General features: G+C 70.3%; 46 protein-coding genes and 2 pseudogenes (1 of these 48 running past the window's edge). 21 read left to right on the top strand and 27 right to left on the bottom strand.

Going from position 1 to position 57,671, the window contains the following annotated elements:
* From GTY84_RS31130 to GTY84_RS31160, 7 genes are all read right to left on the bottom strand, one after another.
* Positions 1 to 1,158 carry the 5' portion of an acyl-CoA dehydrogenase family protein gene (locus GTY84_RS31130; RefSeq protein ID WP_161229743.1) on the bottom strand. The gene continues 48 nt to the left of window position 1, outside the view, so 1,158 of the gene's 1,206 nt are visible here — the first part of the coding sequence; the start codon lies at positions 1,156 to 1,158; the stop codon falls past the left edge of the window.
* The gene (locus GTY84_RS31135) at positions 1,159 to 1,671 is read right to left on the bottom strand and encodes a MaoC family dehydratase (protein ID WP_161229744.1); all 513 of its coding nucleotides are present in this window, start codon (positions 1,669 to 1,671) and stop codon (positions 1,159 to 1,161) included.
* Positions 1,672 to 1,676: 5 nt separating this feature from the next.
* Entirely contained in the window at positions 1,677 to 2,651 is a 975-nt protein-coding gene (locus tag GTY84_RS31140; RefSeq protein ID WP_161229745.1) for a CoA ester lyase, read from the bottom strand.
* On the bottom strand, positions 2,648 to 4,675 hold the full coding sequence (locus GTY84_RS31145) for a protein meaA (protein ID WP_161229746.1): 2,028 nt from the start codon (positions 4,673 to 4,675) through the stop codon (positions 2,648 to 2,650). The genes GTY84_RS31140 and GTY84_RS31145 overlap by 4 nt, the downstream gene beginning before the upstream one ends.
* A gap of 10 nt (positions 4,676 to 4,685) precedes the next feature.
* Positions 4,686 to 6,023, bottom strand: coding sequence for a crotonyl-CoA carboxylase/reductase (gene ccrA, locus GTY84_RS31150; protein WP_161229825.1), 1,338 nt, complete (start codon positions 6,021 to 6,023; stop codon positions 4,686 to 4,688).
* A 407-nt stretch (positions 6,024 to 6,430) separates the two neighbouring features.
* A complete protein-coding gene (locus tag GTY84_RS31155) occupies positions 6,431 to 7,243 on the bottom strand; it encodes a TetR family transcriptional regulator (protein ID WP_161229747.1) in 813 nt (270 codons plus the stop codon).
* Positions 7,244 to 7,407: 164 nt separating this feature from the next.
* Positions 7,408 to 9,213, bottom strand: a complete 1,806-nt coding sequence (locus tag GTY84_RS31160) for a 3-hydroxyacyl-CoA dehydrogenase NAD-binding domain-containing protein (RefSeq protein WP_161229748.1) — start codon at positions 9,211 to 9,213, stop codon at positions 7,408 to 7,410.
* Positions 9,214 to 9,616: 403 nt separating this feature from the next.
* On the opposite strand from GTY84_RS31160, the gene GTY84_RS31165 reads away from it, so the two are divergent.
* A complete protein-coding gene (locus tag GTY84_RS31165) occupies positions 9,617 to 10,192 on the top strand; it encodes an adenylosuccinate lyase (protein WP_161229749.1) in 576 nt (191 codons plus the stop codon).
* Positions 10,193 to 10,352: 160 nt separating this feature from the next.
* Here the strand turns inward: GTY84_RS31165 and GTY84_RS31170 are convergent, their stop codons facing one another.
* Positions 10,353 to 11,939: an alpha/beta hydrolase gene (locus GTY84_RS31170; RefSeq protein WP_161229750.1), complete on the bottom strand. Its 1,587-nt coding sequence runs from the start codon at positions 11,937 to 11,939 to the stop codon at positions 10,353 to 10,355.
* A gap of 443 nt (positions 11,940 to 12,382) precedes the next feature.
* A complete protein-coding gene (locus tag GTY84_RS31175) occupies positions 12,383 to 12,607 on the bottom strand; it encodes a hypothetical protein (RefSeq protein WP_161229751.1) in 225 nt (74 codons plus the stop codon).
* A gap of 405 nt (positions 12,608 to 13,012) precedes the next feature.
* Between GTY84_RS31175 and GTY84_RS31180 the strand changes: the two genes are divergently transcribed.
* Entirely contained in the window at positions 13,013 to 13,957 is a 945-nt protein-coding gene (locus GTY84_RS31180) for a LysR family transcriptional regulator (RefSeq protein ID WP_161229752.1), read from the top strand.
* Between the two features lie 92 nt (positions 13,958 to 14,049).
* Here the strand turns inward: GTY84_RS31180 and GTY84_RS31185 are convergent, their stop codons facing one another.
* The 3 genes from GTY84_RS31185 to GTY84_RS31195 all read right to left on the bottom strand — a co-directional run bounded on the left by GTY84_RS31185 (position 14,050) and on the right by GTY84_RS31195 (position 18,037).
* Positions 14,050 to 15,321 carry an MFS transporter gene (locus GTY84_RS31185; protein ID WP_161229753.1) on the bottom strand — a complete coding sequence of 424 codons (1,272 nt, stop codon included), beginning with the start codon at positions 15,319 to 15,321 and terminating at the stop codon, positions 14,050 to 14,052.
* On the bottom strand, positions 15,318 to 15,938 hold the full coding sequence (locus GTY84_RS31190; RefSeq protein ID WP_237532856.1) for an isochorismatase family cysteine hydrolase: 621 nt from the start codon (positions 15,936 to 15,938) through the stop codon (positions 15,318 to 15,320). The genes GTY84_RS31185 and GTY84_RS31190 overlap by 4 nt, the downstream gene beginning before the upstream one ends.
* 566 nt (positions 15,939 to 16,504) lie before the next feature.
* Positions 16,505 to 18,037: an MFS transporter gene (locus tag GTY84_RS31195; RefSeq protein WP_161229755.1), complete on the bottom strand. Its 1,533-nt coding sequence runs from the start codon at positions 18,035 to 18,037 to the stop codon at positions 16,505 to 16,507.
* 433 nt (positions 18,038 to 18,470) lie between these two features.
* On the opposite strand from GTY84_RS31195, the gene GTY84_RS31200 reads away from it, so the two are divergent.
* Entirely contained in the window at positions 18,471 to 19,103 is a 633-nt protein-coding gene (locus tag GTY84_RS31200) for a TetR/AcrR family transcriptional regulator (RefSeq protein WP_345943586.1), read from the top strand.
* Between the two features lie 318 nt (positions 19,104 to 19,421).
* Here GTY84_RS31200 and GTY84_RS31205 read toward each other — a convergent pair whose 3' ends face one another.
* From GTY84_RS31205 to GTY84_RS31220, 4 genes are all read right to left on the bottom strand, one after another.
* A complete protein-coding gene (locus GTY84_RS31205; protein WP_161229757.1) occupies positions 19,422 to 19,730 on the bottom strand; it encodes an SCO5918 family protein in 309 nt (102 codons plus the stop codon).
* Between the two features lie 67 nt (positions 19,731 to 19,797).
* Positions 19,798 to 21,321, bottom strand: coding sequence for a DEAD/DEAH box helicase (locus tag GTY84_RS31210; RefSeq protein WP_161229758.1), 1,524 nt, complete (start codon positions 21,319 to 21,321; stop codon positions 19,798 to 19,800).
* Positions 21,322 to 21,659: 338 nt separating this feature from the next.
* Positions 21,660 to 21,863: a cold-shock protein gene (locus GTY84_RS31215; protein ID WP_161229759.1), complete on the bottom strand. Its 204-nt coding sequence runs from the start codon at positions 21,861 to 21,863 to the stop codon at positions 21,660 to 21,662.
* A 611-nt stretch (positions 21,864 to 22,474) separates the two neighbouring features.
* Positions 22,475 to 23,473, bottom strand: coding sequence for an AsnC family transcriptional regulator (locus GTY84_RS31220; protein WP_237532829.1), 999 nt, complete (start codon positions 23,471 to 23,473; stop codon positions 22,475 to 22,477).
* A 130-nt stretch (positions 23,474 to 23,603) separates the two neighbouring features.
* Between GTY84_RS31220 and GTY84_RS31225 the strand changes: the two genes are divergently transcribed.
* Genes GTY84_RS31225 through alr form a run of 4 tightly spaced genes read left to right on the top strand, consistent with a single transcriptional unit; the run spans position 23,604 to position 28,861 of the window.
* A complete protein-coding gene (locus GTY84_RS31225) occupies positions 23,604 to 24,905 on the top strand; it encodes an MFS transporter (protein WP_161229761.1) in 1,302 nt (433 codons plus the stop codon).
* Between the two features lie 20 nt (positions 24,906 to 24,925).
* Positions 24,926 to 26,422 (top strand): M81 family metallopeptidase, encoded by a 1,497-nt coding sequence (locus tag GTY84_RS31230; RefSeq protein ID WP_161229762.1) that lies wholly within the window; start codon positions 24,926 to 24,928, stop codon positions 26,420 to 26,422.
* Positions 26,419 to 27,636: an amidohydrolase family protein gene (locus GTY84_RS31235; RefSeq protein WP_202552336.1), complete on the top strand. Its 1,218-nt coding sequence runs from the start codon at positions 26,419 to 26,421 to the stop codon at positions 27,634 to 27,636. The genes GTY84_RS31230 and GTY84_RS31235 overlap by 4 nt, the downstream gene beginning before the upstream one ends.
* A 4-nt stretch (positions 27,637 to 27,640) precedes the next feature.
* On the top strand, positions 27,641 to 28,861 hold the full coding sequence (alr, locus tag GTY84_RS31240; RefSeq protein ID WP_161229764.1) for an alanine racemase: 1,221 nt from the start codon (positions 27,641 to 27,643) through the stop codon (positions 28,859 to 28,861).
* A 214-nt stretch (positions 28,862 to 29,075) separates the two neighbouring features.
* On the opposite strand, the gene GTY84_RS34395 is transcribed toward alr, so the two are convergent.
* The gene (locus GTY84_RS34395; protein ID WP_237532870.1) at positions 29,076 to 29,309 is read right to left on the bottom strand and encodes a hypothetical protein; all 234 of its coding nucleotides are present in this window, start codon (positions 29,307 to 29,309) and stop codon (positions 29,076 to 29,078) included.
* Between GTY84_RS34395 and GTY84_RS34400 the strand changes: the two are divergent.
* A pseudogene (locus tag GTY84_RS34400) lies at positions 29,255 to 29,636 on the top strand (transposase). The gene GTY84_RS34395 and the pseudogene GTY84_RS34400 overlap by 55 nt on opposite strands.
* A gap of 27 nt (positions 29,637 to 29,663) precedes the next feature.
* Here the strand turns inward: GTY84_RS34400 and GTY84_RS31250 are convergent.
* The 3 genes from GTY84_RS31250 to GTY84_RS31260 all read right to left on the bottom strand — a co-directional run bounded on the left by GTY84_RS31250 (position 29,664) and on the right by GTY84_RS31260 (position 33,720).
* On the bottom strand, positions 29,664 to 30,821 hold the full coding sequence (locus GTY84_RS31250; RefSeq protein WP_202552342.1) for a HoxN/HupN/NixA family nickel/cobalt transporter: 1,158 nt from the start codon (positions 30,819 to 30,821) through the stop codon (positions 29,664 to 29,666).
* 620 nt (positions 30,822 to 31,441) lie between these two features.
* Positions 31,442 to 32,920, bottom strand: a complete 1,479-nt coding sequence (locus GTY84_RS31255) for an amidase (protein ID WP_161229765.1) — start codon at positions 32,918 to 32,920, stop codon at positions 31,442 to 31,444.
* A gap of 14 nt (positions 32,921 to 32,934) precedes the next feature.
* Positions 32,935 to 33,720 (bottom strand): 5-oxoprolinase subunit PxpA, encoded by a 786-nt coding sequence (locus GTY84_RS31260; protein WP_161229766.1) that lies wholly within the window; start codon positions 33,718 to 33,720, stop codon positions 32,935 to 32,937.
* Positions 33,721 to 33,896: 176 nt separating this feature from the next.
* Here GTY84_RS31260 and GTY84_RS31265 point away from each other — a divergent pair, with 176 nt between their 5' ends.
* Entirely contained in the window at positions 33,897 to 34,790 is an 894-nt protein-coding gene (locus GTY84_RS31265) for a LysR family transcriptional regulator (RefSeq protein WP_161229767.1), read from the top strand.
* A gap of 20 nt (positions 34,791 to 34,810) precedes the next feature.
* Here GTY84_RS31265 and GTY84_RS34405 read toward each other — a convergent pair.
* The 4 genes and pseudogenes from GTY84_RS34405 to GTY84_RS31280 all read right to left on the bottom strand — a co-directional run.
* Positions 34,811 to 34,962: pseudogene (locus tag GTY84_RS34405) on the bottom strand (IS5/IS1182 family transposase); the annotation flags it as partial.
* An 813-nt stretch (positions 34,963 to 35,775) separates the two neighbouring features.
* On the bottom strand, positions 35,776 to 37,878 hold the full coding sequence (locus tag GTY84_RS31270; protein ID WP_237532830.1) for an ABC transporter ATP-binding protein: 2,103 nt from the start codon (positions 37,876 to 37,878) through the stop codon (positions 35,776 to 35,778).
* A gap of 709 nt (positions 37,879 to 38,587) precedes the next feature.
* Positions 38,588 to 39,877, bottom strand: a complete 1,290-nt coding sequence (locus GTY84_RS31275; protein ID WP_237532858.1) for a DUF4157 domain-containing protein — start codon at positions 39,875 to 39,877, stop codon at positions 38,588 to 38,590.
* 724 nt (positions 39,878 to 40,601) lie between these two features.
* Complete coding sequence (locus GTY84_RS31280) at positions 40,602 to 41,981, bottom strand: CoA transferase (RefSeq protein ID WP_161229769.1); 1,380 nt, start codon at positions 41,979 to 41,981, stop codon at positions 40,602 to 40,604.
* Between the two features lie 282 nt (positions 41,982 to 42,263).
* On the opposite strand from GTY84_RS31280, the gene GTY84_RS31285 reads away from it, so the two are divergent.
* The 11 genes from GTY84_RS31285 (at position 42,264) to GTY84_RS31335 (ending at position 53,850) form a co-directional block, all read left to right on the top strand.
* Positions 42,264 to 43,169: a LysR family transcriptional regulator gene (locus GTY84_RS31285; protein ID WP_161229770.1), complete on the top strand. Its 906-nt coding sequence runs from the start codon at positions 42,264 to 42,266 to the stop codon at positions 43,167 to 43,169.
* Between the two features lie 501 nt (positions 43,170 to 43,670).
* A complete protein-coding gene (locus GTY84_RS31290) occupies positions 43,671 to 45,239 on the top strand; it encodes a 4-hydroxyphenylacetate 3-hydroxylase N-terminal domain-containing protein (RefSeq protein ID WP_161229771.1) in 1,569 nt (522 codons plus the stop codon).
* Between the two features lie 81 nt (positions 45,240 to 45,320).
* On the top strand, positions 45,321 to 46,256 hold the full coding sequence (locus tag GTY84_RS31295) for a VOC family protein (protein ID WP_265294040.1): 936 nt from the start codon (positions 45,321 to 45,323) through the stop codon (positions 46,254 to 46,256).
* On the top strand, positions 46,253 to 47,053 hold the full coding sequence (locus GTY84_RS31300; RefSeq protein WP_345943587.1) for a dimethylmenaquinone methyltransferase: 801 nt from the start codon (positions 46,253 to 46,255) through the stop codon (positions 47,051 to 47,053). The genes GTY84_RS31295 and GTY84_RS31300 overlap by 4 nt, the downstream gene beginning before the upstream one ends.
* A gap of 7 nt (positions 47,054 to 47,060) precedes the next feature.
* On the top strand, positions 47,061 to 47,483 hold the full coding sequence (locus GTY84_RS31305) for a cupin domain-containing protein (protein ID WP_161229772.1): 423 nt from the start codon (positions 47,061 to 47,063) through the stop codon (positions 47,481 to 47,483).
* Positions 47,484 to 47,549: 66 nt separating this feature from the next.
* On the top strand, positions 47,550 to 49,127 hold the full coding sequence (locus GTY84_RS31310; protein WP_161229773.1) for an aldehyde dehydrogenase family protein: 1,578 nt from the start codon (positions 47,550 to 47,552) through the stop codon (positions 49,125 to 49,127).
* Positions 49,128 to 49,141: 14 nt separating this feature from the next.
* A complete protein-coding gene (locus GTY84_RS31315) occupies positions 49,142 to 49,543 on the top strand; it encodes a RidA family protein (protein WP_161229774.1) in 402 nt (133 codons plus the stop codon).
* Positions 49,544 to 49,619: 76 nt separating this feature from the next.
* Complete coding sequence (locus GTY84_RS31320; RefSeq protein ID WP_161229775.1) at positions 49,620 to 51,077, top strand: cytosine permease; 1,458 nt, start codon at positions 49,620 to 49,622, stop codon at positions 51,075 to 51,077.
* A gap of 136 nt (positions 51,078 to 51,213) precedes the next feature.
* On the top strand, positions 51,214 to 51,810 hold the full coding sequence (locus GTY84_RS31325; protein WP_161229776.1) for a flavin reductase family protein: 597 nt from the start codon (positions 51,214 to 51,216) through the stop codon (positions 51,808 to 51,810).
* Positions 51,807 to 53,000: an acyl-CoA dehydrogenase family protein gene (locus GTY84_RS31330; RefSeq protein ID WP_161229777.1), complete on the top strand. Its 1,194-nt coding sequence runs from the start codon at positions 51,807 to 51,809 to the stop codon at positions 52,998 to 53,000. The genes GTY84_RS31325 and GTY84_RS31330 overlap by 4 nt, the downstream gene beginning before the upstream one ends.
* A 31-nt stretch (positions 53,001 to 53,031) precedes the next feature.
* On the top strand, positions 53,032 to 53,850 hold the full coding sequence (locus GTY84_RS31335; RefSeq protein WP_161229778.1) for a fumarylacetoacetate hydrolase family protein: 819 nt from the start codon (positions 53,032 to 53,034) through the stop codon (positions 53,848 to 53,850).
* A 393-nt stretch (positions 53,851 to 54,243) separates the two neighbouring features.
* On the opposite strand, the gene GTY84_RS31340 is transcribed toward GTY84_RS31335, so the two are convergent.
* Positions 54,244 to 54,486, bottom strand: coding sequence for a hypothetical protein (locus GTY84_RS31340; RefSeq protein WP_161229779.1), 243 nt, complete (start codon positions 54,484 to 54,486; stop codon positions 54,244 to 54,246).
* 269 nt (positions 54,487 to 54,755) lie between these two features.
* On the opposite strand from GTY84_RS31340, the gene GTY84_RS31345 reads away from it, so the two are divergent.
* Entirely contained in the window at positions 54,756 to 54,893 is a 138-nt protein-coding gene (locus tag GTY84_RS31345) for a hypothetical protein (RefSeq protein WP_161229780.1), read from the top strand.
* 210 nt (positions 54,894 to 55,103) lie between these two features.
* Here GTY84_RS31345 and GTY84_RS34410 read toward each other — a convergent pair whose 3' ends face one another.
* Complete coding sequence (locus tag GTY84_RS34410) at positions 55,104 to 55,601, bottom strand: endonuclease domain-containing protein (protein ID WP_345943588.1); 498 nt, start codon at positions 55,599 to 55,601, stop codon at positions 55,104 to 55,106.
* A 158-nt stretch (positions 55,602 to 55,759) separates the two neighbouring features.
* Positions 55,760 to 57,169, bottom strand: coding sequence for an Nramp family divalent metal transporter (locus tag GTY84_RS31355; RefSeq protein ID WP_345943589.1), 1,410 nt, complete (start codon positions 57,167 to 57,169; stop codon positions 55,760 to 55,762).
* Between the last annotated feature and the right edge of the window lie 502 nt (positions 57,170 to 57,671).

Consider the following 57,671-nt stretch of genomic DNA (forward strand, 5'->3'; position numbering starts at 1 on the left):
TTTCTGGATCTCGGCGGTGCCCTCCCCGATCAGGAGCATCGGCGCCTCGCGGTAGAGGCGCTCGATCTCGTACTCCTTGGAGAAGCCGTAGCCGCCGTGGATCCGGAAGGCGTCCTCCACGACCTCTTTGCAGTACTCGGAGGCGAGGTACTTGGCCATCCCCGCTTCCAGGTCGTTTCGTTCGCCCGAGTCCTTTTTGCGTGCAGCATTGACCATCATCGCATGCGCCGCCTCCACCTTGGTAGCCATCTCCGCCAGCTTGAACTGGATGGCCTGGTGCTGGGCGATCTGCCGGCCGAACGCCTGCCGCTGCTGGGCGTACCGGACCCCGAGTTCGAAGGCACGTTGCGCGACGCCGCAGCCACGCGCCGCCACATTGACCCGGCCCACCTCGACCCCGTCCATCATTTGGTAAAAACCCCGGCCGGTGGCCCCGCCGAGCACCCGGTCCGCGGGAACGCGCAGGCCGTCCATGATGAGCTCGGTGGTGTCGACGCCCTTGTAGCCCATTTTGTCGATCTTCCCGGGGATGGTGAGGCCCGGACGGACCTCGCCGAAGCCCGGCTCCTTCTCCACCAGGAAGGTCGTCATCGACCGGTGCGGGGCGGTGCCCTCGGGGTGACCCTCGTCACTCCTCACCAGCACGGCCACCAGGGACGACGTACCGCCGTTCGTCAGCCACATCTTCTGGCCGGTGAGGACGTACTCGTCGCCGTCCCGCACCGCCCTCGACGTGATCGCCGACACGTCCGAGCCCAGCGCGGGCTCCGACATGGAGAACGCGCCCCGGACGTCACCGGCCGCCATGCGCGGCAGGAAGAACTCCTTCTGCTCCCGCGTGCCGTGCTGCTTGAGCATGTACGCCACGATGAAGTGGGTGTTGATGATGCCGGACACCGACATCCAGCCGCGGGCGATCTCCTCCACGCACAGGGCGTAGGTGAGCAGTGACTCGCCCAGCCCCCCGTACTCCTCGGGGATCGTCAGGCCGAACAGCCCCAGCTCCCTGAGCCCGTCCACGATGTCCTGCGGATACTCGTCGCGGTGCTCCAACTCCGTGGCGACGGGGAGGATCTCCTTGTCCACGAACTCCCGGACGGTGGAGAGGATCTCCCGCTGCACGTCCGTGAGCCCGTGGGTGCGGGCGAGACGGCTCATCTACTTCCCCTGTTCCCCCGGCTCGGGGCGGCCGGGCTGCTCCCCGCCGCGCTCCTCGGTGTACGCCGCCGTCGGCACCATCACCTTGCGGCGGAAGACGCAGACCACCGTCCCGTCCTGCTTGTAGCCCCGGGTCTCGACCTGCACGATGCCGCGGTCGTCCTTCGACCTCGACGGCCACTTGTCCAGCACGGTCGTCTCGCCGTAGAGGGTGTCGCCGTGGAAGGTCGGCGCCACGTGCCGCAGCGACTCGATCTCCAGGTTGGCGATGGCCTTGCCGGACACGTCCGGGACGGACATGCCCAGCAGCAGGGAGTAGATGTAGTTCCCCACCACCACGTTGCGGCCGAAGTCGGTCGTGCGCTCCGCGTAGTTGGCGTCCAGGTGGAGCGGATGGTGGTTCATGGTCAGCAGGCAGAACAGATGATCGTCGTACTCTGTGACCGTCTTGCCCGGCCAGTGCTTGTACACCGCGCCGACCTCGAACTCCTCGTAGGTGCGTCCGAACCGCATCGCGCTCAGCCCTCCGGGATCTCGAACGCCGAGGTGCGCCGCATCCCCGCGGCCCGTCCCTTGCCCGAGACGACCAGGGCCATCTTGCGGCTCGCCTCGTCGATCATCTCGTCGCCGAGCATCGCGGACCCCTTCCTGCCGCCCTCCTCGGAGGTGTGGTGGGCGTAGGCGTCGAGGATCAGCTCCGCGTGGTCGTAGTCCTCCTGCGTGGGCGAGAAGACCTCGTTGGCCGCCTCCACCTGGCCCGGGTGCAGCACCCACTTGCCGTCGAAGCCGAGCGCTGCGGCGCGCCGGGCCACCTCGCGGAAGCCGTCCACGTTGCGGATCTGGAGGTAGGGGCCGTCGATGGCCTGCACGTCGTTGGCACGGGCGGCCATCAGGATCTTCATCAGGATGTAGTGGTAGGCGTCCGCCGGGTAGCCCGCCGGCTGCTCGCCCACGACCAGGGACTTCATGTTGATCGACGCCATGAAGTCGGCCGGGCCGAAGACGATCGTCTCTACGCGCGGGGAGGCCTGGGCGATCTCGTTGACGTTGTTCAGACCGCGTGCGTTCTCGATCTGCGCCTCGATGCCGATGCGGCCGACCTCGAAGCCCATCGTCCGCTCGATCTGGGTGAGCAGCAGGTCCAGGGCCACGATCTGCTGGGCGTCCTGCACCTTGGGCAGCATGAGGCAGTCCAGGTTCTGCCCGGCGCCCTCCACCACCGTCACCACATCGCGGTACGTCCACTCGGTGGTCCAGTCGTTGACCCGCACCACGCGGGTCTTGCCGGTCCAGTCGCCCTCGTTGAGGAACCTGACGACGGTGTGCCGTGCCTCCGGCTTGGCGAGCGGCGCGCAGGCGTCCTCCAGGTCCAGGAAGACCTGGTCGGCGGGGAGGCCCTGGGCCTTCTCCAGGAAGCGCGGGTTCGAGCCGGGCACCGCCAGGCAGGAGCGCCGGGGGCGCAGGCGGTCGACCTGGGGAGCGGGGCTGGTCATGCGGGGACCTCCAGGGGTTCGAGCGTGTTCGCGGTGCGGATCTCGTCGACGATGCGGCCGATGATGCCGGTGATGTCGAAGTCCTTCGGGGTGAAGACGGCGGCCACTCCGGCGGCCCGCAGGCCGTCGGAGTCGCCCTTCGGGATGATGCCACCGGCGATCACCGGGATGTCGGCGGCACCGGCCGCGCGCAGCCCTTCGAGCACCTCGGGCACCAGCCTGGTGTGCGAGCCGGACAGCACGGACAGGCCCACCGCGTGCACGTCCTCCGCGAGGGCGGCGTCCACGATCTGCTCCGGGGTGAGCCGGATGCCCTGGTAGACCACCTCGAACCCGGCGTCCCGGGCCCGCACGGCGATCTGCTCCGCGCCGTTGGAGTGCCCGTCGAGGCCCGGCTTGCCCACCAGGAACCGCAGCTTGCCCACGCCCAGCTCCCGGGCCGTCAGCTCCACCTTGCGGCGCACCCCGGCCAGCGCCGAGCCCTCCTCGGCGGCGACCGCCACCGGTGCCGAGGAGACGCCGGTGGGCGCCCGGTACTCGCCGAACACCTCGCGCAGCGCGCCCGCCCACTCGCCGGTGGTGGCGCCGGACCTGGCGCACTCCAGGGTCGCCTCCATGAGGTTACCGGTGCCGCGCGCGGCCTCCTTCAGCCGCTCCAGGGCCTTGCAGGGGCGCGGGTGGTTGAACGGCGGCTGGTAGCGGGTGTCGCGCCAGTGGCGCAGCGACTCGACCACCCGGGCCTCCACCGCCGGGTCCACGGTCTGGACGGCCGTGGCCGGATCGGCGGTGAGCGGGCTGGGCTCGGTGCCCTCGAAGGCGTTGACCCCCACGATCCGCTCCTCGCCGGACTCGATCCGGGCCCGGCGCTCCGCGTGGGAGGCGACCAGCCGGGACTTGAGGTAGCCCGACTCCACGGCGGCCAGGGCGCCGCCCATCTCCTCGATGCGCCCGATCTCGGCGGACGACTCGGCCACCAGCTCCTCGACCTTGGCCTCCACCACCGCCGATCCCTCGAACAGGTCGCCGTACTCCAGCAGGTCGCTCTCGTACGCCAGCACCTGCTGGATGCGCAGCGACCACTGCTGGTCCCAGGGCCGGGGCAGGCCGAGGGCCTCGTTCCAGGCGGGGAGCTGCACGGCCCGCGCGCGGGCGTCCCGGGAGAGGGTGACCGCCAGCATCTCCAGCACGATCCGCTGGACGTTGTTCTCCGGCTGGGCCTCGGTGAGCCCGAGGGAGTTGACCTGGACGCCGTAGCGGAAGCGGCGCTGCCGGGGGTCCTCGATGCCGTACCGCTCGCGGGTGACGCGGTCCCAGACGCGGCCGAAGGCGCGCATCTTGCACATCTCCTCGACGAAGCGGACGCCCGCGTTGACGAAGAAGGAGATGCGGCCGACCACCTCGCCCATGCGCTCCTCGGGCACCTGCCCGGAGTCGCGGACCGCGTCCAGCACGGCGATGGCGGTGGACATCGCGTAGGCGATCTCCTGGACGGGTGTGGCGCCCGCCTCCTGGAGGTGGTAGCTGCAGATGTTGACCGGGTTCCACCGGGGCAGGTGGGAGACGGTGTACGCGATCATGTCGGTGGTCAGGCGGAGCGAGGGGCCCGGCGGGAAGACATGGGTGCCCCGGGACAGGTACTCCTTGACGATGTCGTTCTGGGTGGTGCCTCGGAGCAGGGCCGGGTCCGCGCCCTGCTCCTCGGCGACGACCTGGTAGAGCGCCAGCAGCCACATGGCCGTGGCGTTGATGGTCATGGAGGTGTTCATCCGCTCCAGGGGGATGTCCCGGAACAGGCGGCGCATGTCGCCGAGGTGGGCGACCGGCACCCCGACCCGGCCGACCTCGCCCCGGGCGAGGAGGTGGTCGGCGTCGTAGCCGGTCTGGGTGGGCAGGTCGAAGGCGACCGACAGACCGGTCTGGCCCTTGGCCAGGTTGCGCCGGTACAGCTCGTTGGAGGCCTCGGCCGTGGAGTGGCCGGCGTACGTCCGCATCAGCCACGGACGGTCCTTCTGGCGTTCGCTCATGACGCGCCCCTCAGATGTTCCGGAAGCGGTTGATGGCCTCGGCGTGCCGGGCGCGCAGCTCCGTGTCCCGCACGCCGAGGCCCTCCTCGGGGGCGAGGCACAGGACGCCGACCTTGCCCTGGTGGACGTTGCGGTGCACGTCGTGGGCGGCCTGCCCGGTGTCCTCCAGGGAGTAGACCTTGGAGAGCGTCGGGTGGATCCTCCCCTTGGCCACGAGGCGGTTGGCCTCCCACGCCTCGCGGTAGTTGGCGAAGTGGGAGCCGATGATGCGCTTGAGCGACATCCACAGGTACCGGTTGTCGTACTGGTGGTCGTACCCGGAGGTCGAGGCGCAGGTGACGATGGTGCCGCCCTTGCGGGTGACGTAGACGGAGGCGCCGAAGGTCTCGCGGCCGGGGTGCTCGAAGACGATGTCGACGTCCTCGCCGCCGGTGAGTTCGCGGATGCGCTTGCCGAAGCGCTTCCACTCACGGGTGTCCTGGGTGTGCTCGTCCCGCCAGAAGCGGTAGCCCTCCGCGCTGCGGTCGATGATCAGCTCGGCGCCCATCCGGCGGCAGATCTCGGCCTTGCGGGGGCTGGAGACCACGCAGATCGGGGTGGCGCCGCCGGCCAGCGCGAACTGGGTGGCGTAGGAGCCGAGACCGCCGCTGGCACCCCAGATCAGCACGTTGTCCCCCTGCTTCATCTGGGCGCCGTTGCGGGAGACGAGCTGGCGGTAGGCGGTGGAGTTGACCAGGCCGGGCGCGGCGGCCTCCTCCCAGCTCAGATGGCCCGGCTTGGGCATGAGCTGGTTGGACTTGACGAGGGCGATCTCCGCGAGGCCGCCGAAGTTGGTCTCGAAGCCCCAGATGCGCTGCTCGGGGTCGAGCATCGTGTCGTTGTGGCCGTCGGAGGACTCCAGCTCGACGGAGAGGCAGTGGGCGACCACCTCGTCGCCGGGCCGCCAGGCGTTGACCCCGGGGCCGGTGCGCAGGACGACGCCGGAGAGGTCGGAGCCGATGATGTGGTACGGCAGGTCGTGGCGGCCGGTCAGCTCGCTGACCCTGCCGTAGCGCTCCAGGAATCCGAAGGTGGGCAGCGGTTCGAAGATCGAGGTCCACACGGAGTTGTAGTTGACCGACGAGGCCATGACGGCCACCAGGGCCTCGCCGGGGCCCAGTTCGGGCAGCGGCACCTCGTCGAGGTGGAGTGACTCGCGGGGGTCCTTGTCGCGGGTCTCGCGTCCCGTGAACATCTCCGTCTCGTCCTTGTGCACGGTGATCGCGCGGTACGACTCGGGCAGGGGCAGTGCGGCGATGTCGGCTGCCGTCGAGCCGGGCGACTGGATCGCGTCCAGGATGTCCTTCATGGTCACGGTGGTGCCTCCGGCGGTGGGCGCCCAGAGGGAGGGGCGCTGGGGGTGCTTCGGTTCCTGCTGAGTGATCGGTGCGGGGGATGCCATCGGTTCGGCGGGGTGGTGTGCGCCGGCGCGCGGGTGGCGCGCGAGGGGCGTGAGGGGTGCCTGTGACGCAGGCGCCGGGCACGCGGGAGATGGCTCGCGGGGACAGCCCGGACACCTTCAACGTATGACACGCCGTGCCACTCCGCAAGGCACTGAGTGTCAAAGATGGCGCTCAGATGAATTCTTTACCTCACGGATGAGCGATGATCGATCGAATGTGATCTCCAAGAGGGCGGAAATCGGCCCCGGACATACGAAAACGGCCACCCGCAGGGGTGGCCGTGATCACGGGGAGAGGGGTCGTCCGATGCCTCTCAGCGGTCCTTCAGTGCCTGCTCGATGGCGCGCATGACCTCGTGCAGCGGCGCGTCGGTGCGCGCCACCGTCACCAGCACCTCGCCGTCGGCGGATGCCGAGGCGGCGGCCGGCCGCGACGGCGCGGCACCCCGCCCGGCGCCGATGCCGGTGCCGAAGGTCCGGCGGACGATCGCGAAGGCGTGGTCCAGTTCGGCCTCCACGTCTCCCTGTCCGTCCGCGCGCAGCCAGCGCCGCAGAACGTGGTTGTGGGCGGTCACCACGGCGGAGGCGGCCACCTCCGCCATCAGCGGGTCGTCGTTGGAGTCGTCGTCGTGGGCGTGCTCGTCGAAGTGGCCGAGCAGATAGCGGGTGAACAGGCGCTCGTAGCGGGCCACCGAGGCGATCTCCGCCTCGCGCAGGGTGGGCACCTCGCGCGTGAGCTTGTAGCGGGCCACGGAGATCTGGGGCCGGGCCGCGTACATCTTCATGACCTCTTTGATGCCGCGGCACACCGTGTCGAGCGGATGCTCGTGCGCGGGCGCCGCGTTCAGCACGGCCTCGGCGCGGACCAGGGTGTCGTCGTGGTCCGGGAAGATCGCCTCCTCCTTGGAGCGGAAGTGGCGGAAGAACGTGCGGCGGGCGACGCCGGCCGCCGCCGCGATCTCGTCGACGGTGGTCGCTTCGTACCCTTTGGTCGCGAACAGCTCCATCGCCGCCGCCGCCAGCTCCCGGCGCATTTTGAGCCGCTGGGCGGCGGCCCTGCTGCCGGCCGCGCTCTCCGGCGCGTCGGGCGTGGCTGGTGTACGTGAGGACTTGGCGGGCTGGGACATGCACCGAACGTACTGCATGGGCGTCAACCGGTGCGCGGAACCGGGGGCCGTCCCGTCCGCCGGGGGCGGGACGGCCCCGGCGGACCGAGCGGTCCGCCCCACCCCCCGGTGGGCCGGAACCCGCCGCCCGGCGGCCCGCCCGGGGGTGGGGCGGGCCCGGCGGTTCAGCGGCGGGCGTGCTCGCGGAAGCCCCGGCCCGTCTTGCGGCCGAGGCAGCCCGCGGCCACCAGATGCTCCAGCAGGGGGGCCGGGGCGAGCCCCGGATCCCGGAACTCGCGGTGCAGCGCCCGCTCGATGGCCAGCGAGACGTCCAGGCCGACCACGTCCAGCAGCTCGAACGGGCCCATCGGATACCCGCCGCCCAGCCGCATCGCCGCGTCGATGTCGTCCGGCGTCGCGTAGTGCTCCCCGACCATCTTCACGGCGTTGTTCAGGTACGGGAACAGCAGCGCGTTCACGATGAACCCGGCCCGGTCCCCGCAGTCCACCGCGTGCTTGCGCACCGTGGCGCAGACCTCGCGGACGGTGGCGTGCGCCTCGTCGGAGGTCAGCACCGTGCGCACCACCTCGACCAGCCGCATCGCGGGCGCCGGATTGAAGAAGTGCATGCCGATCACGTCGCGCGGGCGCGAGGTGGCGCGGGCGCAGGCGACGACGGGCAGCGAAGAGGTGGTCGTGGCCAGGACGGCGCCGGGCCGGCAGACCTTGTCCAGGGCGGCGAACACCTGCCGCTTGACCTCCAGGTCCTCGGCGACCGCCTCCACCGCCAGGTCGGCGTCCACGAAGTCGTCGTAGGCGTCCGTCGGGCGGATGCGCTCCAGGGTCCCGGCCGCCGCCTCGGCGGACAGCCGTCCCCTGCCGACCGAGCGGGCCAGCGAGGCGGCGACCCGGTCCCTCGCGGCGCGCGCCCGCTCCAGGCTCCGGGCGGCGAGCACGACCTCGTACCCGGCCACCGCGAAGACCTCCGCGATGCCCGAAGCCATGGTGCCCGATCCGGCGACACCGACCACGCGCACCGGGCGGCCCGCCACCGAGGGGCCGCCCCCCAGTGGTGTCAAGGCGTCCGGGACCACGGTGGCACCGCCCGGCGCCTCGTAGGTGTAGAAGCCGCGGCCCGCTTTGCGGCCCGTCAGCCCCGCCTCGCTGAGCTGGCCGAGGACCGGGGCGGGCGCGTGCAGCCGATCGCGGGTGGCCGCGTACATGGCCTCCAGGACGGTGCGTGCGGTGTCCACGCCGATCAGGTCCAACAGGGCCAGCGGCCCCATCGGCAGACCGCAGCCGAGGCGCATCGCGGCGTCGATGTCCTCGCGGGTCGCGTAGCGCGACTCGTACATCGCCGCCGCCTGGTTGAGGTAGCCGAACAGCAGCCCGTCCGCCACGAACCCGGGCCGGTCGCCGACCGCGACGGGCTCCTTGCCGAGGTCCAGGGCGAGACCGGTGACCACCTCGACGGCGTCCGGGGAGGTCAGCACCGAGGAGACCACCTCGACCAGCCGCATGGCCGGCGCCGGGTTGAAGAAGTGCAGGCCCAGCACCCGTTCCGGGTGGGCCGACTCGGCGGCCAGCCGGGTCACGGACAGCGCGTTGGTGCCGGTCGCCAGGATGGTCCCGGGGCGCACGATCCGGTCCAGCTCACGGAAGATCTCCTGCTTGACCTCGTACGACTCCGGGGCGACCTCGATCACCAGATCGGCGTCGGCCGCCGCCCGCAGATCGGTGGCGGTGCGGACCCGGGCGAGCGCCTCGGCGCGCTCCGCATCGGTCAGCCGCCCGCGCTCCACGGCGCGGGCGGTGGAGGACTCCAGCACGGCGAGGGCCCTGGCGGTCCGCGCCTCGCCGATGTCGATGCCGACGACGTCACGGCCGGCCACGGCCAGGACCTCGGCGATGCCGGTGCCCATGGTGCCGAGGCCGACCACGGCGACGGTGCGGGGCGGGGAGAGGGCGATGTCGGACGGGGGAGTGGCCATCACGGGACTCCAGGAGGGGATGACGACGGGAACACACCCCGGCGCGCGGGAGCGCCGGACGTGTGCGGGGGAGGGGGAGTGCGGGTGGGGGACGCGCCGATGCCCCGGCGTGTCCGTCCGTGCAGCCGGGGGCGTGTTGTGCGCCCGCCCGGCGGCCTCCGGCCCGGCCCTGTCCCGGGGCCATGCCGTCCTGCGGTACCCGGAGCGCCTGGGGCGCCCGGCGCACACCCGTGCTTGGGTACCGGACCTGCTCATGGCGGCCGCGTCACCGGACCGCCATGGGGAGTGCGTACGAGTGGATGACCCGCTCGTCCGAGCCTAACCGGCGGGTAACGAGCGCGCCAGCCCCCCGTGTTCGTGACGTGGCTCCCACGGCGGGTGTGACCGGCCTAACCTCGATGCCATGGACGAGGAGTCGCGCGCGCTCACGGAGCGCTTACGGATGGAGTCGGGCGGGACGGCGGAGTACGACCGCCTCACCGCCACCGGGGACCACGACGAACTGGCCGCCGTGCTCATCGAACAGGGGCAGCCCCTGTGGGCCCGCGAGCTGGCCGCGTTCCGGCTCGGCGCCGCGGGCGACCGGCGCGCCTTCGAATCGCTCATCCTGCTGCTCAACCACCGTGATCCGCCGCGCTGCGCCGCCGCCGCGTACGCCCTCGCCCGCCTTGGCGATCCGCGCACCGCCCGCGCCGCCGCCACGCTCGCCACCAACGAACTGCGCGTCGCCTACGCCCTGCATCCGGTGCGGCTGCTGGCCGAACTGCGCGCCCCGGAGTCGGTGCCCGCGCTCATCACCGCTCTGGAGAGGCGGCTCGGCCCGCGCGACCCCTACCGCCGGGTGGCCCTCGCCTGCGTCGAGGGCCTCGGCGCCCTGGGCGACGAGCGGGCCGTGCCCGTCCTCCGCGACGCCCTCGCCCACCCCGCGCTGGCCGAGGCGGCCGTACGGGCCCTGGACCGCATCCCGGGGCCGCGCTGAGGACCCGTCGACGGCGTGGCCCGTCGGCGGCTGCGGGGCCCGTCGGCAGCGGGGGCCGGGACCCTGGACCCGTTTGCCGGGTACGGGAAGCGGGCCGGTCGGCCGTTCCCGAGCCGCCGGCCCGTCCGGGGCTCCCGGCAGGATCCCCGTGGCCGGCCGGTCAGCCCCGGACGCCGAGCAGCCCGTGCAGAGTGGAGCCGCGCGAGGAGGCGGACGCCGTCTTCGCCGTCAGGGGCTCGGGTTGGGGCGCCGCCGCGCACACCGCGTCCGCCTCCCCGCCCGCGCCCCGGCCGCGCGGCACGGTCCCGTCGGCGAGGTACGCGGCCAGATGCCCGTCCAGGCAGTCGTTTCCGCTGAGGGTGACGCCGTGGTTGCCGCCGCCCTCCTCGACCACCAGATGGGAACCCCGCAGCAGGCGGTGCGTGGTGACGGCGCCCTCGTACGGAGTGGCGGCGTCACCGGTCGCCTGGAACAGCAGGGCCGGGGGCAGCGCGCGGTTGGCGACGTCCACCGGGCGGCGTGGCGCGGTGGGCCAGAAGGCGCAGGGCGCGTTGTACCAGGCGTTGTTCCAGGTCATGAACGGTGCCTTCAGGGACACCTCGGCGTTGTCGGCGCGCCAGGTGCGCCAGTCGCGCGGCCAGCGGGCGTCGGCGCACTGCACGGCCGTGTAGACGCTGTAGCCGTTGTCCCCGGCAGCGTCCTGGGCGCCGAGGGCCTCGTACATCCCGACGAGGGGCCCGGTGTCCCCGTCGTTGACGTAGGCGGCGAAGGCCGCCGCCAGGTGGGGCCAGTAGCCGTCGTAGTAGCCGCCGGGCAGGAAGGTGTCCTCCACCTCCGCGGCGCCCACCCTGCCGTCGGCCGGGTGCTCGGCCAGCGCCTCCCGCATGGCGTACCAGCGCGCCCCGATCCGGTCCGGGTCCCTGCCGAGCCCGTACGCGGCGTCGTTCCGGGCGATCCAGGCCATGAAGGCGCGGTGGCGGTCCTCGAAGGCGCGGTCCTGGTTGAGGTTGGCGTCGTACCAGACGTCCGCCGGGTCGACGACCGAGTCCAGGACCAGGCGGCGCACCCGCTCCGGGTACAGCCTGGCGTAGACGGCGCCCAGGTAGGTGCCGTACGAGTAGCCGAAGTAGTTGATCCGGGAGGCGCCGAGGGCCGCGCGGATCGCGTCCATGTCGCGTGCCGCGTCGACCGTGCTCATGTGCGGGAGCAGCTTCGCGTACGCGGTGCCGCACGCGTCGGCGAAGGACCTCGCCCGCGCCAGGTTGGCCCGCTCGACGGACGGGGTGGCGGGCACGGACCCGGGCCGCACCGGGGCGAAGTGGCCCGGCGCGCAGTCCAGGGCCGGTTCGCTCGCGCCCACGCCGCGCGGGTCGAAGCCGATCACGTCGTACTGCGCGGCCACCTCCCCGGGCAGTGAGGAGGCCACGAACCCGGCGAGTCCGCGTCCGCTGCCGCCGGGGCCGCCCGGGTTGACCAGCAGTGGGCCCTGGAACGTCCTCGCGGTGTGCGGGACACGGGTCAGCGCCAGGGTGATCCGCTCGCCGCGCGGGCGGGCGTGGTCGAGCGGCACGGCCAGCGAGGCGCACTGGAGCGTCGGGTGGCCGTCGGTGCCGCACGCCTTCCAGTCGACCGGCGCGGGCGTGGCGACGGGAACGGAGGTGGACGCTCCGGCCTCGGCGGGAACGGCGGTGAACGAGCCGGCCACGAGGGCGGCGGCGCCGCAGAGCAGGGCTGCGCGGTGTCTCATGGAGTCCTCCCCAGGATGCGGGGGCGAGCGGTCCGCGGGGTCGCGGCCCTCGCGCATCGTCCCGGAACGGGCCTCCGGAAGAACCTGATCCCTCCTCATATGACCCGATCGGGTCGCGGAATGCCCTCGAACGCGCGGGAACGGACCCGAACGGCCTCGGGTGAGCGAGAGCTGAACCGGTCCGGTCGGCGTGCTCCGGTCAGCCGCCGCCCCGTCCCGCGTGCACGCCTTGCATCCGCCGGAGGCGCGGTCGTATTCGTTGGCGGAGTCGGCGGAGCCCGCGACTGCCCGGTGCGATGAGCCGCCTGACGGACAAGGGTGTTCCGGAGGCGGGGCGGTTCCGTTCCGGTTCGGGCGACCCGCACTGGACTGCCCCGACCGGTGTCGACGGGACGGAGAGAGCCCATGGTCCGTGCCGCGGCGAACCGGGCCGTTCCGGGGCGTCACTTGGTGTTGTGCACGATCCAGCTCTCTCCGTACTGCCACGTGCCCTGCGCGTCGTACACCTGGATGTCGCATTCCAGGCGCTCGGGAATCAGCGCGGAGTAGTTGTTGTCGATATCGACCGCCACCTGCCCCGTGGCACCCAGATCCGCCCCGGTCACCGTTCCGTAGCATGCTCTGACCTCGTACTCGACGATTTTCCCCGCCTTGATCTCGTCCTTCACGTTCTTCTCGGCGTAGTGGAGGTGATTGGAGTTCCCGGTCTTCGTCAGCGGGGTGAGATTGCTCAGGGTGTTACCGGGCCCGTGCCCGGGTGGCCTGCCGCCCCGAGGGTCGGCCGGTGGAACTTCTCGCGGGAGGGTGCGGGCCGCCGCGTCACGCGATCGGACCGGAGCCGGCCGGGGACCTGGACGGGCAGGCTGTCCAGCAGGTGCCGCTGAGCAGGTCGGCCGGACACCATCTGACGGACACGACGGATCCCCACCGCGGTCAGCGCCACCGGTCCCGCCCCGGCCCACCCTCACGGCGCGCGCGGCACGCGAAACCGTGACCTGCGGCAGACCACAAGACACCCGCGGGGAAGTAGGGTCCCTATCAACCAAGCCGAACATGACCGAAGCGGGGCATTCGTGGACCTTGAGGCCCTTCACTCCTTCCTCGCGGTGGCCAAGCACCGGAGCATCTCCAAGGCCGCCGCCGGCCTCTACGTCACCCAGCCGACGATGAGCCAACGGCTGCGTCGACTGGAGGAGAGCCTCGGCTTCGCCCTGTTCGAACGCGGCTGGACCGGGGTGGTGCTCACCCCCCAGGGGGCCTACTTCCTGCCCTACGCCGCCACGCTCATCCGCGACCTGTCGAACGCCTCCGCCGTCCTCGGCACCAAGGACCCGGCCCGGCCCCGCAGCTTCGACGAGGTCGCCGGGCACCCGCACAAGGTCATGTTCGGCGTGGACAACTGGCTCTCGGAACGCTCCGTGCGGGCCGTGGTGAGCACCGCCCTCGGCTCCTACGGCGCCGACGAGTTCCGGATCACGAGCCGGCCCGCCACCACCCTCATCGACCTGCTGGAACTCAACCAGCTCGACGCCGCGTTCTTCTACTCCACGGAGTCCGACCACCCGTTCCACACCGAGGTCATCGGCACCGAGGACATGGCGCTGGTCCACCCGCCGGGCACCGTCCTGGAGGAGCACAGCGCCCCCGCCCTGACCGAGCTGCTCTCCCGCTACCGGTTCGTCCTCTTCGACAACCCGGTGCTCACGCACCACGCCCGCATCACCACGACCCTGATCGAGGACTACAAGATCTCCCGCTTCCACGTGGTGGACGACTACCGCACGATGCACGCCCTCATCCGGCTGGGCGAGTGCATCTCCGTCGTGCCTACCGGGGTGGTCCTCGCCGACCGGGAGCGCTGCGGCACCGACCTGCCCGCCACACCGCTGCCCGGACTCCTGCCGGAGATCAACGTCACCGTCGGCATCAGCGACGCCGGACGCGACCACGGTGTGAGCGACGATTTCGCCGCGTCGATCGCCCGCTTCCTGGACGCCGAAGCGCCCGGAGCCGGGTGACCCCGCGTTCTCACGCGGGGCGTCCGGTCCGGGCGCCGGCCCCCGGGGAAAGGGGCCCGGGGACGGGGTACGAGGACGGGGCGATGGGCCGGTCAGGCTCCGGCGGGCGCCTTGGCGACGGGGTCGGCCGGGTCGGCGAGGTCGGCCTTCTTCGGCGCCGTCTCCTGGAGGAAGGACGCGGCGACCACACAGAGCACCAGCCCGCCCAGCGCCAGGTAGAGGACGGTCTCGATGCCGTGGTTCTGCGCCAGGTATCCGGCGACGGACGGGGCCACACCGCCGCCGAAGATCTCCGCGACGCCCATGACGGTGCCGGCGGCGGCGCCCATCAGCCCGGCGGGCACGGACTCCACGGTGATGGTGCCGGCGAGCAGGGCCAGGCAGCCGTTGGCGCCGAAGGCGATGAAGAACAGCAGCAGGAACAGCAGCGGCACCACCGGGCCCTGGAAGATGAAGCCGACCAGCATCGCCATGGCCATCAGCAGCGCGGCGACCACCACGGGCTTGCGGCCGAACCGGTCGGAGAGCCCGGGGATCACGAGCTGGCCGGCGAAGGCGCCGAATCCGATGCCGGAGGCGATGACGCCCATTTGGGTGGTGCCGATGCCCTGGTGGTCGACGAGATAGCTCGGCACCATGGCGCTGAGCACGAAGATGCAGGTCATCGCGCCGCACAGGGCCAGGATCGCCAGCCGGATGTTGCGGTAGCGGAAGACGTCCAGCCAGCGGGGCTTCTCGCCGGGGGAAGCGGCGACGATCGTGGATTCGAAGGCGGGGAGCTGGTGCGGCTCACGGATGGTCCGGAAGACGAACCAGGCCAGCACCAGTCCGGGCAGCAGCATGATGCCGAAGACCCAGTGCCAGCTCGGCAGGATGCGCAGGAGCTGGGTGGCGATGATGGGGCCCAGACCCACGCCGAACAGGGCGAAGGTGCTCTGCTGGATGCCCATGTTCAGCCCACGCCGCTGCGGACGTGACGCCTCCGCCGTGGCCGCCACCGCCGTCGGGGTGAAGGCGCCCTCGGTGACGCCCATGATGACGCGCACCATCAGCAGGCTGAAGAGTCCGCCGACCAGTCCGGTCAGCAGCGAACAGACCGAGAAGAACGCGATTGACGCGACGAGGATCTTGCGCCGTCCCAGCCGGTCGGAGAGACCGCCCATGAGAAGGGAGGAAGCGCCCCAGGCAAGACCGAGAACACCGATGATGTTCCCCAGGTCCTGATAGTCCAGCCCGAGTTCCTTCATCATCGAGGGGAAGAGCGGACTGATGATCCAGCGGTCCAGGCCTACGAGACCGAATCCGAGGGAAAGCAGCAGTACCGCGGAACGCTCATAGCGGACGTCGTACTCTTTTGTCGTCATGCCGCTCTTCCTTCCGTGTTTTCGCGGATCTCAGCGACCAGCTCCCGGGTCCGGAGAACCCGGCCGAAGAAGGTGCCGATGTTCTCCTCCGTGGCCTTCTGCGCGGCCTCGCTGCGCGCACCGGTGGCGTCCGCGACGAATGCGACCTTGAAATCGCGCATGTACGCGCTGCGCGCCGTCGAATCGCAGCAGACCTCGGTGAGGGTGCCGATGATGATGACCGTGTCCACCTGGCGCAGGCCCGAGATACTGGTCAGCACCGTCTCGAGCGGAGTGTTGTGGAAGAAGTCGTAGCGGTGTTTCGGGATGACGACGTCCTCGGGCTCCGGCGTGAGGTCGTCGACGATTTCCACCCCGGGCGTATCGCTGCGCATTCCCGCGGTGAGCAGCGCCGGGTTGTAGGTCGATTCCAGCGGTGACACGTTGAACGTGTCGAGAAGGACGTGCCGGCTGTAGACGACCGGAATTCCGGCGGCCCGGCACTCGGCTATGACCTCCTGCATCTGCGGTATCCGTCGGCGTGCCATCGGCACCTCCATCGGATGCCCTTCCAGAACGAAGTCGTTCTGCATGTCGATCACGAGCAGTGCCGTGTTCTTCGGATTCACGCGCCACATCGCGTTCAACGGGTGGACTCCTCTTGCGCTGCGAAATGCGGAAGGCCCAGATCTCGGCCCCGGCTGAGTGAGCCCTGAGCCTAACCGCGAAGCGCGTTCCCCCAGTCATAGGAATTCTTTATACCGTCCGGAGGCCCGGGGACGACCGGGGCCGGGCGCCCGCCCGGCCCGGCGGCGGATCCCGGGCCGGGCCGGGCGGAGAGGGGAGAGGGGAGAGGGGGGCGGCGCCGTACGGACGACGCACAGGGGGCAGCGGAGCCGGAACGACCGTGCCCCACACCCACTCATCGTTCGAGGCCGGGAGGCGCCCGATCAGGGGTCACCGTACGACGCGGCCCGGGCTGCATCCCCCGCGTCACCGCCGTCGCGGTCGTGCACATCGTCTCCCCGCCCGCTGCCGGCCGGTCGGCGGCGGCCAGCGCCTCCCGGCGGTCCCGGCCCGGCGCAGGGCCCGCCGCGAGTACGGGAACCGGTCAGGTGTCCTCGCCCCGACCGAACCCTGATGGGGTCGTACGACGACGTCGTCGTGGAGCCGGCGGTCTGGGAGGCGCATCGGAGGGAACCGGTCAGGGATGGGTGCGGGGCCGCCGCAGTGCCGTGGCCACCAGCAGTGCGCCCGCCGCTGCCAGTGCGGCGCAGACGATGGCCGCGATACGGGTCTCGTGGGCGAAGGCGGCGAAGGCGCTGTCGCGCACGGCGGCCCCGGCCGAGTGCGGGAGATCCGCGGCGAGGTCGACGGCACCGCCGAGGGTGGCGGCTGCCGCCTCCAGCTGTGCCGGGCCGAGTGAGCCGGGGGCCGTCGCGGTGACGTCCGCCCGGTAGAGAGCGGCGCCGATGCTGCCGAGGATCGCGATGCCGAGGGCTCCGCCGAACTCGGCGGAGGTTTCGGCCATGGCGGAGGCGGCCCCGGCTCGTTCGGACGGTGCGGCGGAGACGATCACCTCGGTGACGACGGCGGAGACGGCGGCGATGCCGATCGACACGATCCCCATGCCTGTGACGATGTGCGGGGCGCCGCTGTGCGCGCCGGTGAAGGCGAGCTGGATGAACCCGGCCGCGGCGATGGTCAGTCCGGCGGTGATCACCCGGTCCTTGCCGAAGCGTGGAGCGGCCATGGTGGCAAGCGCGATGCCGACCGGCATGACGAGGAAGGTGGGCAGCGTCCACAGGGCTGCCGTGAACGGCTTCATGCCCAGGACCAGTTGCAGGAACTGCCAGCTGAACAGGGAGAAGCCGACCATGCCGAAGGTGGCGAGTGCGTCGATGCCGAGAGCCACGCTGAAGCGGCGTTCGCGGAAGAGCCCCAGGTCGAGCATGGGGTAGGGGCTCCGGCGCTGGTGGCGCAGGAAGGCGTGGCCGAAGGCGGTCCCCGCGGCCAGGGACAGCAGTGCCGGAGTGCTGAAGCCGTGTTCCGCACCTGACTTGATGCCGTAGATCACGCCCAGGACGGCAAGGAGGGAGAGGAGGGCGCCGGCGAAATCGAAGCGGCCGGGAGAGGGGTCGAGGAACTCGGGCAGCAGTAGCGGGCCGAGGGCGAGCAGCAGTGCCATCACGGGGGTGTTCACCAGGAATACCGAACCCCACCAGAAGTGGTCCAGGAGGAGGCCGCCGATGATCGGGCCGAGTACCGCGCCGCCGGCGAAGCCGGCCGTCCACACGCCGACGGCGGTGGTGCGCTGCTTCTCGTCGTGGAACATCGCGCGTATCAGGGAGAGGGTGGAAGGGGCCAGCGTGGCACCCGCGACGCCGAGCAGCATCCGGGCGGCGATGAGCGTCTGCGGGGTGGTGGAGAACGCGGCGAGGGCGGAGGCGAGGCCGAAGGCCGCAGCTCCGCAGAGCAGGACACGGCGGCGGCCGAACCGGTCGCCGAGGGTACCCATGGTGATCAGCAGGCCGGCCAGCATGAAGCCGTAGCCGTCCATGATCCACAGCAGCTCGGAGCTGCTTGGCCGGAGGTCGGCGGTCAGGGTCGGGAGCGTGGTGAACATGATGGACATGTCCATCGATACCAGCACGCAGGGCAGGACCAGGACGGCCAGCCCCGCCCACTGCCTGCGTCCGGCGCGTGCGGGCACGCGGTCCTTCACTGTCCCGTTCATCGGTCCGCCTCGTTCTCTCGGCTCATGGATCTGTGCGTCGGCCGGGATTCACCCCATGCGAAGGCTTCGCTCCGAACGGCCGCGTACAGCATACGCGAGAGTGTAGAAAGTCAACGAAGGCTTTAAAGATGCGAGGTGGGCGCCTGGATCCTGTTGCGCTAGAATTTCGTCACGACCTGGCGGTGTGACGAAAAGGGAGGCCGGGATGGCGGCGGAGGGAGACGGCGGCGGTACGGCGGGCGGTGCGCGATGCGCCTGCTGCGGCACGTCGTTCGACCACGCGGCGCGAGGACGTCCGCGCCAGTACTGCTCGCGTGCCTGCCAGGCACGCGCGTACCGGGCCCGCAGCGCGGGGTACGGCGAACCGGACGGGCGCCCCGGCCTTCCGGGGTCGGCCTCCGGCGCGCCCCCTGACACCGAGTCCCCCCTCTCCGTGGACCGGATCGTGGGCGCCGGGATCGGGATCGCGGACGCCGAGGGGCTGGACGCGCTGTCGATGCGCCGGGTGGCAGAGGCTCTGGGGGCAGCGACCATGTCCCTGTACCGGCACGTTCCGTCCAAGGACGAACTGCTCGCACGCATGGTGGAGGCCGCGCAGAACGAGGCTCCTCCGCCGCAGACCCCTGCGGACGGCTGGCGTGAAGGGCTGAGGCGGGCAGCCCGGCGGGACTGGGAGCTCTACCTCCGCCACCCCTGGATCCTGCCGCAGGTCATGATGTCCACCCGTGGCCGGCTCGGTCGGGGAGTGGCCGCCGACAGCGAGAGCGCGCTCGCGTCCTTCGACGGGCTCGGCCTGGAGCCTGCGGAGGCGTTCCGTCATATGTTCACGTTCGCCTCCTATGTGCAGGGGGTGGCCCTCACCCTGGTCGCGAGTGAAGCCTCCACCGGGCCCGGCACATCGACTGGGCCTCCGGACGACTTCTCCGACTTCCCCCGCCTCGCCCGGGCGATGGCCGCGGGTGCCCGGCCCTGGGATCTGGAGGCCCGGTTCACCGCGGGCCTGGAGACCGTCCTGGACGGCATTGCCGTCGCCTTGGCGCGCGGAGGTGGGCGCAGCGACCCCTGACCGGTCCCGCGCGGAGGCGCCGAGCAGGCCGAGGACGGCCGGTGTCGACTCCGAACTCGTCGACTGCCCGACCGCCGCCCCGGCCGGAGCGGTCGACCTGCGCCGCCAGGAGCACGAGGGTCGGCACCAACCGCCCGGCCCCGGCCGGAGCCTCCAGCGGTGGCCCGCCGCTGACCCGTCGGCGGGACGAGGACGGAGCCGCCGCTCCAGCGGTCGTGGACGCAACCGGCCCCTCCCCGGCCTCAAGGCCGGCGGAGGGGCGAGGGCGTGGGGGCCGCCCGCTTGAGAGCGGCGATGGGCGACCTGTGCTCGCGGCGGTTACGTGGATGCCGGGGTTCCCAGCAGGGCTGCCGCCGTCTGGAGCTTGGTGAGGGCCGGTGCCGGGGTGGCTTCGGGGGCGGGGCGGCAGGTGAAGCCGAGGCGGCTCATCGCCCGGGTGACCTCGGCGGCGGAGAAGTCACGGCGATCCTGCCCGGTGAGGACTTCACCGACCTGCTTGACCGGGTAGGTGCGACGGCCGATGATGACGGACTCACCGGTCACGGCCTCGGGTTTGACGTCCTTCATCGATTCCAGCACTTCGCTCTTGATGAAGTTGAAGGGGAAACGGGCGATGACACAGCGCATGATGCCTCACAGGTTGACGTTGAGCCGTGGATCACGGGGACGGGTCTGGTGGGCGGTGGCAGGCCCCTCAGGTGGATGTGCCGAACGTCTGCCGACCGGAGGCGCGGGGCGTCTTGCGCGGTGTGGCGGCGGCGCGTCGGGCCCGGGCGGTCCCGCTGCGTCGGCCGCGTGACGCGGACGGGCGGCTCTTGGGCTGTTCGGGGGCCGGTGCGGTGATGGTGACGGGGATGCCCGTCGGGGTCCGGGCGCCGGTGATACGGCTCAGTTCGGCATCGCCGGGGCGCACCTGGGTGGTGAGCGGGGTGATGCCGGCGTCGGCCATCAGCCGGGTCATCTCGCGGCGCTGGTTGGGCATCACGAGGGTGACGACACTGCCGGACTCTCCGGCGCGCGCGGTGCGGCCGCCGCGGTGGAGGTAGTCCTTGTGGTCGGTGGGCGGGTCGACGTTGACGACGAGGTCGAGGTTGTCGACGTGGATGCCGCGGGCGGCGACGTTCGTGGCCACCAGCACGGTGACGTGCCCGGTCTTGAACTGCTGCAGGGTTCGGGTGCGCTGGGGCTGGGACTTGCCGCCGTGCAGCGCCGCGGCGCGTACACCGCTGCGCAGGAGATCCTTGGTCAGGCGGTCGACGGCGTGCTTGGTGTCCAGGAACATGATCACGCTGCCCTCGCGCGCACCGATCTCGATGGCGGCGGTGTGCTTGTCGGTGGCGTGGACGTGCAGCACGTGGTGCTCCATCGTGGTGACCGCACCGGCCGAGGGATCGACGGAATGGACGACCGGGTCGGTCAGGTAGCGGCGCACCAGCGCGTCGACGTTGCGGTCCAGGGTGGCGGAGAACAGCATGCGCTGTCCGCCGGGGCGCACCTGGTCGAGGAGCGCGGTGATCTGGGGCATGAAGCCCATGTCGGCCATCTGGTCGGCCTCGTCCAGCACGGTGATCTCGACCTGGTCCAGGCGGCAGTCGCCGCGCTGGATCAGGTCCTTGAGGCGTCCCGGGGTCGCGACGACGACTTCCGCCCCGCCGCGCAGGGCGCCGGCCTGCCGGCCGATCGACATGCCCCCGACCACGGTGGCTGTCCGCAACTTGAGCGGCCGGGCGTAGGGGGCGAGCGCGTCGGTGACCTGCTGGGCCAGCTCCCGTGTGGGCACCAGGACCAGGGCCAGCGGCTGCCGGGGCTCGGCGCGCCTGCCCGCCGTGCGGGCCAGCAGCGCCAGGCCGAAGGCCAGGGTCTTGCCCGAGCCGGTGCGGCCGCGGCCCAGAACGTCCCGGCCGGCCAGCGTGTTGGGGAGGGTCGCCGCCTGGATCGGGAAGGGGACGGCCACACCTTCGGTGCCGAGGGCGGCCAGCAGCGGGGCGGGCATGTCGAGATCGCCGAATTCCGCGACCGGGGGGAGTGCCGGCGTGATGGTCACCGGCAGCGCGAACTCCCCTTGCGGCGCGGGACGGCGCCCGCGGCCACCGGAGCGGCCCGCGCCCGAGGAACGCGAGTTGTGCGAACGGGAGCCTCCGTTCGGTGAGGAGCCGGTGGAGCCGCCGGCGCGGGAGTAGCGGTCCTTTGTACGGGTGGTGCGGGTGGTGCGGTTCATGCCAAACCTTCCTCGATACGGTGCGCATCGAGGAATTCCCGCAGCGGTGATCCGCAGGGAGAATCGCAAGTACGAACCGAAGAAAAGAAACGAGATCGAGAAGAACGGAACTTCCCGTTGCTGCGACCGGGGAAGGGACTGTCCGAAGATATCCGCATGCCGCAACAAATGACGGCCTTCTCCTTGCCGTGATTCATTGGGGGCGATTCCCCGACCCTGTCCGCGTTGCTCCCGCTGTCCGTGGAGCAGTCGCTGCGGAAGAGGGAACCCGTGAAGCAGAAGAGCTGGGGCCCGCACCCTTCAGGTGCGGGCCCCAGCTCTTGTGTGACGTGTCGGCGTCAGGCGGGAACGATGTTCTCCGCCTGCGGGCCCTTCTGGCCCTGCGTGACGTCGAAGTTCACCTTCTGGCCCTCCTGCAGCTCGCGGAAGCCCGAAGCGGCGATGTTCGAGTAGTGGGCGAACACGTCGGGGCCGCCGCCGTCCTGCTCGATGAAGCCGAAACCCTTTTCCGAGTTGAACCACTTCACGGTGCCGGTAGCCATGTCATATCTCCTTCGGGGCGGTGTCCTGTGCCCGCACTGTACGGACACAGTGTCGCCGTGATGATTGCCCCGTCCGGAAGAAACCGGAAACCAAAAAGCTCTCACCGGGATGATGATTCAGTGAGGACAATTAAAGCTGTGGGAACCACTACTGCAACTGGTCGTCATGATAGCACAAGGTGGTTGGCCGTGCTCCGGGCCGACGCGGATTCGGTGACACACCCCAATTTCCTTGCCCATGGGGCGCACTGTTTCTCCTGTCGCGGAATCAGATATGCGCATCCATACGGAGAGGGTGTGCGTCCTCTTCCATAACGGCTTCTCCGGAGAATAGCGCCAAGGTTACGGGTCCGGTTTGTGGAGGCAGGGGCGGTTGCCCTTTGAGGGTGGTCCGGCCTCCGGATGTCCCAGGGGTGTCGGAGCGCGGGACCTGACGTCCGGCGATGGGCCGGGAGGCACGCGGGTTCGTCGAACCGCGTCGCCCGACGGTTCGGTTCGCCCACAGGTGTACCGATCTCATCCCGCGCCCCCCCGGCGCCCGGACCGGGCAGGTCCGGCCCCGCGGGGGCAAGGCCCGCACCCCTTGCCCGCCGGCCTCCTTCCCCTGCGCGTCACCGCTGTGGTTCAGCCCACGGATCGGGCGGGACCACCCCGGTGCTCCGCCCCTCCTCGTCCACCAGGCGGCCGTAGATCTTCACCTGTCGCAGGACCAACCGCCGTTCGGTGACCGTCACTCCGGGCATGCCCGTGGCCATCCGGAGAAGGATCTCCTCCAGGTGCTCGAACGACCGCAGGTTCAGGATGACCACCAGGTTCGTCGGGCTTGCCACGGCCGCGCACATCCGGGTCTCCGCCCAGCCCGCGATGCGGTTGCCGACGGTCCGCAGTTCGGCGTCGGGGACGGTCAGCCACAGCAGGGCCATCGTGTGCCAGCCCGCCAGGGCGCGCGCGACATCGCAGCGGAACGCGATGTCGCCGTTGCGTTCGAGCCGGTTCAGGCGGCGCTGAACCGCCTTGGGGGTGGTGTCGAGTGCCTCTGCGAGTTCCGTGTAGGTGCGCCGCCCGTCGTGGCCCAGGGCCAGGAACAGCGCGCGGTCCAGCACGCCGAGCGGTCGGGCCTCGTGCTGCGGAGGGCCGAGTGCCTCGCGGATCTGTTGGGTCTGCGACTTGTTCATCACGCCCAGTCGCCACACCATGCCACCGAACAGGCTGCCGAACACGTGGCTGCGCGTCCGCAGCACGTGCGACGACAGGGGCAGGCCCTGCAGCAGGATCCTGGTGGTCGCCGCCAGCGTGGAGGCGACGATGTTCGCATACACGTGGTAGTCGCCGGTGGTGATCCCGACCGTGCTGGCGTAGGGGAGTCTCGCCAGCTCCGCCGCCACGGTCATCTCCGTGCCGGGCGCGCAGACGAACTCCACGATCGCACCACGTGAGTGCGCGTCGCTGCCCGCGACACTGATCCACGCGGCGCCGGTGTCCACGAGCCGCTGCCAGCGGCGGGCCAGCGTGACCGGGGCGACACCGAGCACCTCACTGAGCTTCGCCCAGCTCGCCCGCGGGCTGACCTGCAGGGCGTCCACCAACGCCAGGTCGGTCTCATCCAGCAACTTGTCCGAATCCATCACTCACCGGACCTCCGGAGGCAGTATCCATCATTTCTCAGGCCGCACGGGGCCCCAGGTCAATGCTCTACCGACACGAGGACGCCGGACCCGGCGGACCGGGAGGGAGTACACCATGAGCCATTCCACCGATGTCGGGGAGAGACCGGTCACCCGACAGGACGGGCTGTACCGCAAGATCAGCCGCAAGCTGCTGCCCCTGCTGCTGGTCTGCTACACGTTCGCGGCCCTGGACCGCGTCAACATCGGGTTCGCCAAGCTGCAGATGTCGGAGGACATCGGGATCAGCGAAGCGGTGTACGGCCTCGGTGCGGGCATCTTCTTCCTGGGCTACGTCCTGTTCGAGGTTCCCAGCAACCTGCTGCTGGCCCGGATCGGCACCCGCAGGACGATCGTCCGGATCATGGTGCTGTGGGGCCTCACCTCGAGCGCGATGATGTTCGTGAACGACACCACGAGCTTCCTCGTCCTGCGGTTCCTCCTCGGAGTGTTCGAGGCGGGCTTCGCGCCCGGCATCATCTTCTACCTCGGCTTCTGGTATCCGTCGCGACTGCTGGCCACGCCCATGACCGTGTTCATGCTCGCCGGGCCGCTCAGCGCGATGGTCGGTGGGCCCGTGTCAACGTGGATCATGACCGGAATGGACGGCGTCGGCGGTCTCTCCGGCTGGCAGTGGATGTTCCTCCTCGAAGGGGTACCGACGGTCCTGCTCGCATTCGTCGTGTACAAGGCCCTCGCCGACTCGCCCGCACAGGCGCGCTGGCTCGATGAACACGAGAAGAGCCGACTGGCGCGGGACCTCGGCGCCGGGACGACGTCCGGGACCGAGCACGAGTTCCGCCAGGTGCTGCGCGACCCCCGCGTATACGGGCTCGCGGTGAGTTATTTCTGCCTCATCGGCGGGATGTACGCGGCGATCTTCTGGCTCCCGACGATCCTGGCCGGCAACGGAGTCGAAAGCCTCACCACCATCGGACTGCTCTCCGCGGTGCCCTACGCCGCCGCGATCCTCGCGATGCTCGTGGTGAGCAGGCGTTCCGACCGGTCGGGAGAACGGCGGCTGCACAGTGCGATCCCGGCGATCCTGTCCGGGCTGGCGATGGCGGTCGCCGCGTTCAGTAGCGGCAACCTCCCGCTCTCTCTGCTCGCCCTCACCATCTCGACCGCATGCAGTTGGTCCGCGTACGCGGTGTTCTGGTCGATGCCGTCGGCATACCTGTCAGGGACGGCCGCCGCGGGAGGAATCGCGTTCATCAACAGCATCGGCCTGCTCGGCGGGTTCCTCAGCCCGATGCTGCTCGGCCACCTCAAGGACGGCACCGGTTCCGACGTCCCCGGGCTCCTGGTCCTGGTCGGCATGTTGCTGGCCAGCGGCATCGGGATCGCCCTGACCCGGCTTCCCGTCCGCGCCCGTTGAGCCCCCGGAAGAAGAGAACGATGCGCATCCTGGTCGCTGGATTCCAGCACGAGACCAATACCTTCGCCGCGACCCCGGCGACCTACGAGAGCTTCCTCAACGGTGAGGGATTCCCCGCGCTGCGCCGCGGCGATCGGCTGCACGAACTGACGCGGGTCAACCTCGCGGTCGGTGGATTCCTCACCGCGATGGCGAACAGCGGCGCGGACCTCGTACCGGTGATCTGGGCGGCAGCTTGCCCGTCCGGCCGGGTGACCCGTGACGCGTACGAACGGATCGCCGGCGAGATCGTCGACGCGGCGCGCACCACCCGGCCGGACGCGGTCTTCCTCGATCTGCACGGAGCCATGGCCGCCGAGCACTGCGACGACGGAGAGGGCGAGCTGCTCACCCGGCTGCGCGCCGTCATCGGGCCCGACGTGCCCGTCGTGGTGAGTCTGGACCTGCACGCGAACGTCACCGAACAGATGCTGTCCGCCGTGGATGCCGCGGTGGGGCTGCGCACCTACCCGCATGTCGACATGGCCGAAACCGGCGTCCGGGCCGCAGGGCTGCTGCGCCGGCTGTGTTCGGGCGAGCGGCTGCATCTGCGATGGCGCCGGATCCCGTTCCTCATCCCGGTCAACAGCGGGTGCACCGACTTCGGCCCGGCCCGCGAGGTGTACGAGACCGTCGCACCCCTGAGCGGCGACGACGCGTGCCTGTCGTTCGCCGCCGGCTTCCCGGCCGCGGACTTCCCCGAGTGCGGCCCGGTCGTGTGGTGCCACGGCCCCGATCCCGAGGCAGCCGGCCGGGCCGTGGACTCGCTGTACGAGAACGTCGTGCGGCGCGAGGCCGAGTGGCGGGTCAACGTCCTGCCGCCGGAGGCCGCGGTTGCGGAGGCCGGCCGCCTCGCCGAGGGGGCCTCGCGGCCGGTCGTCATCGCCGACACGCAGGACAACCCCGGCGCCGGCGGCGACGCCCGGACGACCGGGATGCTCCGGGCATTGGCCGGGGCCGGGGAATCCGCAGCGCTGGCGGCGATCTGGGATCCCGGTGCGGCGGCGGCCGCACACACCGCCGGGCTGGGGGCGACCGTCCACACGGCGCTCGGCGGTCACCCCGGGATCGCCGGCGCCGAACCCTTCGAGGGAGCATTCGTGGTCGAGCACCTCGCCGACGGCCGATGCCGGTTCGAAGGACCGATGATGCACGGCACCGAGATCGACTCCGGGCCGAGCGCATGCCTGCGCATCGGCGCACTGCGCATCGGCGTGACCAGTGGGAAGGTCCAGCTCCTCGACCGGGCGCAACTGCGCATGCTCGGCATCCGGCCGGAATCCGAACGAATAGTGGTGCTCAAGAGCTCGGTGCACTTCCGCGCGGACTTCGAGCCCGCCGCCGAGGCCGTGCTCGTGGCCGCCGCACCGGGCCCGGTCGCCGCCGACCCCGCCGATCTGCCATGGCGCCGCCTACGGCCGGGCATCCGCACCAGCCCGCTCGGGCCGTCCGTCCCCACACCGAAGGAACTCTCGTGACGTCCAGCATCCTCATCACCAACGCCCGTGTACTCGACGTGCACACCGGGGAGTACCTCGAAGGCGTCGGCATCCTGACCGACGGGGAAACGATCGCCGAGGTCGGCAGCCGGACCGGCCCGATCCCTTCCACCACCGTCATCATCGACGCCGAGGGCCGCACCGTCCTGCCCGGATTCACCGACGCCCACGTGCACGTCACCGCATGCACCGCGGACATCGCCGCGCAGGCCGAATGGGCGCCGTCCTACGTCGCGGCGCGGTCCGGGCACATCCTGCGCGGCATGCTGGAGCGCGGCTTCACCACCGTGCGCGACATGGGCGGCGCGGACTACGGCCTCGCCGACGCCCTTGACGAGGGGTACCTCACCGGGCCGCGCCTGTTGTTCGGCGGCAAGGCCCTGTCCCAGACCGGCGGGCACGCGGACATGCGCCACCGCGGCCGGAACGTCATCGACGGTCATCCCTGCTGCCCGACCGTCGGCATGGTGTGCGACGGTGCGGACGAGATCCGCAAGGCAGCGCGTGAGCAGTTCCGCACTGGTGCCCACCACCTCAAGCTCATGCTGTCCGGCGGGGTCGCCTCGCCCACCGACCGGATCGATTCCACCCAGTTGTCCATGGACGAGATCCGCGCCGCGGTGGAGGAAGCCGAGGCCGTGAACCGGTACGTCGCGGGTCACGCCTACACGGCACGGGCCGTCAACCGTGCGCTGCGGGCCGGTGTCCGGAGCATCGAGCATGGCAACCTGCTGGACGGGACGAGCGTCGAACTGTTCAAGGAGCAGGAGGCGTTCTACGTGCCTACCCTGGTCACCTACCGGGCACTCGCGGAGGAGGGCCCGCGGAACGGCCTGCCGGGGGCGAGTCATCGCAAGGTGTCCGAGGTACTCGACCACGGGCTGCGCGCGTTGGAACTGGCGCACCGCGGGGGCGTCGACATCGTCTTCGGTACCGATCTGCTGGGCGGAATGCATCCCCACCAAGCCATGGAGTTCACCCTCCGGGGACAGGTACAGCCCGCGATCGATGTGATCCGCTCGGCGACGACGGTGGCCGCTCGACTGATCGGCATGGAGGGCCGCATCGGCGAGGTCACCCCGGGGGCGTTCGCCGACCTGGTCGTGGTGGACGGCGACCCGCTGGCAGACCTCTCGGTGCTCACCCGGCCGAAGACGGTCGTCAAGGCCGGACAGCCGATTGCGCGGGTGTGACGGGATGCCACGTGTGCCACCCGCAGTCCGGGCAGCCAAGGACGCCGACGGAGGACGCCCCGCTCGTCCTCCGGAGCGTTGCGCCGTTGTCGACCTCGGGGCCGTCCGCCACAACGTCCGCGTCATACGGACGATCGCCGAGCCCGCCCGTGTGATGGCCGTCGTGAAAGCGGACGCGTACGGGCACGGGGCCGTCCCCGTCGCCCGGGCGGCGATCGAAGCGGGCGCCACGTGGCTCGGAGTCGCACACATCGGCGAGGCCCTCGCACTGCGCGCGGAAGGCATCGAGGCGCCGGTCCTCGCATGGCTCCATACCTCCGCCGGCGACTTCTCCGCTGCTGTCGGCGCCGGAATCGACCTCGGGTGCTCCGGCTGGGAACTGCGCCGGATCGCCGAGGCAGCGCGCGGGTGCGGGCGGCCGGCACGTGTTCACCTCAAGATCGACACCGGACTCGGCCGGAACGGCGCACCCCCGGACCGCTGGGAGGCCGTGCTCGCCGAGGCCACCGGGTACCAGGACCGGGGTCTGCTCCGCATCGTCGGAGTCTTCAGCCATCTCGCCCTCGCCGATGAGCCGCATCGGCCCGGGACCGACGCACAGCTCGGCGTCTTCCGCGACGCCGTCGCACTGGCGGAAGACGCCGGATGCGAGCTCGAAGTGAGGCACATCGCGAATTCACCGGCGGCCCTCTCACGGCCCGACACCCACTTCGATCTCGTTCGCACGGGACTCTCGCTTTACGGCCTCTCCCCGTTCCGGGACCGTTCCTCGGCCGACCTCGGCCTCCGCCCGGCGATGACGCTCCGCGTGCTCGTGTCCCACTGCAAGCGGGTGCCGGCGGGACATGGCGTGGGCTACGGGCTCACCTACCGGACGTCCGAGGAGAGCGTGCTCGGTCTCATCCCCCTCGGATACGCGGACGGCATCCCGCGCACCTCCCGCGGTGGCCCGGTGCGGATCGCGGGCACGACATACCATGTGGCCGGGCGCGTCGCCATGGACCAGACGGTTGTGGACCTCGGGCCCAGTACCGACAGCACGGCGATGGCGGGCCACGAGGCCGTCATCTTCGGCACGGGCGAAGACGGCGGACCGACCGCCGACGACTGGGCCCGGGCGGCCGGCACCATCAACTACGAGATCGTGACCCGCATCAGCCCTCGCGTGCCCCGTGTGCACATCAACTCGGAACCGGATGCCCGGCCGCACGCCGGTTCCGGCTGAAGAGGATCACTCTCCGGTCTGCCGATTGATCCGGAACCCACGGGGTTCTCGTCCAGGACGCAGTGGACGGTGCATCCTTGTTCATCCTGCGGCGGCGGTTGCGGGCCCAAGTCCGGGGTCTGCTCGGGCCGGTGGGCCGGAGGGAGAGAGGGCCCCGGCGGCCCTCGGCCCGTGCCGGCGCGCCGGCTGAGTTCTTCGGCAGGTGTCGGTGTGCTCATCCGGCCACTCCCGCCTCAGTGATCGACGCGGCCTGTTCCACGCGTTCCAGGAAGGCTGCCGCCCGGGGTTCAGCGGCCCTCGGACCGAGAGCCGTGGCCACGTCCTCGAGGTGGAGCCGGGCACGGGTCGACTCCACCCGCCGCAGGAGCGCCAGGGCCCGGTCGCCGTGGTTGAGTGCCTGGTCGAGGTCTCGTGCCCGGCAGGCGCGGTGGCGGCCAAGGCATCGCACACACTCCCGGCCACCGCTCAAGGCTGATCCACCGGCCCCGCCGCGACGACGGCCACGTCAACGTCCGCAAGGCCGCCGGCCTGCGGGAATGGGCGACGGCCCGGGACTGGCCGACCATCTGCTGCCTGCCGCCCCGCGCACCCGACCTCAACCCCCTCCGAAGGGGTCTGGTCCCTTCTGCGGCGCGGCCGGCTTTCCAACGCCGCCTTCACCACCCCCGGACACCTCGTCCAGCGCATCCGCCGCGGCCTGCGGCACGTCCGGTACCGCAGCCCCCTCATGGACGGCTGTCTCACCGATACCGGCCTGGCCGTCGGACCCGTCTGAACACCCCGCGACATCACCAGTTCAACCTCAGTATCGGTGTGCCCTGGTGCCGTCTGCTCCGTCGACAGGTTGCAGATCGGCGGTCCACTTCTCCTCGATGCGGCCGAACCGCCACACGGCGAACGCGACGATCCAGGTCGCGACGAAGAGGCCGACGATGAGGTAGCCGACGATGTTGAGGTCGAGGCCGCTGACCCAGTCCCAGAACGGGCCGTGCAGGCCGAGCTTCTCGCCGACCAGGCCCAGGAGCTCGACGGTGCCGATGATGAGGGCGACGGCGACGGACAGGCCGGTGATGGTGAGGTTGTAGTAGACCTTGCGGACGGGCTTGGAGAAGGCCCAGCCGTAGGCGAAGTTCATGAACGAGCCGTCGATGGTGTCCAGCAGGGACATGCCCGCCGCGAAGAGCACCGGCAGGCACAGGATCGCGTACCAGGGCAGTCCGGAGGCGGCGCCGGTGCCGGCCAGGACCAGCAGGGCGATCTCGGTGGCGGTGTCGAAGCCGAGGCCGAAGAGCAGCCCGAGCGGATACATCTGCCAGGGCTCGGTGATGGATTTCATCAGGCGGCTCAGGATCCGGTTCATGAAGCCGCGGTTGTTCAGCCGCTCCTCCAGGGCGGCTTCGTCGAAGCGTCCGGAGCGCATCTCGCGGAAGACCTTCCAGATCCCGGCCAGGATGATCAGGTTGATGACGGCGATGACGCAGAGGAAGACGCCGGAGACGGTGGTGCCGATCCAGCCGGTGATGTCGTGGAGCTGGGAGCCGTCGTTCTCGACGGGGCCTGTGAGGGCCTTGATGCCGAAGGAGAGCAGCAGCGCGAGGGCGAAGACGATGCTGGAGTGGCCGAGGGAGAACCAGAAGCCGACGGACAGCGGGCGCCGGCCCTCCTGCATGAGCTTGCGGGTGGTGTTGTCGATGGCGGCGATGTGGTCGGCGTCGAACGCGTGGCGCAGACCCAGGGTGTAGGCGGTGACGCCGATACCGATGCCGAAGGTTCTCTCGCCCAGGCTGTGGTGCGCGGGGGCGACGATCGCGACCAGGGTGAACCACCCGATCACGTGCAGGGCGGCGATGAACGCGGCCATGCCCGCCACGCGCCGCCACTCGGCCCGGGTCATGGAGCCGGCCACTCGCCTCCACCGGGAAGGGGCATCTGCGGATGGGGAGGAGGCGGGGGCGGTCATGGTGTCTTCTCTCGGTTCGCGATTCCACACTCACGGGGAGACTGCACCTGCAACCCATGTGCAATAACCTTTTTGGGGTTGATGTCACCGGAACGCCTACCGGCAGCCGATCGAAGTTCTGCCTGGCGCGTGGGGTGGGTGTGGCACCCGGCCGTGTCCATCCCACGCGCCAGGGCTCAGCGGGGCGGTGAGACCGGGCAGCGCGGCCGGGGCGTCGCCCTGGGCCGGCTCGGGGGAGCCGCCCCCTCTGCCGCCGAGGAACTGGTTGACCAGTGCGGCAGCGTTCAGCCCGGCGTTCCGGGCTGCCTTGTTGAGGGCGACAACGACGACCACTCCTGCTCGCGAATGCCCGTCGGCTTCCGCGTCAGCGGACAGGGAGCGGCGACACCCGCAGCCGCCTCGCCGCCGGTTTCCGGGTCGGGATCGCGACGGTCCACGGCTGCATACGCGAGGCCGGAGGCCTGCTCCGCCCTCGCCCCGACGCCGGAGCAGGCCTTCGCAGACTGCGCTGCGGCACCACGAGGATCACCACCGTCGTCCGAGCCGTCGTCACCCTCGGACTCACCGGCTGATCAAGACGGAAACGGCTCACCGTCTTGCGACAACCCCGGGAATTCGCCTCAGAGCGTGGGGGCGTGGCGGTGCCGCGACTGCTTCTCGTACCCGGCGGCCCAGCCGAACAGCTCGGCGTCGCTGTAGGGCCGGCCGACGAGCTCGATCCCGACCGGAACGCCGGCGTCGGTGAATCCCGCCGGGACGGCGACCGAGGGAAGCAGCGCTTGCGAAGCAATCAGTGTGTTGGTCGGGAAGGTGAGCACCGTCCACTCCTTGCGTTCCTCGTTCGACGGCGCCGGAATACGGGTCGCGGGATAGGTGAGCGCGTCGAGCCCATGCTGGTCCATCACCTTGAGGATCACGCGGGTGAACCTGTCGCGGGCGACGAAGCGTCCGGTGTAGTCCGGGTCGGACTCCGGAGCCTCGGGTCCGGAACTCACAGCCTCGAGGAGATCCAGCTCGCGGTGGTATCTGCCGCGGGCGACGATGTCGGCGACACGCAGGCTGCTCAGGGCCGGTCGTTGCTTGAGGTAGAGATCGATGTCGTGACGCGAACAAGCGATGTACTGGCTGGTGTCCACCAGGAACTCGTCCAGGTCGGGGATCTCGACATCGACGACCTCGGCTCCCGCCGCTCGCAGGTCCTCGGCCGCTCGCCGGGTGAGGGCGTTGACCGCCGCGCTGCGCGGGTCGGCCTCGCTGCCGAGGGCGTTGGTGACCAGACCGATGCGGACACCGGCCACGCTGCGATCGCCGAGGGAGGCCACGTAGCTGACCGCGGGCCGTGCCATCGTCGCCGCCACTGAGAAGTCGTCGCCCTCGTCGTAGCCGGCAATGACGTCGAAGACCGTCACGGCGTCCTCGACGCTGCGCGCCAGAGGCCCGACGGTGTCCTGGAACTCAACGAGGAAGCCGGTCCCGGTCCGCGGCACGACGCCGGGCGTGGAGCGGATACCGACCAGATTGCAGAATGACGCCGGCAGGCGCACCGATCCACCGCAGTCGGTGCCGAGCGCCACGGTCGCCAGATTGGCGGCCACTGCGGCCGCTGACCCGGAGCTCGAACCTCCCGGGTCGTGGTCGAGACAATGCGGGTTCAGGGTCTCCCCGCTGACTGAGGAATAGGAGAACCAGGATGTCGCGAAGTCGGGCAATGCCGTCTTGGCGATGATCACCGCGCCCGCTGCCCGGAGCCGGGCCACCGCGACCGCGTCGCGCTCGGGACGGTGACCGCGAAGCGCCTCGCTGCCACATGTGGTGTCCATGTCGACGGTGTCGATGTTGTCCTTGACAGCGACGACCACACCGTGCAGCGGCCCGGCGAGCTCACCGGACTCACCGAAACGCGCGTCGAGCTCGTCGGCCCGGGTCAACGCCTCTTCGCTGGTGGCCACGATCGAGTTCAGGCCGGGACCGGACCGGTCCAGCTTCTCGATCCGCCCGAGGTACTCCTCCACCACGGCCCTGACGGTCGTGCGGCGTTCGCGGTATGCCTGCAGGAGCTCCTGGATGGAGATCTCCTGAACCGGTACGGAAGTCGACATCGCTGTGTTCCCTCTCATGTGTCGCTAACAGGCTCGGGTCGGGCGAAGGAGCGGACGGCGATGCCCGCATCCTCAAGGGCCGCGCGGGTGGCGGCGGCAAGGCGGGAAGCACCACGGGTGTCACTGTGAAGGCAGATCGAGTCGAATTCGACCGGGACGGACGAGCCGGTCACCGTCTCGACCGTGCCCTCGCGACAGGCCCGCACGACCTTGGCCGCCACCGCGCCGGGTTCGAGGGGGCCGATGTCGCGAGTGAAGACGATCTGCCCGTCGTCGCCGTAGTGGCGGTCCCCGTAGAACTCGCGGACAACTGGATGCCCGTGCCGGCGGGCCACCCGGTCCAGGACGCTGCCCGCCGTGGTGAGTACGGGCAGCCCGGAGTCCGCAACGTCGAGCGCCTCGATAAGGGCAGCGGCAAACTCCTCGTCGCGGGCAGCGTGCATGTAGAGCGCCCCATGCAGCTTGAGGTGCTGCAGATTCAAGCCGTGCCGGCCGATGAGGGCGCGGACCGCGCCAAGCTGGTAGAGGACATCGCAGACCAGTTCGTCGGCCGAAGCCTCGATATGGCGTCGGCCGAAGCCCACGAGATCGCGGAAGCCCGGATGCGCACCGACGCCGACGCCGTACTCCTTCGCCAGCGCCGCCGTGTGGTCGATCGTGCTCGGGTCGCCCGCATGGAAGCCCCCGGCCACGTTGATCGAGGAGACCATCGGCATCATCCGGAGATCGACATCGTCGCCGAAAGTCCAGGGGCCGAACCCCTCGCCCATGTCGCAGTTGATATCGACTGCGGTCCTCATTGGCTGCCTCCCTCCTGGGGGATCACGCATCCTCTCGATGCCGCGCCTCCCGTCCTGCTCAGCGACTCTAGAGAGAGGACATCCCATTGAAAACAACATGCTTCCGATGTCCAGCCATCGGAATAACAGATACAATTCCGGGAGCAACAGAGCGGCAACCCCGAAGGGAGACAGCGTTGGGCTTCTCGCTGCGTCAACTGCGATACTTCATCGCCGTCGCCGAAGCAGGCCAGTTCAGCGCCGCCGCTCGCGAGCTCTACATCTCCCAGAGCACGATCACTACCTCCGTCCAGGGCATCGAGCGCCATCTGGGACACCACGTTTTCGAGCGAAGCGTCCACGGCGTCGAGCTCACCGATGCCGGACGGGCCCTGCTGCCCAAAGCCCGCCACATCCTTGATCTCGTCGCGGATGCCGAGACGACCGTCGCCGGCGACCCCGGCATCGCCGGCCGCGTGCGCGTCGGTGCCAGCTACACCGTGATGGGCTACTTCCTTCCCCATCACATCCAGCGGGTTTCCGCCCGGTATCCGGGGGTGGCATTCGAGTGGCACGAGATGCACCGCGACACCATGGAGCAGCGGCTCATCGACGGCGACCTGGACCTCGCCCTCCTGCTCACCTCCAACGTCAGACATGACGGCCTCGACTTCGAGACGTTCGTGCGTTCCCCCCGGCGCCTGTGGACAGCACCCACCCATCCGCTCGCGGGACGCACGAACCTGCGCCTCGCCGACGTCGCCGAACACCCTTACGCGATGCTGACCGTTGACGAGTCCGAGAAGTCAACTCGCGCGTACTGGCCGGACCTTCGACCCGATGTCTTTGTAGCCACCTCCTCGATCGAGGCAATCCGCAGCCTGGTCGCCAACGGCACCGCGGTGACGGTCCTGTCCGACATGGTCTACCGCCCGTGGTCGCTCGAGGGCCGCCGCATCCACGCCGCAGCGCTTGCCGACCCCATCCCCGACATGCAGATCGGCCTGGCGTGGGCCAGCGCGCATCAGCCGACACCAGCGATGACCGCGTTGCGGCAGTACTTCGCAGACACATTCCACGCATCACGGTGAACCGGCGCCGGGCCCGCGCCTTATGCAGTGAGACGGGGGAGTTGCTCGTGGCAGCACAAGGCGGCAGGGCTGGGAAGGACCAGGGAGTCGCTGGGCCGCGCTCCCGTCGGCGAGGACTGAGCCGGCGGTATCCGGACAGCCACGGCATGGTGCGCTCGATGACCCAGCGACGCCCCACTTCCAAATGGACCCGCGACGCCGTGGTCCGCCTCGGCCCCGGCACCCCCGCCTTCCTCAGCACCGGCCGGAAAGCCCTCGGCGAAGCCCGCGCCGCCCGGCCCGCAACCCTGGTCCGGGGCTCGGCGGAGGCCCCCACCGCCGGCGCCCGCATCCACGCAGCCCGCGGCGACCGCGACACCACGGCCCACCTCGCCGCCCACGCCGTGTCCATCGCCACCGGACATGGGATTTCCGTGGCACGCGCTGACGCGCCTTCGCGCGGCCCACCCGGAACCGGTCGGCAGCCTCATGCCGTTCGGGACACCGGAAGCACTGTTGTCCGTCACCCACCACAACGGCGTGCTCTTCACAGCGCGGGTGGAGATGACCGAGGCAAGAGGCTATGGGCCACATGCGCAAGCTCATCGGCACCCCGACACGGGGCATCGCCGGCGGCACGGGAGAGGCCGACGAGCCAGGTTCCGCGCTGGATGCCCGGGATCAGCAAGCGGCACGCACTGCCGCCGCACCCCGGCCACGTCGACGGACCCACCCGGCTCCTGCTCCACCCGGGACACCTTCGGCGCCCGCAGCACGCCGAGAGGAAGGCAGGTGCCTTCCACTGCGAAGGGACCGGGCGCACCTGCCCCCGGTGGGAGCCAGCTGCCGGGCACGTGTGAGCACGCGAGGAGAACGCCCGCGTCCCGGGCCGCCCTTCTGGACGGCTCGGGACGCGGGCAGGCGCAAGCACCTCGGAGGCCAGGCGCCACGGGTGTCGTCTCGCCTTCGACGTCGGGGCCGGGCCGTGGAAGTCGCGCCGGGTGGGTCAGCTCGCCGTCTCGTGGTCGGAGGGCCGGATACTGCGGGGGCCGGGAAGCGTGCCGGTCGTGGGCGCGAGCCCGTACTGGGCGGCCTGGGCGGTGAACATGCCCTGGTACAGGCCCCTCGTGCGGGCCATGAGGTCGTCATGGGTGCCGTCCTCGACGACGCGTCCCTGGTCGAGGACGTAGATGTGGTCGGCGCGCATGGTCGCGGCGAGCCGGTGGGTGACGAGGACGACCGCGTGGCCTTCCTCGGCCAGGGACCACAGCCCTCGGAACGATTCGATCTCCGCGTGGGGGTCGAGGGCGCTGGTGGGCTCGTCGACCAGCAGGAACGGTGCCTGCCGGTACCGCGTCCGGGCGGACCCCAGCCTCTGCCACTGCCCGCCCGAGAGCTGGACTCCCCGCTCGTAACCCTTGAACACGATCGAGTCCCAGCCGTGCGGCAGGCCCTCGATCAGGTCGAGGACGCCCGCGTCCTCGGCAGCGGCGCGGACGCGGCCCATGTCGCGGGGCCGGTCGCCGGCGCCGATGGCCACGTTCGCCGCGGCCGTCATCTCCCAGCGCGGGAAGTCCTGCGCCAGCAGCCCGACGGTACGGAACACCTGGGCGCGCTCGGCCTCGCGGAGCTCGACCCGTTCGCCGGACTCACCCACCCACCACACGTCTCCCTCGGAGGGCAGCAGCAGCCCGGCCAGGACCTTCGTGAGGGTGGTCTTCCCGGAACCGTTCGCTCCCACCAGGGCCGTCACCTTCCCCCGGGGCACCCGTACACTCACGTCCTTCAGGGAAGGACCGTCGGCGCCCGGGTAGGTGAACGACACCCCCTCCGTCCGCACCTCCAGCACCGGCGAAGGCAGGGGCCGGCCGGAGGCCGGGATGGCATTCTCGCCCGCCACGGCGATGGCGTCCTCGGTGTCGGTGAGGAACAGCAACTCCTCGTACAGCCGGTTGACCTGTTGCACCAGGGACGTGAGTCGCGCCGTCGAGGTGCGGATGGCGATCACCGCCGTGCCGCCAACGGCGAGCGGCAGCCCACCGGACGCGAGGAGCCACCACAGCACCCCGTAGCAGGCCAGCGACGCCATACCGGCGAACGCTCCCGCGACCAGGTCCGTGGAGGCCTGTGCCCGGGCCAGGCGCCGCTGCTCGGCCTCCGTCTGCCGCGACATCTCCTCGTAGCCGGACAGCAGCTTCGTGCCGGCGGCGTGTACGCGGATCTCTCCGGCGGCGTGCGGGCGGGTCAGGTAGGCCAGCAGGGAGGCGATCGCCCGGCGGTGGTCGACCCAACTCAGGCGGGAGAGGTACTCGCGGCGCGCGGAGCGGACCGCTCCCCACCCCTTGGGCAGGGCGATGGTCAGCAGCATGGGCAGCAGCGCCCAGTGCAGCGACGCCAGTACGACCGCGGCCGCCGCCATGCCGATCACCACGCTTCCCACGCCGACCGACAGTCGGAGCATGCTGCGTGCCGAGTCCGTGCCGAACCTCCCGGCCTCCAGGACCCGCTGGACCTCCGGCCGTTCGGTCGCCTCCACCTCCACAGCGGTGACGGCCGTGTAGTACCGGGCGGAGACTGCCCGCTCCACCTGCGGCTCCAGCCGGCCCGACATGGCCGTCGACCACGCCGCCAGCACCGCGGTCGCCACCGCCGCGACCGCGAGCACCGCCAGCGACGGAAGCGCCTCGTGGAGCTTGTCCCCTGTCGGACCGTCGGCGAACAGTTGCGTGAGGACGCTGTTGACCGCTACCAGCCCCCAGCCCGCCGCCACGCCCTGCCCGAGCTGCGCCGCCACGACCCCGGCCAGCGCCCGCGGGTCCGTCTCCCAGCCGGTGCGCAGCACCATGCCCACCATGCGGGGCAGCGCGGCCGCCATGTGCCCGAAGCCCAGCCGGGTCAGCGGCCCTTCGTGACGGATGTAGGACTGGTCGTAGCGCAGCCGGCCGCCGTACAGCTCGCGCTCGGCGTCCGAGATGCCGGCAGCGGGCGCCGCGGCGGCCTTCGGCGGGTGCTCGGGCCTCTCGTTTGGATCAGGCCGGGCTCGCGGGGTCCGGCCTGATCCGGACGAAAGACCCTCGGTCTCGTCGCTGCCTGGTTCGATTGGCGTCAATGTGTTCCTCCCGGAGGTGCGGCGGTGGCGTCAGCGTGCTCAACGACGCGGCGCCGATTCCGAGCACGTGTTCTTTCGGACGGCTCTCGGGCACCGGAATTCCGCGGTTGTTCGAAGGTGTGCAGTGCACCGGCCCTTGCCCTGCAAGAGCCCACGAGCGAGGGGGGTTGGCCGAAACGCCGATGTTCCGGCCGCACGCGGTCAGCAGGAGGCCCGCACGCCTCTTGGCTCCCCGCTTCCCGGAGCCGCGGACAGGCGAGCCGCGCGTCTCCGACAGCCTGGTCGGAGCGGGAGCCGCCTACGTGTTCATCCGCCGCGTGCCCCCCTGGTGACCCGTCCGGCCACGCACCCGTATCGGGTGTCCGACGACGGACCCGGGCCGCCCCCAGCGCCACCGGGCAGCCGCCCGACACTTCCTCCGCGGCCGCACCCGCAGCACCAGCCTCGCGGCCGCGAGCTTCCTCAGCATCTGGCGCCGGCACCTGCCGTGGCGAGTTCAGCGATCACTCTGGCAGTCAGGCCCGTGATCCTCCGGTTGCTGATGACCGCTGCACCAGACGCGTTCCCCACCACATGACCATGATCGACGATCAGAAGCCCGACGTCTCACCACTCACCGTGCACGATCTCGACACCCTTGGCCCAAGCCGCATGGCCCGTTTCCGGGATTGCGGGTCAAGGCCCGCGAACTTGATCGCCCGGAGAAGTCCTATTCAAGGTCATAGCGCCGGGAGTCGGTGGTCTGCGGGCCGTAGAATTCGAGGGTGAACGGGTGGATCCAGCCGGTCAGTCCGTACTTGCGGGAGGGCGCGTTGTCGTGGGCGATGCCTTGTTGGTCCATGAGGTGCGCGCACTCCCTGCAGGCGGGCTGGTTGGTGCGGATGATCCCGCCGGTGCCACCGCCGTCGCCCCACGCATGCATGATTCTGCATTCCGCATGGTTGGAGCTCGTGTCCTTGTAGCCCGGGCAATCTTTACAATCTGTGGGGAACCAGGACGGGAGAGAAATGACAGTTGCTCTAATATTCTGCACCTCGCCCCAGATCGTATTGAAGAAGGCGGGCCGGTTGGACGACGACGTCGAGAGGTAAAGAGTGTTGCCCAGCAGGCCGCATCCCGTGTTGCCCTGTGGGGCGTGCCACAATGATGCGATCGAATGCAGGAAGGACGCCGCGTCGGTGATGTCGATGTGCGTGTACTGCGGGGCTGCTTGCGGTACGGGCTGCGATTGTTGAGGCGCTTGGTGAGTGGGGCCGGGGTGGAGATCGTATTCGTCCCGCAGTACCGCCACCAGGTTTCCCCAGGCAACGGGGGGCGGGTCCGATTCAAGGAGTATGTCGACTGTCACCTCGACCCGTTCGTGAATCTCCGCCGGGTATTGGGCGAGGAGTTCGCTCATCATCCCATTGCGTGAGATCTCTTCAGGGGTGAGTTTATGGTTCCGGGAATCGACGATAGTGCGCTGGATCGTGTCCGTGGCCGTATCGGCCGCGTCCGCCCCCGTGTTCCCGTCCGCCGTGGTGCCAGGGCGGGATGGCAACGATCCGGCCAGGGCCCGGGCGGCGGTGGCCTCGGCTTCGCGCTCGAAACGGTCACGCGGGTCGGAGACCGACAGCCCGTCGCCGTTGTCGGTCGCGGCAACCGGGCCCTGCCGCTGCTGGATGACGTGGGTGAGTTCGTGGGCCAGGGACTTCTTGTCACCGCCTCCGGCACCGATGACGACATGGTTCTCGGAGGTGTAGGCCCGCGCCCCGATCCCGGCCGCGGACTGCTGCGCTGCGGCGCCGGTGTGCAGCCGGACGTCGGAGAAATCCACTCCGAACCGCCCTTCCATCTCCGCCCGCGTCCCGGCGTCCAGAGGCTGCCCCGGAGCGCGCAGCACCTCGTGCACGGTGGAACGTCGGACCGGCGGTGTGCTGCCAGGGGTGTCCCGGGAGCGGAGGCGCCTGAGCATCTCGACCACCACGGAGTTCCCCACGGTCCGCTGCAGCGCTGCCATCCGCTCGGGCGCCGCGAGAATGGGGTGCGCGACAGGGATGTTCTCCACGGAACTGCGTTCCCCGGGCCGCACACCGACCTTCGGCGCACGGCGTGTGGCGCTGCCGTACAAGGCGGCGTCATTGTCCTTCTGGCGGGCATGGGCTCCCATGACACTCCGTCGAGACCAGAGATCACCAGATCCCAGGGTCGGTCCGTCACCGTTCGCGGGCAAGGAACATGCGTACGGGTTCAGGGGCAGGCCATCTGCCTTTCCGGACACCATGGGAAGCGGCGGAGAGCGGATGACCCAGTCCTGCGTCGGGGGCTGCCGACGAGGTGCGGCACCGTGGGCAGAAGAGCGAACGCAGGGCGCGTGGCTGCGAATCGGCCTGCGCGATGTCTCCCGGGACCCGGCCGACCGGCCCGGGCGTCCGTCGGCACGGCGGGCGCGGTCGGCTGCGGGGCCGGGACGGGGTCGGCCTTCGAGGGCGCGGGCGCCAGGAAGTGAACGGCGCGGACGTTCGCGCCGGGCACCTTCTCGTTGGCCGTGGCGATCGGCTTCGGTGCTTTCCAGCACAGCCGCTGGCGCGTCGTTCGCCGTCGAGGCCCTGTTGCTCGGCCACAGCACCGAGCGCCCCGGTGGCCGACCTGCGCGCCCACTCGTCACCCGTGGCGCTCGGTCGGACCGGTGTGACTGAGCGCTTCAGGTGGCGGACGAGCGTGGTGGTCGGCGGGCAGGTTCGTCAGGCGCCGGCCCAGACCGCGGCGTCCGTGCCCCACAGGCCCGGTGGGCGTGCCCAGGCCACCGGTCCTCCCTCGTACGACACCGGTGGCAGGGCATGCCGCAGCCGGCCCATGGGGCTGTCGGTCTCGGTCAGTCGGCGCCCGGCGTCGAAGCTCTCATCCTCGCCCTGAGCGGGGGCCAGGCCGTGGACCAGCCAGTGCGCGGTCTGCGTCAGGGCCAGGCGGACCAGCCGGGTGCCGCCGGTGCGGTGCTGCTCGGTGAGCGCGCGCAGGACCCCGGCCGCCAGCAGATAGCCGGTGCCGTGGTCGAGTGCCTGGGCGGGCAGCGCGCCGGGCGAGTCCGGTGACCCCTCCAGTTCGGCGATTCCGGTGGCCGCTTGGACCAGGCTGTCGAAGCCGCGCCGCTCGTGCCACGGTCCGTAAGAGCCCCATGCGGACAGCTGGGCGATCACGAGACCCGGACGGCGCCCGGCGAGCGCCTCGGGCGTCAGTCCGAACCGGTCCAGCGCGCCCGGCCGGTAGCCGGTGACCACCACGTGCGCCTCGTCGAGCAGTTCCTCGAAGACCCGGCGGCCGGTGGCGTCGCCCAGGTCCAGGGTGGTCGAGCGCTTGCCCATGCCCGTGTCGTTGTGGGCCTGCCGGCTTTCCGGCAGCTGCGGGGCGTCGACCCGCAGAACGTCCGCGCCGAGCAGCGCCAGCGTCCGGGTGGCGACCGGTCCGGCGAGCACCCGGGTCAGGTCCAGGACGCGGAGCCCCGCGCACGGCAGTGCGGCGTCACCGAGCACCCGGTCCGGTGAGTCGTCGAGGCGCGACATCGTCAACAGCGGCTGCTTCGCGACCAGGGCTCCCTGCTCGCTCCTGGCCCACTCCTCGGGGCCGCGGGCCGCGATGGCCAGACCGCCCGCCGCGAACACGGTCTCCTGCACTTCCAGCGCGGTACGCCCCGCGATCGTCCCGGCCACCGCCTCCTCGCCGGCGTCCCCCGGCAACCCGAGAGCGGCGAGAAACCGGGCCCGGTGGTGCGGGTAATTGGCGTGCGTACGGACCCAACCGTCGGCCGCCCGCCAGAACCGGGACAGCGGCGCGAAGGTCGGCCACGCCTGCCCGTCGACCCGCACCAGCCGGTCGCTGAGGAACGCCGTCGCGACCGACTCGTCGTCGACCCGCACCCGGGGCGCGGGCCGCCCCGTGCGCACGGAAGTGAGCTCGGCGGCCGCGAGCGAGCACACCGCGACAGTGGCCCGCGCCAGCTCCATGACGGGCAGCCGCGCCGGCAGTCCTCCGGACGGACCGCTGTAGGACACCCGGTCGAGCAGAGAAGAATCGGCACCCAGTGCCGCCCAAGCCTGCAACGTACCTGCGGAGATTGGAGAGCTCACCTCCTCACTATGGCACCAGGTGCCACCTGTGGGAAGGATGCCGGCCGCCACACGGACGGGCGTCGACACGTCCTCGCCGATCGCCTCGGCGATGCCCGAGCATGCATCTCGCCGGCGTCGCCCGCACCTCGGCAACCCGAACCGCTCCAAACCCGAGGTCCGGGTCCCGCCGACGGGCTGACAGCCCTCGCACGCCGCGCCGACGACGCTGCCGCCGACGCCGAGCCGTCCCGTAATCTCTGCCTGTCGGGACAGACCGGGGGCCGTGGAAGGTCGAAGAGGGTGGACTTTCGTCAGATCGAGTACTTCAAGGCCGTCGTGGAGGCCGGTTCGGTCTCGCAGGCCGCCAAGAACCTCAACATGACGCAACCGCCCGTGAGCCATGCCGTGGCGAAACTGGAGGGCGAACTCGGCGTGCGACTCCTCGAACGCACCGCGAAGGGCGTCCACCCCACGCAGGCCGGGCTCTACCTGCTGTCCAAGGGCGAACGCCTGGTCGCCGACCGGGACCGGGCCATGGCGACGCTGAAGCTGATGGGCGAGGGCGCCGTCGGGGACCTGCGCATCGGTGTGGAGCCCATGGTCATCAACGAGATCGTCGCCGATGTGCTGGCCGAGTTCCTCGACCAGGTCCCGGGCGCACGGGTCAGCCTGACAGACGTCACCCCCGACCTCATCGTGCAGGGAATTCAGGACGGCCGGCTGGACATGGGGTGCATTCCCTTCGGCCCCGGCCAGTTCGCCGGTTTCGTGACGGACCTCTGCGATTCCTACTCCATCCTGGGAATCGACATCAAGCTCGCCGTCCCCCGGTATCGCGCGCGCGAGGACCACCCCGACGGAAAGGGATGGGGGCGCTGGATTCTCCCGTACCGCATTCCGGCGTTCACCGGGATGCCCGAAGTCGTCGGAAAGGCGCTCGCGGGCGACGACTCATTCGAGGTGCTGGAGGTCTCCACACCGCAGACAGCCGTCGCCTTCGTCGCCGCCGGGCTCGGCGTCGCCCCCGTGACCCGGCGGATCGCGGGCCGGACGGATGCGGTGACCCTCCTCGACCCCCCGCGCTGGCTCGCCCCGATGCAGGCCACGCTGCTGTGGCGACGGGATGCCGAGATCAGCCCGCTGATGCGGCACTGGCTGGAGGCGACCCGAGTGGTCGCCGAGCACCGCCGCGCGCTCAGGTCGTGAGCCGGGCGGGCCCGCGACCCCGCAAGGGCTCGGGCGCGCCCTGAGGGCTGTCCCGCGAACGGCCCGGCCAATCGGCGACGCACTGCCGAAAGGCAGCCATACATAAAACTATGGCACCCCTCCATTGTGCCGCGTATGGACGGCACGGGGAAAAGCGAGGGGTCATCTCGCACCACGGGGGGAAATCCCTGTGGCGTGCATCACATTCGAGGATGTTCCGGGCGGCCCCCGGTCCTCCCATCGGGATGAAAAACACCAGTTCAGAGGCCATTCGCCCGTCGTTCACCGACTGGAGCGCGGCGCGTCGGCCGCCCCGCCCGCGCGCATCGTCCGCTTCCGAGGCCTATTGCCCGTGCCTGCTCCCCGTGGAAGCCTTCAGGCAATTCGACGCCGCAGGGAATTCGGTTCGGCAACTCGTCCCCCTTCATGGGCAGCCGATCATGCACGACCTGAACCCGGCGCCATCCATTTCCGTTCGGGAGAAGATGGGGTTTTCTTTCTATGAGCACGGAAAATGCAAATCAGTCGCCACTCGACCGCGCCGGCCGTGAGAACATCCCCTTCACCGGTGCCGAGTACCTGGAGAGCCTGAACGACGGGCGCGAGGTCTGGATCTACGGCGAGCGGGTCGAGAACGTCGCCGAACACCCCGCGTTCCGCAATTCGGCCCGCATGATCGCCCGCATGTACGACGCGCTGCACGACCCGGCGCGCAAGGACATCCTCACCGTGCCCAACGAGGACGGCGGATTCACCCACCGCTTCTACCGGGCGCCGAAGACCGTCGAGGAGCAGGTGGCCTCGCGCGACGCGATCGCCGAGTGGCAGAAGATCGCCTGGGGCTGGATGGGCCGCTCGCCCGACTACAAGGGCTGCTTCCTCGGCACCCTGGGCGCCAACGCGGAGTTCTACCGCGGCTTCGAGGACAACGCGCGCAACTGGTACCGCAAGGCCCAGCAGAAGACCTGGTACATCAACCACGCGATCATGAACCCTCCGGTCGACCGCGGGCTGGGCGCCGACGCGGGCAAGGACGTGTTCATCCGGGTCACCCGGGAGACCGACGCGGGCTTCTACGTCACCGGCGCCAAGGTCGTGGCCACCGGCTCGGCCCTGACCCACTACACCTTCGTCGGACACGTCGGCCAGGTCGCCGTGCAGGACCCGTCCTTCTCCCCGGTGTTCATCATGCCGACGAACTCCTCCGGCGTGAAACTGATCTGCCGCACGTCCAACGAGTACCGGGCCGCCGTGCTCGGCAGCCCGTTCGACTACCCGCTGTCCAGCCGGCTGGACGAGAACGACGCCATCCTGGTCCTCGACGACGTGTTCGTCCCCTGGGAGAACGCGTTCATCTACAACGACCTGGAGCAGGCGAACAAGTACAACATCCACTCGGGCTACCTGGAGCGCGCCTCCCTGCACGGCTGCACCCGTTTCGCCGTCAAGATGGACTTCCTGGTCGGCATGCTGGCCCGCGCCCTCGACGTCACCGGGGCCGGCCAGTTCCACGGCGTCATGTCGCAGCTCGGCGAGGTCATCGCCTGGCGCAACACCTTCTGGGCGCTTTCGGACGCGATGGCGAAGAGCGCGGTGCCGTGGAAGGGCGGCATGATCCAGCCCGATCCGCAGTTCGCCGGCGCGTACCGGGTCATGAACCAGCTGGCCATGCCGAAGATCAAGAACATCATCGAGCAGGTGGTGGCCAGCGGGCTGATCTACCTCAACTCGCATGCCGACGACTTCAAGACCCCCGAGATCCGCGGCTACCTGGACACCTACGTGCGCGGCACCGGCGGCATCGACGCCGAGGAGCGCGTCAAGGTCATGAAGATGCTGTGGGACTCCATCGGCACCGAGTTCGGGGCCCGCCACGAGCTGTACGAGATCAACTACATCGGCAGCAACGACGTGACCCGGCAGACCAACCTCTTCGGCGCCCGCGGCAGCGGCCTGCTCGACCGCTGCAAGGAGTTCGCGCAGAGCGCCATGGACGAGTACGACCTGGACGGCTGGACCGTGCCGGACCTGATCGGCCCGGACGACGTCAGCATCCTCAAGAAGCGCTGACGCCCCGCGGGCTCCGGCCGGGGAGCCCACCAGCGGCGAACCGAGCGCGCCACCGCGCTCCCACCCACCACAGGAGGACCCGTGGCCACGGCAATCGATGCTGCCCACGTCACCTACGAGGCACCTGATCTCCAGGTGATGGAGAAGTTCCTCACCTCGTTCGGCATGACCAGGGCCGAGGGCAGCGACGACCGGACGCTGTACATGCGGGGAACCGGAACCCAGCACCACATCCACGTCACCCGCAAGGCCGACAAGCAGCGCTTCGTCGGTGCCTCGATCGAGGTCGCCACATACCGGGACCTGGTCGAACTCGCCGCCCTGCCGGGATCTTCCCCGATCACCGAGTCGACGGAGCCCGGCAGCGGGCAGGTCGTCTCGATGACCATGCCGGACGGCATCGAGATCCGGGCGATCTGGAACCGGGACAGGTCCGAACCCCTCGCGGACCGGGAACCGTTCAAGATGAACAACATCCGGGACAAGAACCGGGTGAACTCTTCCGTCCGCCAGTCCGTCGCGCCCTGCACCATCGCCCGGCTCGGCCACTTCGTGCTCCATGTGAAGGACCACGACGCGTCGATGGCCTGGCTGAACGAGCGCTTCAACTTCCTGCCCTCCGACTACTTCCTGCCGCCGGGGCAGGACGGCCCCGTCGTCGGAACCTTCGTCCGGCTCGACCTCGGCGAACAGCTGGTGGACCACCACTTCATGCTCGTGCTCCAGTCGGACTGGGTCGGCGTGCACCACAGCGCCTTCGAGGTCACCGACATGGACGCGGTCATGTCCTCGCACGACTACCTGCTCCAGCAGGGCTACACCCCCGACGTCGGGGTCGGCCGCCACCTGCTCGGCAGCCAGATCTTCGACTACTGGAAGGACCCGTTCGGCTTCCGCATCGAGCACTACACCGACGGCGACACCGTGGACGGCAGCCACCGGCCCGGAAAGTTCAACGGCACCGCCGCCGACACCACCCAGTGGGGGAACCGTCCCCCGATGGAGTTCTTCCAGTGAGTGGCGAGAAGCGGGCGGATCGCCCCGAACCCACGCCGGCGGCACCCGGCGCGCCGCTGCCGCAGCCGGTTCACGAACCGCTGTCCCCGACCGTCCGCGAGCAGCTGGTACGGGCCGGTTCGTCCACCGTGGCCAACATGCTGCTCCGGCACGGGCTGCGCAACGTCCTGATGGCCGGGGTCCGGCCCCTGGTCGCGGGCGGGGCGCCCATGGTGGGCCCGGCGAGCACGCTGCGGTTCATCCCGGCGCGCGAGGACCTGGACACCCTCGCCAACTACGCCAGCAGCGAGAACCTGCACCGGCGCGCGATCGAGGAGTGTCCGCCCGGGGCGGTGCTCGTCATCGACGCGGGCGGCTCCAGGGCGGGCGCGTCCATGGGCGACATGATGGCAGCGCGGCTCCAGCGGCGCGGTGTGTCCGGTGCGGTGACGGACGGCGGATACCGGGACTCCGGAGCCATCGCCGGGACCGGGCTGCCCTGCTTCCACCGGGGCAACGCGCCCGCGGCGACGCCGATCGCCCTGCACCCGGTCGCGCTGGACGAGCCGGTCGGCTGCGGCGGTGTCGCGGTCTACCCCGGCGACGTGGTGCTGGGCGACGACGACGGGGTCGCGGTGATCCCGCGTCACCTTGCCGCGGAAGTGGCCGCCCTGGCCGCCGACGCCGCCTCGTACGAAGAGTTCGCGGCACTCGAGATCCGGCGCGGGCGGTCCCTCTTCGGGCTGTTCCCCGCCACTTTGGAGAGCCGCCAGGAATACGACACATGGGTGGCCTCGAGCCGTCCTGGTTTGGAGTGAAATCCCCATGCGCATCGACCCCGCGGCCCTGCGGTCGCTGGAAGTCCTGATCCACGCCGTCGATCTCGACGACGCCGGCTGGATCGACTACCCCGACTACGGGTTCCGCCAGTACTTCCTCTTCAAGAACCCCGGGACCGGCGCCAGCATCGCCCTGCTGGAGTACGAGAAGGGCGGCACGATTCCGACCCGGCACACACACGCGTCGAACCAGTTCATGTACTGCCTTGAAGGCGACTACGAGTACACCGAATCAGGTCTGCGGCTGCGCCCCGGTTCGTTCTACATGAACCCGAAGGACCACCCCCACGGACCGACGCTCGCCCACGAGCGCAGCGTGCTGATCGAGATCTACGACGGCCCGCACTACTACGAGAAGCCCGAGTACCACACCGACGAGACGATCGGGGACTTCCTTGCGAAGGACTGAGGTGCCGGGACGCAGCCAGGAACACGCCGGACCCGCGGCATCGACGGGAACCGAGGGAGAGCGACGATGACCGAGACCGACCGCACGTACGACATCACCGGCAAGGCCGGCGCCCTGTTCGACGCCGGGAAGGTGCTGGCCGCCTTCGGCCTGGACGAGATGCATTCCGGCACGTACACGGACTCCCTGGGCTGGGGCGTCATCGAGGACCGCCCGGTGATCGCGGCCGTCTGTCCCGCCGACGGCGAGATCGTCGGCCGGATCGCGGCCTCCGACGCCGGGGACTACGAGAGCGTCGTGGCCGCCGCCGTCGACACGCAGAAGAAGTGGCGGATGGTCCCGCCGCCCCGGCGCGGTGAATTCGTGCGCCGCATCGGCCAGCTGATCGAGGAGAACATCGACGCCCTGGCGGCCGTCGTCTCCCTCGACACCGGCAAGTCGACCATGGAGGCCAGGGGCGAGCTGCGCGAGGCCGTCGACATGTCCACCCTCGCCGCGGGCCAGGCCCGGATGATGTACGGCTTCACCCAGCAGTCGCAGCGTGCCGAACACCGTATGTACGACCAGTGGCTGCCGCTCGGCGTGGTCGGGGTGATCAGCGCGTACAACTTCCCGGCGGCGGTCTGGGCGCAGAACGGGTTCCTCTCCGCGATCGCGGGCAACACCGTGGTCTGGAAGCCGAGCCCCAAGGTGCCGCTCACCGCCATCGCGGTGCAGAAGCTGGTCAACCAGGCGGCCGCGGAGATGGGGTGCGAAGGCGTCTTCTCCCTGTTCATCCCCGCCGACAACGCCGTCGCCGAGCGGCTGATCGCCGACACCCGGGTCGCGATGATCTCCTTCACGGGCTCCACCGGTGTCGGACGCAAGGTCGCCGAGATCGTCGGGTCGACGCTCGGACGCCGCTACCAGCTGGAGTGCTCGGGCAACAACGGGTGCATCGTCGACGAGACAGCCGATCTCGAACTCGCGGCGAAGGCCCTGACGTTCGGCGTGGTCGGCACCACCGGCCAGCGCTGCACCAGCACGCGCCGGGTCATCGCCCACCGGAGCATCGCCGGGGAACTCGTCGAGCTGATGAAGAAGTCCTTCGATCAGATCACCATCGGTGACCCGCGGGACCCGGACACCGTCGTCGGCCCGCTGATCGACGCGCAGGCGGTGGAGGACTACCGCAGTGTCCTCGCCCGCGCCGAACTCGAGGGGGCCACCGTGGTCCACGGCGGCCGGGTCATTGACCGGCCCGGACTGTACGTGGAGCCGACGATCGTCACCGGTGTGGAGCCGCACTTCGACATCGCCCAGTCCGAGACCTTCGTCCCGATCGTCTCCGTGCTGGTCTACGACGACCTCGACGAGGCCATCGAGATCCACAACGGCGTGGCCCAGGGCCTGGCCTCGGGCATGCACAGCACCGACCTGAACCACATCGAGACCTTCCTCTCCGCCCGGGGCAGCGACTGCGGCATCGTCCGCGTGAACATGGGCACCACGGGTGCCGACGTCGGCGCCGCGTTCGGCGGGGAGAAGGAGACCGGCGGCGGCCGTACCGCCGGGTCCACGGCGTGGCAGGGATTCATGCGCCGCCAGAGCGTGTGCGTGAACTGGGGCGGCACGTCCGCCTGGGACAGCCGAATCGACCTGTGAGGACTGCCGCAACCATGAAGAAGAATCGTTTTGTCTCCGACGCCGTGCGTGAACCGAGGGCACGGACCTGGTCCAACTGCCTCCGCGTCGACGACCTGATCCTGATCTCCGGCATGACCGCACGCGGCAACGACGGAGAGACCGTCCTCGGCGAGACCGCGCTCGAACAGTCCCGGGTCGTCTTCCAGAAGATCAAGGACCTGGTCGAGGCGGCCGGCGGCGCCATGGACGACGTCGTCAAGATGACCATCTTCGTCACAAACATGAGTGACAACGCCCAGGTGTGGAAGGCCCGCGAGGAGTTCTTCACCGGCGACTTCCCCGCCTGCTCGCTCGTCCAGGTGGCCGCTCTGGCCAAGCCGGAAATCCTCGTCGAGATCGAGGCCATCGCGATCGCGGGCTGCAGCACGGACTGACCGAATACGGCGACACCCGGCGCGTTCCCCCGCGGAACGCGCCGTGGACGCCCTCTCTTCTCGATGGGTAGGAACTGTGTCGTCAACAACGAACCCCCCGGGGCCGACCGCTTCGACGCTGTCCGCGGCGGCCGAGGACCACGCCCTGGTCAGCGTCCCGACAGCCGAGCGCCGCAGCGGCCACCAACTCGCCCTCAGCCCGGTCAGCGTCGCCACGGCACTCGTCGTCTTCGCCATCGCCGGCTTCACCGTCGTCCTCGCCGGCTTCACCGTGGGAATGATCGTCGGCGTCCTCGTCGCGGCCTTCGGCGTCTTCCTCGGCAAGGCCCTCGGACGGATGGCCTTCGAGACCGGCATGTCCTCCACGATCACCTCCCGGTTCTTCGGATTCGGCCTGCGGGGATCGTCGGTCGGCTCGGCAGTCTTCGCCTTCATGATCCTCGGCTTCCTGGCCATGGAGTCGGCCCTCCTCTACCAGGGCACCCTGCTGATGTTCGACCTGCCCGACTCCTGGACGAACCGTGTCCTGCTCTACGGCCTCATGACCCTGCTGTGGATCGGACTCGCCGTCTTCGGGCTCAAGCTCGCACTGCGCGCCTCCGGCATACTCACGGCGGTCACCCTCCTCGTCACGATCTACATGATCGTTCACATCTACGTGATCGAGGGCGCCGACCCCATGGACGTCTTCCGCTACAGCGGCGTCGTCCCCGGGGGCCTGTGGCCCAAGTTCGAAGCCGCGATATCGGTCATGGGCGCGACGGCCGGAACCATCGCCCTCGTCACGACGGACTTCGCCCGCTACTGCCGGACCCGCCGCGACGTCACCGTCCTGGCCGCGGCCGGCCCGGTCACCCAGAACATCCTCATGACCGTCCTGGGCTCGCTCGTCGTCATCGGTGGCATGCCCGACGTTGTCACGTACCTCATGGAGCACGACAAGAACCTGACCCCCGAGGCCGCGGGCGCGGCGGGCAGCGACTTCGTCATGCAGAACACCGGCGCCTTCTTCGTGATCTTCGCCGCCTGGCTCGGCTTCGTCACCATCTACGCCGCCCAGGCCAAGGCCCAGGCCATCAACGCCTACTCAGGCTCGCTCTCCCTGGTCAACCTGGTGGACGCCCTCACCGGCCGGAAACCGGGCCGGGCCGCGATGGTCGTCGTCGGAAACATCATCGCCCTGGTGATGATCGGCGCCGGGATCCTGGAGAAGTTCTCCACCTACCTCGCGTACCTGGGCGCCATGACACTCGGCATGTGCGGTGTGATGATCGCCGACTACTACCTGGTGCGCCGGGCAAGGTACGACGGCCGTACCCACCGAGTGGAGAAGTGGAACTGGGCCGGAGTCATCACCCTGACCGTGGCCGCCGCCACCGGCGTGATCCTGATGGCCACCGACGTCTTCGCCCTCGGCTTCCTGGTGTCGTTCGTCGCGGCGCTCCTCCTCTACCCGGTCCTGCGGAAGTGGCTTCCCGAAGGCACGGGGACCTCCTTCGCCGCGAGCGAGGAGGCCGTCGAGGAAGCCGTCTGAACCCCGGGGCGGCGGTGGTGTCCCCGGCTCCGCACCCCCTGCGGCGCCACCCCTCCCGCCGCCGCCCCGGCCACCCTCGCCCAGCCCGCCCCGGCCCCGCGCGCCGGGCCCCGCGACTCCTCCAGGAGGTTCCCCGATGACCGACATCATGTGGGACGCCGAGATCTACGAGAAGGCCGCCGACGCCGTACCGCCCGCGTCGGACCCAACGAACCCCCCGCTCTCCGACCCCCGCCAACTCCGCAACACCCTCGGCAACTTCGCAACCGGCGTCGTCGTCCTCACCTATCAGGTGGGCACCACCCACTACGGCGTCACCGTGAACTCCTTCACCTCGGTCTCCCTGGACCCGCCACTGGTGCTGGTGTCCATGCAGCGCACCTCACGCGCCCTCAACCACCTGCTGGAACGGCCTTTCGCGGTCAACGTCCTCGGCGACAACCAGCTTGACACGGCACTCCACTTCGCGGGCAGGCCCCAGGACCGGCCCATCGACTGGATCACGGACGGCCCCGCCCCCCGCATCGGCGGCTCACCCGCCTACTTCCAGTGCACCCCCTGGGCGGCCAACGACGGCGGGGACCACGTTCTCGTACTCGGCCGGGTGACGGCCTACGGCCAACAGGACGACGCCCGCCCCCTGCTCTTCTACCGCGGCCAGTGGAGCGCGCTGGCCCAGGAAACCGCCTCCGGCACCGAGAACGGCGCCCGGTCCGAAAGGAACCGACCGTGACCAGCCCCACCCCTCCCGCCGACGTCCCCACCCTCCTGGCACGGCTGGACGCCATCCGCCCCCTCCTGCTGAGTGAGGCCCCCGACAGCGAACGGCTGCGCCGTCCGACACCGGCGGTCCAGGACGCCCTGCGCGACAGCGGAATCCTCCAACTGACCGTCCCCGCCGAACTCGGCGGCCTGGACGCCTCCCCGCTCCAGATCCTGGAAGTCATGGAGAAGCTGTCCCACACGGACGCCTCCCTGGGCTGGCTCGTCCGGTCCCTCACGAGCGAGACCGCCACCGCCGCCGCCCACCTGGGCGACGAAGCCGTGACCGCCCTCTTCGCCGACGGCGCCGAACCCCTGGTGGCGGGCCAGTCCACCTCGTTCACCGGCCGGGCCGTGCGGGTCGCGGGCGGCTGCCGAGTCAGCGGCGACTGGCAGTTCGCCCCCGGCGTCTCCATGGCCACGCACCTCAACCTCTCCGCCTCGGTCGAGGGGACCGGGGAACGAGTGGTCTGCCTCGTCCCCCGCTCCGCCGTACGGATCAGCGACAACTGGGACATGCTCGGGCTGCGCGCGACCGCGAGCCTGGACTACCGAGCCGAGGACGTGCTGGTCGAGGACGCGTACATCTACGCCATCGGCCCCGGGAACGCCCGCCGCGGCCGCCCCGAGAACCGCCTGAGCCCGGCCCTCTCCGCCGGCCTGCACCAGGCCGCCTGGTCTCAGGGCGTCGGCCGGCGCATGCTCGACGAACTGCGCGACCTGACCCTCAGCAGGAACCATGCCCAGGAGTCCCCGGTCACCAGCGACGAGTTCTTCGGCGAGTTCGCCCGCCACTTCTCGCACGTCCGCGGCACGATGGCGCTGCTCCGCGAGACATGGCGCGACAACGAGGCGACGCTCTCCACCGGGGCGCGCCTCAGCGACGAGCAGGACACGATGTCCCGACTCGCGTGCAGCCTCGCCGGCCGGACCGCGGTGGAGATCAGTCAGCTCGTGCACCGGTTCGCCGGAGCACGGGTCATGCGGGACGGCGTGCTGCAACGCTTCTTCCGCGACAGCCACGCCGGCAGCCAGCACCGGGGCTCCTCCCACATCGTGACGCAGAAGTGCGGCCGCATGCTGTCCGGCACCCTTCCCGCCGGATCCCACTGGGGCTTCTTCGACCTGATCGTCCCCGAGCGCTCCGCCCTCGACGCCTGAAGACCCCCCGCGGAAGGAGAAGGAGAACAGCATGAGACTGGCAACCCTGCGCACCACCGACGGAACGGTCGCGGCCCGCTTGGACGGTGACACGTTCACCGAGATCCCCGGCTGTACCGACATCGGCGCCCTGCTGCTGAACGAGGACTGGCGCCGACGGGCCGCCGACGCCGACGGGCGCCGTGTCCCGGCCGCAGGTGCCGGACTCGGCCTCCTCGTGCCGAACCCGTCGAAGGTGCTGTGCACCGGCCTCAACTACACCAGCCACATCGAGGAGATGGGCCGGGGCCTTCCCTCCCACCCCACTCTCTTCGCGAAGTTCGCCGACACCCTCACCGGCCCCACCGACCCCGTGTCCGCCGCGCCGGAGGACCCGGAGATGGACTGGGAGGGAGAACTCGCCGTCGTCGTGGGCCGCACCGCGTACCGGGTGGACGAGGACGAGGCGGCCGAGTGCATCGCCGGATACACGATCGCCAACGACATCTCCATGCGCGGTTGGCAGAACCGCACCACGGAATGGCTCCAGGGCAAGATCTGGGCCCGCTCCACCCCGGTGGGCCCCGTCCTCACCACGCCCGACGCCTTCGACCCCGCCACCGCCACCCTCTCCACCACGGTGAACGGAAAGACGGTCCAGGAACACGCCATCGCCGACCTCCTGTTCACACCCACCCGGCTGATCGCGTACATCTCCACCATGCTCCCCCTCCGCCCCGGCGACCTCATCCTCACCGGCACCCCCGGCGGAGTCGGCCGAGCCCGCACCCCACGCTGGTACCTGACCCCCGGCGACGTGGTCGAAGTGACCATCGACGGCATCGGCACACTGACCAACCCGATCATCTGACCCGCCCGGCACCGAGAGCCGGGGGCGGCTCGGATTCTGCGCGGGAGAGCGCAGTCGTCCACTGCTGGGCGGTTTCGTTCGGATCATCGGACGGACCGGAGGAAGATACCGGCGAACGCTGACCGACCCGTCGACCTCGGCGACGGTGTCGAAGACCACCCGGCAGCCCCCGAGTCCCGCATGGTGGTCACGCTCGTCGTGGAGTGGCGCTTCGGCTTCTCCAAGATCGTGGGCAGGTGCTTCCGGCGCACTGCCACGACGGCGTTCGGGTTCACGTCGAGCGCTCGCTGCCGCACGGCCACGGTCACCGGGTTCGGAGGAGCTGCGTGGGCGAGACGGTGGTTGCTCAGGACGTCCCGCGCCTCCCGGATCTCCTCGGGCGTGCCCGTCCCCTTACCGATCGTCCGGCTCGCGCGTTGGACGCGCTTGTTCGAGTTCCCAGGGGCCACTCACTTCTTCGTGGTCGCGACCGTACAGGGCCGCGCCGGCGCCCGCCTGCGGCTGTCGCCACGGCCGCGCGGCCCTTTCCGGTTGATCGCCAGGCTTCCAACGAGCTGCCAGGCGGCCGTCAAAGAGAAGCTGAAGAACAACGACGACGCGATCGATGGGTAGGGCCAGCTGCTCCAGCAGCACCACGAGCAGGTGCTCGGCAGTGCGCTCGCGGGCGGCCTCTGCCTTCTCCGTTGCGGCGGCGACTGCGTCCGCGCCGTTCGGGTTGTGCCTGTACCAGTGGCGGCCCTGCTCCGACTTGTACGCCCGCGGGCCTCGGCCTCGGCCTTGTCGATCCGGCCCAGCAATCGCCAGGCGCCGCCCGCACCGAGCCGGCCGCGGCCGCACCGTGGACAGGTCGGCTGCCGGAGCTCGCCGCGCGCGCTGGACGGCGATTCTGCCGGGGCGGTGATCGTGTGAGTGCCGAGCCGAGCGGGATCGACCTCGCGCGCCAGTTCCTGGTCGCGGACCGGGAGGCGGCGAAGGAAGACGGCGCCACCCGGACGAAGACCGAAGCGGCGTACCGGCACTGTCGTACGCCGCGACGGTCCTGAGCCGCTCAGGCTCAGTGCGCTGCTGTCGGCCGACTGCCTCACCGCTGCCCGATGAGCACGCCGACTGCGAGTCCGCGTACGTCGCTGGAAGCTGGTGACGGTGGTGAGCCGGCACCTCAAGCGGTGGTGCCTCGCGGTCGATGGCGAGAAGGAGCCGGTGAAGCCGGGGGTGGCTCTCGAGCTCGAACACCAACAGCCGCCGGGACAAGCTCACGAGCTCCGTCCCTCTGCGTCGGAGAGTCCTTCAACTGGCTTGCGTGAACTGCGAAAACGTTGACTGCCCGGCCTTGGGTCAAGGCCCCACGTGGCCTGGTGCCACCAGCAGGACGGTTCGAAGCGGTACGCGCCATGCGCGAGCTCCACGTGTTCGATCCACGGCTCGTGCTTGCATCGGCGCGAACGGATGATGTGGCGTTCCGTCGCCTCCACGTGCATCCGGGGGAGGGCGGCGTAGTACCGGGCGGGCAGGGTGCGTCGCTCCAGGAGGCCGCGGTACTCCGGCAGGGGCAACGCGGCGCCCTCCTTGTTCTGGAGGAAGGACTGCGGCGTGCTCATTCCCTCGCGGGTGTTGCAGTTGCCGCACAGCGGGCCGCGGACCAAGCCGTGGTCGTGGCAGTGATCCCAGAACGCCGCCCGGGACTCCGAGCACAGGCGGCACAGGCAGTCGTCGGCGCGGGTGCTCCGTGTGCGGGCCGACTCGTACAGCACGCCGCGCAGGTGGCCGGTGCAGCGCTGGAAGGTGACTCCCGAGCACGGCGGACACAGGTTGACGCAGCCGAGCGGAGTCGGTGTGCGCCAGGCGCCCCAGCACGGGCCCTGGGCGCGGCAGCGGCCGCAGATTCGGGCCCGGTCGGTCGCCGGTCTGATCAGGTGGCGGCAGCCATGGTCAGATAGATCAACACGAGGTTGAGCGTGATGATGACGACGACGACGAGCGTGGCAGCCACGACTACCGGTGTCCGGTTTGCGTAGCAGCCCATGACGCTGCGGCGGGAGGTCAGTACGACGAGCGGTATGAGGGCGAACGGGATCCCGAAGGAGAGCACGACCTGGGAGATGACCAACGCGTGCGTCGGATCGGCTCCGGCAGCGAGCATCACGAGGGCCGGGATCATCGTGATGGTCCGGCGGATCACCAGGGAGATCCGTCGGCGCAGCAAGCCCCCCATGATGACGGCACCGGCGTAGCACCCGACTGCAGTGGAGGCGAATCCTGACGCCAGGAGGCCGACGGCGAAGAGCAGCGCGATCCCGCCGCCGAGATGAGCGCCGACGGCAGCGTGCGCACCTTCGAGGGAGCCGTCGGTCTCATTGCCCCGCAGCGCTGTCGCTGCCAGCAGCAGCATGGCCAGGTTGACGGCGCCGGCCACGAGCATGGCCATTCCCACGTCGTACTTGGTCGCGGACAACAGCTTCCGTCGCTGCTGGCCCTCCTGCCCTCCGTGCCGGTCCCGGGCAAGCGCCGAGTGCAGATATATGGCGTGGGGCATGACCGTGGCGCCGAGCATGCCCGCTGCCAGGAGAACGCTGTCAGTGCCGTCGAAGCGGGGGATCAAGCCGTTCGCGGCACCCGGTGCAGACGGAGGGGCCACGAAGAGGCCGGCGCAGAACCCGACGGTGATCACTGCGAGCAAGGCGATGATCACCTGCTCGAAGGGTTGCTGTCCACGTCGGCTCTGCAGGGCCAGGAGCCCCATCGACACCAAGCCGGTGACCAGCCCGCCGACTGGCAAAGGCAGATCGAACAGGAGATGCAGAGCGATTGCTCCGCCGAGCACCTCGGCCAGGTCGGTGGCCACTGCCACCAACTCGGCTTGCGCCCAGTAGGCCAGCCTGCCGACACGTGGCATCCGGTCACGCAGGGCTTCTGGCAGCGACTGGCCGGTGACGAGCCCCAGTTTGGCCGACAGGTACTGCACCAGACAGGCCATCAGATTCGCTGCCACGATGACCCACACGAGCAGGTAGCCGTATGTGGCACCGGCGGTGACGTTGGTGGCCACGTTACCGGGGTCGACGTAGGCGATCGCGGCGACGAATGCCGGTCCGAGCAGGCGGAGCCGCTGCAGACGGGACGGAGCGGAGTCTCGGGGATCAGCCTTTGCATCTGGTTTGGGGCCGGTGGTGTACAGGCTCTTCTCCCTTACGACTCGGTCGGCGATAGCCGATGGTGTTCTGGCCGCAACACGCGGACGGCCGCGCAGGTTTCTCGAGTGTGACCAAGAAGGACGGATGGCGGGGCGGTCGCACCGCCCGGCGCCCGCCTGCGTGATCACCGGGCTCGCCCGCCCCCGGCCGTCTGCTTGTACCTGGTGTCACCTGCCGCTGGGGCAGATGCGTCGGCTACGTTCCAGATGTGCTCCGTACGAGGAGGAGGGCGAGTCCGGTGAGCAGCATCGTGGTGCTCACCAGGAACACAAAGGGCATGAGCCGAAGGCGCCGTTGCACGCGTACCCGCAGCGGCGGGGGAATAGCGGAGACGGGAATGCGGGCCCTGACGCACAGTCCCAGGGCGGCGTAGAACAGGCCCAGCACTCCCAAGCTTGTCAGGACCTCCGGGAGATTGCGGATGTCACCCATGGCGTCGTCGCTTTCGGAGAGGGACGTCCGCGCGTGGTTGCCGCGCGGGCGTGGGGATCGTCGTCGGTGGCGGGGCAGCCGCGGTGTGTGGCTGCCTCATGGCCGGGCGGTCACCGGCTCCTGAAGGCCGTGGCTTCCGCCCGGTGCTGGGGCCAGGGTCTTTCGTTTGGATCAGGCCGGACCCCGCGAGCCCGGCGT

Origin of the sequence: Streptomyces sp. SID8352 (assembly GCF_009862265.1) — a bacterium.
Taxonomy (GTDB): Bacteria; Actinomycetota; Actinomycetes; order Streptomycetales; family Streptomycetaceae; genus Streptomyces.

Bases quoted from the DNA above. Each gene is read 5' to 3' on its own strand.
- GTY84_RS31135 (WP_161229744.1), bottom strand. From the start codon at position 1,671: ATGCGGTTCGGACGCACCTACGAGGAGTTCGAGGTCGGCGCGGTGTAC.
- GTY84_RS31140 (WP_161229745.1), bottom strand. From the start codon at position 2,651: ATGACCAGCCCCGCTCCCCAGGTCGACCGCCTGCGCCCCCGGCGCTCC.
- GTY84_RS31145 (WP_161229746.1), bottom strand. From the start codon at position 4,675: ATGAGCGAACGCCAGAAGGACCGTCCGTGGCTGATGCGGACGTACGCC.
- ccrA (WP_161229825.1), bottom strand. From the start codon at position 6,023: ATGAAGGACATCCTGGACGCGATCCAGTCGCCCGGCTCGACGGCAGCC.
- GTY84_RS31155 (WP_161229747.1), bottom strand. From the start codon at position 7,243: ATGTCCCAGCCCGCCAAGTCCTCACGTACACCAGCCACGCCCGACGCG.
- GTY84_RS31160 (WP_161229748.1), bottom strand. From the start codon at position 9,213: ATGGCCACTCCCCCGTCCGACATCGCCCTCTCCCCGCCCCGCACCGTC.
- GTY84_RS31165 (WP_161229749.1), top strand. From the start codon at position 9,617: ATGGACGAGGAGTCGCGCGCGCTCACGGAGCGCTTACGGATGGAGTCG.
- GTY84_RS31170 (WP_161229750.1), bottom strand. From the start codon at position 11,939: ATGAGACACCGCGCAGCCCTGCTCTGCGGCGCCGCCGCCCTCGTGGCC.
- GTY84_RS31185 (WP_161229753.1), bottom strand. From the start codon at position 15,321: ATGACGACAAAAGAGTACGACGTCCGCTATGAGCGTTCCGCGGTACTG.
- GTY84_RS31190 (WP_237532856.1), bottom strand. From the start codon at position 15,938: ATGTGGCGCGTGAATCCGAAGAACACGGCACTGCTCGTGATCGACATG.
- GTY84_RS31195 (WP_161229755.1), bottom strand. From the start codon at position 18,037: ATGAACGGGACAGTGAAGGACCGCGTGCCCGCACGCGCCGGACGCAGG.
- GTY84_RS31205 (WP_161229757.1), bottom strand. From the start codon at position 19,730: ATGCGCTGTGTCATCGCCCGTTTCCCCTTCAACTTCATCAAGAGCGAA.
- GTY84_RS31210 (WP_161229758.1), bottom strand. From the start codon at position 21,321: ATGAACCGCACCACCCGCACCACCCGTACAAAGGACCGCTACTCCCGC.
- GTY84_RS31215 (WP_161229759.1), bottom strand. From the start codon at position 21,863: ATGGCTACCGGCACCGTGAAGTGGTTCAACTCGGAAAAGGGTTTCGGC.
- GTY84_RS31225 (WP_161229761.1), top strand. From the start codon at position 23,604: ATGAGCCATTCCACCGATGTCGGGGAGAGACCGGTCACCCGACAGGAC.
- GTY84_RS31230 (WP_161229762.1), top strand. From the start codon at position 24,926: ATGCGCATCCTGGTCGCTGGATTCCAGCACGAGACCAATACCTTCGCC.
- alr (WP_161229764.1), top strand. From the start codon at position 27,641: ATGCCACGTGTGCCACCCGCAGTCCGGGCAGCCAAGGACGCCGACGGA.
- GTY84_RS31250 (WP_202552342.1), bottom strand. From the start codon at position 30,821: ATGACCGCCCCCGCCTCCTCCCCATCCGCAGATGCCCCTTCCCGGTGG.
- GTY84_RS31255 (WP_161229765.1), bottom strand. From the start codon at position 32,920: ATGTCGACTTCCGTACCGGTTCAGGAGATCTCCATCCAGGAGCTCCTG.
- GTY84_RS31260 (WP_161229766.1), bottom strand. From the start codon at position 33,720: ATGAGGACCGCAGTCGATATCAACTGCGACATGGGCGAGGGGTTCGGC.
- GTY84_RS31275 (WP_237532858.1), bottom strand. From the start codon at position 39,877: ATGGCAGCGCTGCAGCGGACCGTGGGGAACTCCGTGGTGGTCGAGATG.
- GTY84_RS31290 (WP_161229771.1), top strand. From the start codon at position 43,671: ATGAGCACGGAAAATGCAAATCAGTCGCCACTCGACCGCGCCGGCCGT.
- GTY84_RS31305 (WP_161229772.1), top strand. From the start codon at position 47,061: ATGCGCATCGACCCCGCGGCCCTGCGGTCGCTGGAAGTCCTGATCCAC.
- GTY84_RS31310 (WP_161229773.1), top strand. From the start codon at position 47,550: ATGACCGAGACCGACCGCACGTACGACATCACCGGCAAGGCCGGCGCC.
- GTY84_RS31315 (WP_161229774.1), top strand. From the start codon at position 49,142: ATGAAGAAGAATCGTTTTGTCTCCGACGCCGTGCGTGAACCGAGGGCA.
- GTY84_RS31325 (WP_161229776.1), top strand. From the start codon at position 51,214: ATGACCGACATCATGTGGGACGCCGAGATCTACGAGAAGGCCGCCGAC.
- GTY84_RS31335 (WP_161229778.1), top strand. From the start codon at position 53,032: ATGAGACTGGCAACCCTGCGCACCACCGACGGAACGGTCGCGGCCCGC.